The organism is Clostridium sp. AM29-11AC (assembly GCF_003480545.1).
Lineage (GTDB): Bacteria > Bacillota > Clostridia > Lachnospirales > Lachnospiraceae > Otoolea > Otoolea saccharolyticum_A.
Genome location: NZ_QUJI01000007.1, coordinates 1 through 57,671, shown reverse-complemented (window position 1 = coordinate 57,671; position 57,671 = coordinate 1). Strand labels below are relative to the sequence as shown.

The following is a 57,671-nucleotide window of genomic DNA, read 5'->3' as shown; positions in this document are numbered from 1 at the left end:
AACTCTGTACATTGAGGCGGGGGATAAAGTGTCCTCCAACACCCAGATTGCAGACATCTATAATGACAGTGTAATGAAAGTGAGGATACCATTTTTAAACACAGAGGCGGCTCAGATCCCAGAGGGAGCACAGGCGGTTCTGACGCTGAGCAGTACCGCAGAACAGATTTCCGGTACTGTCACAGGGGTCAGCAGTATGGATGAGGCACTCACAGGAGGACGGCTGATCCGATATGTCACCATAGAGGTGGAAAATCCGGGAGGCCTGAGCAGTTCGGTAGCGGCCACTGCCCAGGTGAGGGAATTTTATTCCAGCGGAGACGGAACATTTGAGCCGTCCGTGGACACGGTGCTGGTGGCAGATCTGCCTCAGAGTGTGGAGGTGGCGGGACTGCTGGTGCAGGAGGGCGACCTTGTGAGCGTGGGAACCCCTCTTTTCTCCATGACCTCTGATTCGGCAAAGAAGCTCCTGCAGTCCTACAAGGATTCCATGGATACGGCCCAGTCACAGCTTGAATCCGCTCAGTCCAGCCTGGATTCCACTCAGGAAAGCTATGATGATTACACCATCACAGCGCCAATATCCGGGACGGTCATCACAAAGAGCGTCAAGGTGGGAGACAAGATTCAAAACGGCTCCAGCGCCTCCACTCTGGCGGTGATCTATGATCTCTCCGCACTGACCTTCCAGATGAATATTGACGAGCTGGATATCAGTCAGGTGGAGGAAGGGCAGGAGGTGGAGATTCAGGCAGATGCCTTTGAGGGGGAAACCTTCAGCGGGACAGTGACGAATGTGAGTATGGAGGGGATCAGCTCCAACGGTGTGACCTACTATCCTGTCACCGTCACGCTAAATGAGTCAGGAAGTCTTCTTCCCGGCATGAATGTGGATGGGACAATTATCACAGCTTCGGCAGAACAGGTCCTTTCAGTACCCTCCGGCGCCCTGCAGAGGGGGAATGCAGTCTATGTGAAGGACGACAGTGCAGAGGAATCCCAGGGTCCTGTTCCGGCAGGCTTTAAGCAGGTTCAGGTGGAAACGGGGCTTATCAGCTCTGACTATGTGGAGATTGTCTCCGGTGATCTGGAAGAAGGAGATGAGGTCTATGTATCCTCTGATACCCAGGAGAGCGCTCAGCAGCCGGCAGATGTACCGGGAGGAATGAACGGTATGGGCGGAGGCGGCTTTGAGGGAGGCGGCTTCGGAGGAGGCGGCATGGAAGGCGGCCCTGGCGGCGGCAGGCAGAGATAGAGGAGGCAGGCCGGACATGGCATGGCAGAAGAAAGGTGCGCAAAGATGGACAGAGTACCGTTAATTGAACTGAGAAATATCTATAAAATCTATCAGATGGGCAGCACAGAGGTGAGAGCCAACGATGGGATCAGTCTGAACATTTACAGAGGAGAGTTTGTGGCGATCGTGGGGAAATCAGGAAGCGGGAAATCCACTCTGATGAACATTATAGGAGCTCTCGATGTGCCTACAGAGGGGGAATATTTTCTGGGAGGGGAGGACGTGTCACATATGAGTGACGATCAGCTGGCTGAGATAAGGAATAAAACCATAGGATTTATCTTCCAGCAGTACAACCTGCTGCCAAAAGACAGCCTTCTGGAAAATGTGGAGCTGCCCCTCCTCTATGCCGGTGTCCCAAAGGAAGAGCGAAGACAGCGGGCCATGCAGGCTCTTAGGCGGGTGGGACTGGAGGATAAGTGGAAGAACAGGCCGAAACAGCTTTCAGGAGGACAGCAGCAGAGAGTATCCATCGCCAGAGCCCTGGCCGGGAACCCTTCTCTGATTCTGGCCGATGAGCCTACCGGTGCGCTGGACTCAAGGACCAGCCGGGAAGTGCTGGATTTTCTGAAGGAGCTGAACCAGGAGGGAAATACTATTGTGATTATCACTCATGACAGCTCTATCGCCCTGGAGGCTAAGCGGGTGGTGCGGATTAAAGACGGAAAAATAAATTTTGACGGGGATGTGAAAGAATATGCGGCAGTCCTTTCATCTGGCGATAAAAAGTATATGGAGCAATAAGATGCGCTCTGCTCTGACCATGCTTGGAATCATCATCGGAGTGGCGGCCGTGATTATTCTGGTCGGTCTGGTCAACGGGCAGATGTCCTATATGACGGAGAGCTTTTCTGATATGGGAACGGATCAGGTTACGGTGAATCTGGTGAATTTGAGCACCCGCTCTGTATCGGATGAGGAGATGTATGAGTTTTACGAGGAAAACAGGGAGTATTTCGGGGAAATGTCCCCTTCCGTATCTGTTCAGGGAACTGTCAAGGCGGGGAATGACTCGTTTACCTCCACCTCCGTCACAGGAGTCAGTGAGGAGTTCCTGGATCTGAAGCATCAGGAACTTGCAGCAGGGCGGTTTATCCAGTATTCGGATCTGATTTCCAGGCAGAAGATCTGCGTTATCGGAAGCTATCTGGCCCAGGAACTGTACGGGGGCAGCGACAGGGCTTTAGGTGAAACAATCAAGGTCAACGGGGAGGCCTATGAGATTGTGGGCTGTGTTGAACGGCAGGCAGGAGAGGGGGAAGAGATGGAGGAAGGACGGAGCGATGATACCCTTTACCTGCCCTACACCACAGCAGTGAAGCTGGCCAGAAACGGTCAGATCAACACCTACCTGTTTACGGTCCGGGACACAGGCAGTACAGATACGGTTCGGGAGCTGTTCGACCGCTTTCTCTACCCGGTTTTTAAGGATGAGGATCTCTACTCCATAACTTTTATGAGTGAGATGCTGGATTCACTGAATTCCATGATTGCCATGATGTCTCTGCTGGTAGGCGGGATCGCCGGAATCTCTCTGCTGGTAGCCGGAGTGGGCGTCATGAATATTATGCTGGTGTCCGTGACAGAGCGGACCAGGGAGATCGGGATCCGAAAGTCCCTGGGGGCGAAGCGAAGAACCATTATGCAGCAGTTTGTGATGGAGGCTGCTGTCACGAGCTCCATTGGCGGGCTTCTGGGAATCGGTCTGGGATGTACTTTAACGGGCTGGATTGGAAAGCTGATGGGGATGGAGGCAGTCCCCACGCCTGCTTCCATCCTGGTATCCTTCGGCGTCTCTGTGGGAATCGGGCTTCTGTTCGGCTATATGCCGGCCAGCCGGGCCGCCAGGCTGAACCCCATCGATGCCCTCAGAAGCGATTAGGAGGAGGGCGTGCGCCCTATAAAATCAAAAGGAGAGATACGTCTTCGTGAGCAAGCTCCCGCGCCGCATCTCTGTCTGTGATTTTGCAGGAGACTTTTAGGGAGCAGTTAAGCCATGCCATTCATCATTTGACTGAGGAACTGAAAAGAGGAAGTGTCAGGCCACGCCCGTCAAATGATTCATGAGGGCGTGCGCCCTATAAAATCAAAAGGAGAGATACGTCTTCGTGAGCAAGCTCCCGCGCCGCATCTCTCCTTTTGATTTTGCATGGCTTAACTGTACAAAATTTGGAAAGATTTGAAGAAAACCCCTTTACTACTTACAAGTTTATGTTATAATATTCACGAAAGACAGGCTGATGACAAGCGCATATCTAAGAAACTGTCAGGCCGGACAGAATTTGCCACAAAAACGGCCCGCTGCAGGCGGGATTTGTTGTTCTTCTGCTTATTTGGGGAGGTGCAGGAAGGCTGGCTCTGTTCGGAGTTCCGGGCTGAGGGCTTTTTAGGCATGCGCTTGTGAGGGCGCATCGGGGCATTTTCCGCCGGGAGATGTCCCCGGCGGTAACAGTCCGTCTTACAATTTAAGCGGGGAAACCTGCAAAACAATAGGAGGAATACAACTTATGGCAAAGAAATGGGTTTATTTGTTCAGCGAAGGCAATGCCACGATGAGAAACCTGTTAGGTGGCAAGGGCGCTAACCTGGCTGAGATGACAAACTTAGGCCTTCCTGTACCGCAGGGCTTTACGATCACAACAGAAGCCTGCACACAGTACTATGAGGATGGCAGAAAGATCAACGATGAGATCATGGCTCAGATCATGGAGTACATCTCCAAGATGGAAGAGATCACAGGAAAGAAATTCGGTGACAAGGAGAACCCACTTCTGGTTTCCGTTCGTTCCGGTGCCAGAGCTTCCATGCCTGGTATGATGGATACAATCTTAAACCTCGGTTTAAATGAGGAAGTAGTAGAGGTTCTGGCTAAGAAATCCGGCAATCCGCGCTGGGCTTGGGACTGCTACAGAAGATTTATCCAGATGTTCTCCGACGTTGTTATGGAAGTCGGCAAGAAGTACTTCGAGGAATTAATCGACAAGATGAAAGCAGAGAAGGGCGTTACACAGGACGTAGAGCTCACTGCTGATGACTTAAAGGAGCTGGCTAACCAGTTCAAGGCTGAGTATAAGCAGAAGATCGGCGAGGACTTCCCAACTGATCCGAAGACTCAGTTAATGGAGGCTATCAAGGCTGTATTCCGTTCCTGGGACAACCCACGTGCAAACGTATACCGTCGTGACAACGATATCCCATACTCCTGGGGTACTGCTGTAAACGTACAGATGATGGCATTCGGAAACATGGGCGAGACATCCGGTACAGGTGTTGCCTTCACACGTGATCCGGCTACAGGCGAGAAGCACCTGATGGGCGAGTTCTTAATGAACGCTCAGGGCGAGGACGTAGTTGCCGGTGTTCGTACACCACAGAAGATTGATCAGTTAAAGGAGGTTATGCCGGAGGTTTACGAGCAGTTCGTAGGCATCTGCCATACTCTTGAGGATCACTACAGAGATATGCAGGATATGGAGTTTACTATCGAGGACAGAAAGCTCTATATGCTTCAGACACGTAACGGTAAGAGAACAGCTAAGGCTGCATTAAAGATTGCCTGCGATTTAGTAGATGAGGGAATGATCTCTGAGGAGAAGGCAGTTACCATGATCGACCCGAGAAACCTGGATACACTGCTTCACCCACAGTTCGACGCAAAGGCATTAAAGGAGGCTGCTCCGGTTGCTCAGGCATTAGCTGCATCTCCAGGAGCTGCCTGCGGTAAGATCGTCTTCACAGCAGAGGATGCTAAGGAGTGGGCTGCCAAGGGCGAGAAGGTTGTTCTGGTTCGTCTTGAGACATCCCCGGAGGATATCGAGGGTATGAAGGCTGCTCAGGGTATTCTGACAGTCCGCGGCGGTATGACATCCCACGCAGCAGTAGTTGCACGTGGTATGGGAACCTGCTGTGTATCCGGCTGCTCCGAGATCGCTATGGATGAGGAGAACAAGAAGTTCGTTCTGGCTGGAAAAGAGTACCATGAGGGAGACTGGTTATCCATCGACGGTTCCACAGGTAAGATCTACGACGGAATCATCCCGACAGTAGACGCTTCCATCGTTGGAGAGTTCGGAAGAATCATGGCTTGGGCTGACAAGTACAGAAGATTAAAAGTTCGTACAAACGCTGATACTCCGGCTGACGCTAAGAAGGCACGCGAGTTAGGTGCAGAGGGTATCGGACTTTGCCGTACAGAGCATATGTTCTTCGAGGGCGACAGAATCGACGCATTCCGCGAGATGATCTGCGCTGATACAGTAGAGGAGAGAGAGGCAGCTCTCGAGAAGATCCTTCCGGTACAGCAGGGCGACTTCGAGAAGTTATACGAGGCTCTGGAGGGCAACCCAGTTACCATCCGTTTCCTGGATCCGCCATTACACGAGTTCGTTCCTACAGAGGAAGAGGACATCAAGAAGCTGGCTGACGCTCAGGGCAAGACCGTTGAGCAGATCAAGACAATCATTGACAGCTTACACGAGTTCAACCCGATGATGGGTCACCGTGGCTGCCGTCTGGCTGTGACATATCCTGAGATTGCAAAGATGCAGACAAAGGCTGTTATCCGCGCAGCAATCAACGTACAGAAGGCACATGCTGACTGGAAGGTTGAGCCGGAGATCATGATCCCGCTCGTTGGCGATGTAAAAGAGTTAAAGTATGTTAAGAAGGTAGTTGTTGAGACAGCAGACGCTGAGATCGCAGCAGCAGGCGTAGAGCTCAAGTACGAGGTTGGTACAATGATCGAGATCCCGAGAGCATGCGTGACAGCAGATGAGATTGCAAAAGAGGCTGAGTTCTTCTGCTTCGGTACAAACGACCTGACACAGATGACATACGGCTTCTCCCGTGACGATGCAGGTAAGTTCTTAAATGCTTACTACGATGCTAAGATCTTCGAGAACGATCCATTCGCTAAGCTTGACCAGGATGGCGTTGGCAAGCTGATGGAGATGGCTATCAAGTTAGGAAAGGCTGAGCGCCCAACCTTACATGTCGGCATTTGCGGCGAGCACGGCGGAGATCCTTCTTCCGTAGAGTTCTGCCACAAGATTGGTCTGGACTATGTTTCCTGCTCACCATTCCGTGTGCCGATCGCACGTCTGGCAGCAGCTCAGGCCGCTCTGAACAATAAATAATGAAGCGGACAGTGACAGTCTACTGTTAATAGAACGATCCGTTTAAAAGCTAGCCCCCCACATCTGTGAGGGGCTAACTTTATCTGCCGGCCCTGCAGAAACAGCCTGCCGGGCAGATGCAGGTACGGGATGTTTTGGAATGATTACTTGAATGAGGGAAGATGGAACAGACAGAATACAGGAGGATTCCAGCAGTTACCAGGATTCCTCTCAGCGAAAAAGCATACCGCTCCTTGATGGAGTCTATCGTCAGCGGTGTTTTGCCTCCCGGGACAGAGCTGAGGGAGCAGCATGTGGCAAAACAGATGGGAATCAGCGCTACCCCGGTACGGGAGGCATTCAAGCGGCTGGCAAGCGACGGGCTGATTGAGATTATTCCTTACCGCGGCGCAGTCGTAAAAGAGCTGGATCAGAGAGAAATTGAAGAGGCCTATGCCTGCCGTGAGGCGCTGGAGCACCTGGCGGTAGAGCAGGTAATCGAGAGAGTCAGCCAGGAGGAGATCGATAAGCTCTACCGGATGATCGAGGAGTTTGAACAGACAGAGGGGGTAGCGGAGATCGCCAGGGCAAGCCAGCAGTTTGACGATCAGATTTATCAGCTGACAGGAAACAGAATTCTCAAAAACCTGCTGGAAATGCTCAAGGGAGTGATCAGCAGGGACAGAAAATATTCCGCCGGAAGCCCGGAACGAAAGCATGAGATCTGCGAGGAGCACCGGGCCGTTGTGGACGCTCTCGCGAAGCGTGATGTGGAGGCTGCCAGGAGGGCAGTGTCCACCCATATCCATAATGGAAGGAAATACATTGAGGGAAAAAAGTAAGCTCTCCTCAGAAGCAGGAAAGAAGAGCCAAAGGGCAGGCGGCCGCAAAAAAAAGGGAGACTGCTGCAGAATGGAATGGAAGTGCAGAATATAGCGCCAGGCTTCACGCCGCGGGCAGTATTTCTGTATGAAAGTCTGGTTTTGCAGCAGTCTCTCTGTGTCTGGAGAACTTCTTCAGGGAGAATTAGAAAAGCAGGGGAATAGAAAGTTAGAAAAAAAGGGGCAAACAATCATATTGAGGATTGACAAATTATAATATATTCTATAGAATATATTATATAGAAAATAAAACAGTAAAGAGACTAAGAAGAGAAGAAGGACAAAGAGACTGTGGAGAAGTAAAAGTAAAAGTAAAAGTAAAAGTAAAAGTAAAAGTAAAAGGAGAAGGAGGATTGGCAATGGAAAACATTTATATGTCCAGAGGAGCAGACAAGGTGGTCAACACGTGTATGAAGGTCCGGCCAGGAGAGCAGATCCTGATTGTGACGGAGCTGTCCAGACTGAGCATCGCCCAGGCACTGGCCTCGGAGGTTTACCGGGCAGGGGCAGAGCCGGCCGTCTGCATCATGGAGCCGCGAAAGAGGGACGGAGAGGAGCCGCCGAAGGAAATTGCAGCAGCCATGCTGGCGAGCGACGGATTTATTTCGGTGGTTGGAAAATCCATCACCCATACAGAGGCAGTAAAATCGGCGATAGGGGCAGGCTCCCGGGGACTCGTTCTGACCCATTTTACGGAAGAGATGATGATTCACGGGGGAATCGAGGGAGATTTCGAGAAGCTGAAGCCGCTGTGCATCAATATGGCGCAGGCTATGGCAGGAGCCAAAAAGATTGTGCTGACCTCTCCGGGAGGAACGCATCTGGAGTATTCTGCCGAGGGGCGCAGAGGAAACCATCTGTACTGCATGGTGGAAAAAGGGCAGTTTTCTACGCTTCCCACTGTTGAGGCAAACGTATCCCCGGTTGAGGGAAGCGCCAATGGAATTATTGTGGCAGACGGAAGCATCCCCTACATCGGGATCGGCGTGCTGGAGGAGCCGGTTACGCTCCGGGTAGAAAATGGAAGGATTGTGGAGATCACGGGAGGATGTCAGGCCAAAATGCTGGCAGACGATCTGGCATCCAAGAATGATCCGAACGTATATAATATAGCGGAGCATGGCGTGGGGCTGAATCCCAAGTGCCGTTTCTGCGGGTTTATGCTGGAGGACGAGGGAGTTTTCGGAACCTGCCATATCGGAATCGGAACGAGCATTACACTGGGAGGAAAGGTAAAGGCCAGCTGTCACTACGATGTGATTATGAAAAATGGAACTATCGTGGCAGACGGAAGAGTTCTGATGGAAAATGGAGTGCCGAAAATCTGATCAGAGCGATAAGGTAAAAGGCAGGGAAGGTAACGCAGGGCAGAGAAGGTTAAGGGGGAAATCAAGATGACGGAGATTAGTTTCAATGTTTACTATACCATAGCGCTGGCAGTTCTGGCGCTGATGCTGGGCGATTTTATCAAAAAACGTATTTATGTGCTTCGAAAATTCTGCATTCCGACTCCGGTGGTGGGCGGTGTGCTGGTTGCGCTTCTCATTACAGCTTTAAACCTGTCCGGCACGGCTTCTGTAAGTCTGGACAGCTCGTTCAATGAATTTTTCAGCCTGCTTTTTTATGCGGGAATTGGCTATACGGCAAGCTGGAAACTGCTGAAAAAAGGAGGACCTCAGGTGATTCTGTTCCTGGTGCTCTCCAGTATTCTGGTTGTCTTCCAGAACGGCCTGGGAATTGTGATCTGCCATATAATGGGAATTAACCCTCTGATCGGTATGGCCTGCGGCTCGATCCCCATGGTAGGAGGAAACGGTACAGCCGCTGCCTGGGGGCCCATCCTGGAGAGTGCCGGGCTGGACGCCGGAACCACGATTGCCACAGCTGCCTCCACCTTCGGTCTGGTAGCAGGAGCGCTTCTGGGAGGACCCATTGGAAGGTTCCTCATCGAGAAAAAACATCTGAAACCCGGCTTGGAGACGAAAGAAATGAAGTTTGGAGATAAGGAGGAGGAAGCAGAGATTGATGAGAAGAGGATGACTGCCGCTGCCTACCAGATCCTGCTGACTGTGGGACTGGGGACGCTGATTTCCTACCTTCTGGAACTGACAGGGCTTGAATTTCCTGCCTCCGTGGGAGCCATGACTGCCGCTGCCATACTGAGAAATATCGCGGATCACTCAGATAAGCTGGATCTGAAGCTCCCGGAGCTGTCCATCATTTCCAATATATCTCTGCTGGTGTTCCTGGCCCTCTCCATGATGACCATGGAGCTGTGGAAACTGATTGACCTGGCAGTGCCCATGTTCATTATCCTGCTGGCCCAGATGATTTTAATTACCCTGTATGGAATCTTTGTCAATTTCCGGTTTATGGGAAGAAACTTTGACGCCGCTGTGATGACGGTAGGAATGACAGGTTTCGGCCTTGGAGCTGTACCGACGGCTATGGCTAATATGTAGGTGATTGAGAGCAAGTACGGCTCCTCCCCCAGCGCATTCTTCATTGTGCCTCTCGTGGGAAGCCTGTTCATCAATCTGGTAAATTCTGCCATTATTACAGGATTTTTGAATTTTCTATAAGTAAAATATACCAGACACAGGCGTATGCCTGCATATTACATATTTCAGTGGAAACCCTCCGGTCAGTATGATATGATATATCGTACAGCCGGAGGTTTTTTGCGCTGTCCGGCAGTGTGAAAACCGGGAAACGGGAAAAGAGGGGGAGAAGAATGATAAAGGTATTTCTGGTGGAGGACGAGCCGATTATCAGAAAAGGAATTCGTGATAATATTGACTGGGCGGCTAATGGATTTCAGTTTGTGGGAGAAGGGGGAGACGGGGAGTATGCCTATCCCCTGATTCTGGAGACGGAGCCGGACATCCTGGTTACAGATGTCAAGATGCCCTTTATGGACGGGCTGGAGCTGAGCAGGCTGGTAAAAAAAGCCCTTCCTGATATAAAGATTGTGATTTTAAGCGGATACAACGAGTTTGACTACGCCAAGGAAGCGATAAAGATGGGAATCAGCGACTATATCCTGAAGCCGGTGACCTCAGCGGCTCTCGTGGAGGCGTTAAAGCGGGTGGCCGATACGATCCGGGAGGAGAGAGAGAGGGAGAAGCTGCTGGAGCGGTATTTTGCCAGCTATAAAAAGTATACGGAATTTCTGGATCAGACGGACTACCGGGGAGTGGATCGGAGGCTGATTGAGGAATTTTTAAAACTGGGCTCTGTGGACGAGTGTGAGACATTTGTGGAGGAATATTTTGCGGCTGTGGGGGAGAACAACTATAAATCTCTGCTGCTGCGCCAGTATATGGTGGTGGATATTTTCTACTGTGTCCAGGAGTTTGTCAGAAATCTCGGAATCGAGGAGGAGCTGCCGGAGAGTTTTCGGGATATAAAGAGGATCCCCCAGGCGATTACAGAGGTGGAGAAAACAAAACACTATCTGGTGGGGTTGTTCGGATGTGCGCTGGAAGTCAGAGACAGAGTCTCCTCGGATCGGTATGGGCAGGTGATCCGCGAAGCCAAGAGCTTCATAAAGGAAAACTTTTCCAGGGGAGATTTTTCTTTAAACCTGGTAGCTGCCCATATCGGGGTAAGCCCCAGCTATTTCAGCTCCATTTTCCGGCAGGAAACGGGGCAGACCTTTGTGGAGTATCTGACGCGGGTGAGGATTGACAGCGCCTGTGAGATGCTCAAATGCACAAATCTCAGAACTGCAGAGATCGGTGAGCGTGCAGGATACAATGATCCCCACTACTTCAGCTCTGCCTTTAAAAAGGTTATGGGAATGTCGCCGAAGGAGTATAAGACGTCGGTCAGACAGGGGTAGCATCAGGCAGGATTGGCTGGTACTCCGGAAGGGGCCGCACCGTGGAAAAACGGCTTGAACTGCCGGAACAGGGGAGGAAAACGGGATGAGAGGGCAGATAAAAACAGGTGGAGATGAGAAAAGAGAGATTCCCCGCATGAGACTGACGGAAAACTCAGAAGAAAGAAAAGAGGAACAGGAGGGCAGACAGCCTGTGAGTAATTCCGGGAAAGAGCAGGAAAGAACAGGGGCCAGAAGGATTTTATATTTTTTTACGCTGAACCGGAGGATGAGTCTGCTGATTCTGGTGACAGCAATTCCTCTGACCTGCATGGTTTTGGGGATTGTCTCCCTGATCAGAGAATACTCGGCATCCTACGCCACGATTATGTCGAATCTGAGAATTGCCAATGAATACAATATGAAATTTAAGGAGGACATGGAGTATTCCATGTACCGGGTTATGATCGGGCTTTTGAAGCCGGAGCAGTTTCAGGACGGGGACATCATAGAGGGGAGAACCCAGTATGCTACGATAGTCAAGAATCCCTACAATATGATCGAGTCGGCCAGGAGGGATTTTGAGTCTATTGAGAGGGAGAGAGGCTCTGACAGAGATATTAAAATCAGAGGACTTTTATCCTGCCTGGATTCTCTGGAGACGGCGGTGAACAAGCTGATGAACGCCTCCAAGGAGACAACCCCCTACGATGTGCAGCAGTCTATCTGGGAGAATGATATTCAGGGACTCTGTTCCATGATTCAGGACTACATAAACCAGTATATCTATTATGAGACTCTGAGAATGGAGCGTCTGCAGAAGGATCTGGAAACCCAGACAACCCGGCTGCTCATGATATACCTGGTACTGCTGGCTGCGGTGCTGACTGTGGGATTTGCGACTGCGGCAGCGATTGCCCGTTCCGTGACAGGGCCGGTGAAAGATCTCACGGAGACGGCCCGCAGGCTGGGGCAGGGGGATCTGAAGGCCCGGGCGGCCATGAGCGGCATGGCAGAGATCAATGTTCTGGCGAGAACCTTTAATATTATGAGCGATGAAATTGCTGGGCTGATGGATAAGACCAGGAGAGAACAGGAGAATCTGCGTGTGATGGAGCTGAAGCTGAGGCAGGAGCAGATTAACCCTCATTTCCTCTACAATACTCTGGACTCCATTGTCTGGATGGCAGAAGGGGGAAACAACAGGCAGGTAGTGGAGATGACCTCGGATTTGAGCGACTTCTTCCGGACAGTGCTCTCTGAAGGACACGATTTCATCACCATCGCAGAGGAGGAACAGCATATCAGAAGCTATCTGAAAATCCAGAAGATCCGCTATGAGGATGTGCTGGACTACCGGATAGAGATGGAGGAGAGGATCCGCAGCAGGGTGGTGCTCAAGATGATCCTCCAGCCTATCGTGGAGAATGCCCTCTACCATGGAATTAAGAATAAACGAGGAGGAGGCACAATCTCCATTCGCGGATATGAGGATAAAAACGGGATTGTCTTCGAGGTAGAGGATGACGGAACCGGAATGGATCAGGAAACTCTCTCAAAACTGAGAGAAAAGATAAAGAGCGGCAGAGAGGGCAGGGAGGAGCCGGTCAGAAAGAGCGGAGGCTTCGGACTGAGCAACGTGGCCCAGAGGCTTTCCATGTACTATGGAGAATCGTCGGCCCTTGTGATTGAATCAGAGAAGGGTGTGGGCACCTGCGTAAAGCTGTATCTGGGGCAGATTCCCCTTTCCCGCCGGGAGGATGAGAAAAGCAGAACAGAGCAGGTGCGGCCATGAGAGCTACCTTAAAAAAACATACCTTTATAGTAAAAAAATATACGTTTTATTATTGACAGAAAAAATTTCTTAAAAAAATTATACTTTTTTCAAAAGAAGCTCTGTTTAAAAAAGACAGGGCTTTTTTTATAATAAAGTTATCAGAAACGGAACTGAAAAAAGGAGGAAACAAATATGAAAAAGAGATTCTTATCAATCGCTCTGATGATGGCTATGTCAGCATCCCTGATCGCGTGCAGCTCTCAGGCAGAAGCACCGGCTGAGACAACAGCAGCAGGAACAGAGGCAGCTGACACAGAGGCAGCTTCTGAGGCAGGAGAGGAAGCAGCTGCCGATACAGCTGACGGCGATCTGATTACAGTGGGCTATGCACAGGTTGGCGCTGAGTCTGACTGGAGAACAGCTAACACAGAGTCCTTTAAGTCCACTTTCACAGAGGAGAACGGCTACAAGCTGATCTTTGATGATGCACAGCAGAAACAGGAAAATCAGATTAAGGCAATCCGTTCCTTCATCCAGCAGGATGTAGATTACATAGTTGTTGCCCCTGTTGTAGAGACAGGATGGGAGACAGTTCTCGAGGAGGCCAAGGAAGCAGGAATTCCGGTTATCCTTTCTGACCGTCAGATGCAGGTTTCCGATGACAGCCTGTATGAGTGCTGGGTAGGAGGAAACTTCATCAAAGAGGGCGAGACCTGCGGAAACTGGCTGGCTGATTACCTGGAGTCTCAGGGAAGAGCAGACGAGGACATCAACATCGTTACTATTCAGGGTACCATCGGCGCTTCTGCACAGATTGGACGTACAGAGGGATTCGGAAACATTCTGGAGCAGCATCCAAACTGGCATATGCTTGACATGCAGTCCGGAGACTTCACACAGGCTAAGGGCCAGGAAGTTATGGAGTCCTTCTTAAAGAGCTACGATGATATTGACGTAGTTGTATGCGAGAACGACAACTCCGCATTTGGTGCAATCGATGCCATCAAGGCAGCAGGAAAGACCTGCGGACCGGACGGAGACATCATCGTTGTAGGTTTCGACTCTGTAAAAGCTGCATTTGAGTCTATGATCGCAGGCGACATGAATGCTACCTTCGAGTGCAACCCGCTTCACGGACCTCGTGTAGATGAGATTATTCAGAAGTTGGAGGCAGGAGAGGAAGTAGAGAAGATTCAGTACGTTGACGAGGGATACTTCGACACAACAATGGATCTGGAGTCCATCCTGGAGACAAGAGCATACTAATTAAAAGCATATAAAGAAGAATCAGAGCAGCCCGATGATTCATCAGCTAAGATGCGGGGGCCGAAGGCGGAGGCCTTTGGCCCCCGCTTTCGCATTTCAGGGGAAATTCAACAGGATTTTCTGTGAGGTGAGAGAGCCCTGCCGGGCAGGAGCAAGCTCAGGTGAGGCAAAATCAGCCCTGGAAAAGACCCCCTGGGAGGGATTCTATACAGAAGGCTGACGGGCAGAATGGAAGGTAAGGAGGCAGGACGTTTATGGAACAGGGCAGCGTGCTAGAAATGAGACACATTTATAAAACGTTTCCGGGCGTGAAGGCTCTCCAGAACGTAGATTTTACCCTGAAAAAGGGAGAGATCCATGCACTGATGGGAGAGAACGGAGCAGGAAAATCCACGCTCATCAAGGTGCTTACGGGAGTGGAGGAGTTTGAGACGGGAGAGATCCGCGTTGACGGCATAGAAGGAAACGTCGTAAACAGAAGTCCCCAGGAGGCGCAGAAGAGAGGAATCAGCACCGTTTACCAGGAGATTAACCTCTGTCCGAATCTGACGGTTGCGGAAAATCTCTTCATTGGAAGAGAGCCGAGAAAGGGAGGCTTTATTGACTGGAAGGAAATGAACCGCCGTTCGGCAAAGCTCTTAGAGGAGCTGGATATTCATGCGGATGTAACGAAGACAATCGACAATTATTCCATTGCCATCCAGCAGATGATCGCTATTGCGAGGGCAGTGGATATGTCGGCGAAGGTTCTGATCCTGGATGAGCCCACGTCCTCCCTGGATGACGGCGAGGTAGAAAAGCTGTTCTCCCTGATGCGCAGGCTCAAGGGAGAAGGGGTAGGCATCATTTTTGTCACCCACTTCTTAGAGCAGGTGTATGCAGTCTGCGACAAGATCACAGTTCTTCGAAACGGCCAGCTGGTGGGGCAGTACACAACGGCGGAGCTTCCCAGAGTACAGCTTGTGGCCAGAATGATGGGGAAGGATTTTGACGATCTGGCATCCATCAAGACAGAGAAAACAGAGATCCGGGAGAGCGAGGAGGATCTGGTTATCAAGGCGGTAGGCCTTGGAAAGAAGGGGTACATAAAGCCCTTTGATCTGGTTATCAGAAAGGGAGAGGTCGTAGGCTTTACGGGACTTCTCGGCTCCGGGCGATCCGAGACTGTAAGACTCCTGTACGGGGCGGAGAAGGCTGACTCCGGAGAACTTTTTGTGAAAGGACAGAAGCATCTGGCAAAGAACCCCCTCTCCTCCATGAACTGCGGTATGGCCTATCTTCCCGAGGATCGGAAAAACGAGGGAATCATTGCAGATCTCTCTGTGAGGGAGAATCTGATCCTGGCCCTCCAGGCTAAGAGAGGTGTGTTCAGGCTCCTTTCCAGAAAGCAGCAGGAGGAGTTCACGGACAAATACATCGAGATGCTGCAGATTAAGACTGCCAGCCGGGAGACGCCGATTAAATCCCTGTCGGGAGGAAATCAGCAGAAGGTTATCATCGGAAGATGGCTTCTTACAAATCCGGATTTCCTGATTCTCGACGAGCCTACAAGGGGAATCGATGTTGGAACCAAGACAGAAATCCAGAAGCTGGTGGTGGAGCTGGCCAAGAAGGGCATGGCTGTGGTATTTATCTCCTCCGAGATTGAGGAGATGCTCAGAACCTGCGATCGCATGGTCGTAATGAGGGACAGCACTAAGGTAGGCGAGCTTTACGGCGATGAGATGAATCAGGCCAGCATTATGGCAACCATTGCGGGAGGTCAGTGATATGAGTGGGACATTAAAAAATATTACGTCAAAGCGGCTGTTTCTGCCGATTTTCTGCCTGGCTCTGGTGCTTTTGATCAATGTGATTACCACGCCGGACTTTTTTCAGATCTCCGTGAGAGACGGAGTACTCTACGGATACATTATCGATATTATCAACCGTGCGTCAGAGCTTGTGATACTGGCAATCGGAATGACCCTGGTTGTCTCCGCCTCCGCCGGAACGGATATCTCCGTGGGCGCGATCATGGCTGTGAGTGCAGCAGTCTGCTGCAACCTGCTGACAGGCGGAGAGAGAGCCGCTACTGAGCTGGCAGCGCCTCTGTTCATGGGCTTTGGAGCAGCGCTCCTGGTGGGTATCCTCATCGGCTGCTTTAACGGTTTTCTCGTTGCAAAACTGAATATTCAGCCCATGGTGGCAACCCTTATTATGTTTACGGCAGGCCGCGGTATTGCCCAGCTGATTACAGACGGCCAGATTACCTATGTGAGGGTGGACAGCTATAAGCTGCTGGGCGCTTCGTTTCCGGGATTCCCGGTGCCCACGCCTTTTATTGTGGCAGTCATTATGGTGGCTGTGACGGCGCTGATTTTAAAGAAAACGGCTCTTGGAATGTACATACAGTCAGTAGGTATCAATAAACGGGCATCCAGGCTTATCGGAATCAAGGCCGTGTTTATTATTTTCCTTACTTATGCCTACTGCGGACTCTGTGCCGGACTGTCGGGACTGATTGCCTCCAGCCGTATCTACTCGGCGGATGCCAACAATATCGGACTGAACATGGAGCTGGACGCTATTCTGGCGGTGGCCATCGGCGGCAACTCCCTGGGCGGAGGAAAGTTTTCTCTGGCAGGCTCTGTGATCGGAGCCTATACGATCCAGGCCCTCACCACAACCCTGTACGCTATGCATGTATCTTCGGATCAGGTTCCTGTCTATAAGGCGGTTGTGGTTGTCATCATTGTGGCACTCCAGTCACCGGGATTTGCCAGATGGAAAAAATCTCTGTCCAGAAAGCAAGAGAAAATGCAGCTTGAGGGAAAGGAGGCTTAACTATGAAACAGAGAAAAAAAATGAATCAGAACAGCTTCCTTCTGCTTATCACGATTCTTCTGTTCTTTATTATGTACGGAATCGGCTGCGTGGTGTTTAAGGATGTTGGCTTTGCAAAAACACAGAACTTTTTGAACCTGTTTATCTCCAATGCGGGACTGATTGTCATCGGCATCGGAATGACAGTGGTTATGATCACGGGAGGCATTGACATCAGCGTGGGCTCCTTTGTGGCTATGGCCTGTATGATGCTTGCGTGGATGATGGAGCGGGGCGGAATCGGAGCAGTCCCCGCAGTGATCATTGTCCTTGTGACAGGCGTGGTATTCGGCCTGGTGCAGGGCTTCCTGGTAGCCTATATGGATATCCAGCCCTTTATTGTGACGCTGGCGGGAATGTTCTTTGCCAGAGGTATGACGGCGATTATTTCCAAGGATATGATAAGCATTACCAATGAAACTTTCATGGCATGGGCGAAGGCCAAGATCTATCTTCCCTTCGGAGGCTACTTAAATAAAAAGGGAATTCTGATCCAGCCGTATATTTACCCGACGGTTGTCATTGCCCTGCTTCTGGTGGTGCTGGCATTTATCATGCTCAAGTATACGAAGTTCGGCCGCAGCCTTTACGCCGTGGGAGGCAACGAGCAGTCTGCCATGATGATGGGACTGAATGTGCGGAAGGTGAAGCTGAAAGCTTACGTGCTGGACGGATTTCTCTGCGGCGTGGGCGGCGTGCTGTTCTGCCTGAATACGCTGGGCGGCTTTGTGGAGCAGGCAAAGGGCTTTGAGATGGACGCCATCGCCTCCTCTGTTATCGGCGGAACTCTCCTGACAGGAGGTGTGGGAAATGTCTTCGGAACGCTGTTCGGTGTTCTGATTAAGGCTACCATCGAGGCTTTTATCACCTTCCAGGGAACTCTGTCCTCCTGGTGGACCAGAATCACCATTGCAGCTCTTCTCTGCTTCTTCATCGTGCTCCAATCTGTGCTGGCCATGATCAAGAAGGGCGGAAAGCAGGATTAGAAGGCAGCTGATGCCGGAAGAGACAGACGGAAATGAAAATATCAGGGCCGGAAGAAAAGATATCCGGCCCGGGAAACTGAGAAAGAAAATCACAGCAGCGACAGGAGGAAAGAGGAATGATTTTAACGGGAAAGAAATATAAATTCTGGTTCTGTACAGGCTCTCAGGATCTCTACGGAGACGAATGTCTGGCCCATGTGGCAGAGCATTCCAGGATTATTGTGGAGAAGCTCAATGAAAGCGGAAGACTGCCCTTTGAGGTGGTGTGGAAGCCGACTCTGATCACCAATGAGGTGATCCGCAAAACCTTCAATGAGGCCAATCAGGATCCGGACTGCGCAGGAGTCATCACATGGATGCACACCTTCTCACCGGCCAAAAGCTGGATTCTGGGACTTCAGGAGTACAGAAAGCCTCTGTGCCATCTGCACACCCAGTTCAACAGGGAGATTCCCTATGACGCCATAGACATGGATTTTATGAATGAGAACCAGTCGGCTCACGGAGGAAGAGAGTATGGCCACATTGTTTCCCGCATGGGGATCGAGAGAAAGGTGATCGTAGGCTTCTGGGATGACAGCGAGGTTCAGGATGCCCTTGCCTCCTGGATGAGAACAGCAGTGGGCGTGATGGAGTCCTCCCACATCCGCGTGATGCGTGTGGCCGACAACATGAGAAATGTAGCCGTGACAGAGGGAGACAAGGTGGAAGCCCAGATCAAGTTTGGCTGGGAGGTTGACGCCTACCCGGTGAACGAGATTGTGGACTGTGTAAACTCTGTCTCTAAGGCAGACACAGATGCCCTTACAGAGGAATATTACAGCAGATACCAGATTCTCACAGAGGGAAGAGACGAGAAGGAATTCAGAGATAAGGTGGCTGTGCAGGCCCAGATTGAGCTGGGCTTCGAGCGGTTCCTGGATGAGAAGAACTACCAGGCCATTGTCACCCACTTCGGAGATCTGGGAGGTCTGAAGCAGCTGCCGGGACTTGCTATCCAGAGGCTCATGGAGAAGGGCTACGGCTTCGGAGCAGAGGGAGACTGGAAGACAGCGGCCATGGTGCGCCTGATGAAGATCATGGCTGAGGGCGTTCCGGGGGCAAAGGGAACCTCCTTCTTTGAGGACTATACCTACAACCTGGTAAAGGGCCGGGAGGGAATCCTGCAGGCCCATATGCTGGAGGTATGCCCCACTGTGGCAGACGGCCCCATCTGCATCAAGGAGCAGCCGCTGAGCATGGGAGACAGAGAGGATCCGGCGAGACTTGTATTTACGGCCAAGGAGGGGAAGGGAGTTGCGGTGTCCCTCATTGACCTGGGCGAGAGGTTCCGTCTGATTATCAATGAGGTGGATGTGAAGAAGGCGGAAAAGCCGATGCCGAAGCTTCCGGTAGCCACGGCCTTCTGGACGCCTCAGCCTGATTTAAAGACAGGAGCCGCAGCATGGATCTATGCAGGAGGCGCTCACCATACAGCCTTCTCCTATGATCTGACGGCAGAGCAGATGGGAGACTGGGCAAACGCCATGGGCATTGAGGCTGTGTATATTGACAGAGATACGAATTTAAGACAGTTCAGAAATGAGCTGAGATGGAACGAGGCTTTCTACAAGTTCAGATAGTCAGAAGGCAAACAGGGAAAGGCCAGGCAGAGGCCGGCTGGAAAGAGGTGGAGACAATGAGCCGAAGTATAGAGGAAATCAGAGAGGATATAAGGGCAGGGAGAACAGCTCTGGGAATTGAGTTTGGCTCGACGAGAATCAAGGCAGTTCTCACAGACAGCTCCCTGGCCCCGGCGGCCCAGGGAAGCCACAGCTGGGAAAATCGGCTGGAAAACGGAATCTGGACTTATCCGGAGGAGGAAATTATCGCGGGGCTTCAGTCCTGTTACAGGGATCTGGCCCGGAATGTGAGGGAAACCTACGGAACAGAGCTGGAAACCGTGGGTTCCCTGGGAATCAGCGCCATGATGCACGGCTATATGGCCTTCGGGGAGGACGGAAACCTTCTCGTGCCCTTCAGGACCTGGAGAAATACCATGACCGGGGAGGCGGCAGAGAAGCTGACGAAGCTCTTTTCCTACAACATTCCCCAGAGATGGAGCATCGCCCATCTGTATCAGGCCATGCTGAATGGGGAAGAGCACCTGGGCAGGCTGTCCTTTCTGACAACCCTGGCAGGGTATATTCACTGGCGCCTCACCGGGGAGAAGGTGCTGGGCGTAGGTGATGCCTCCGGCATGTTCCCTATAGACAGCAAAACGGGAACCTACAGCCGGGAGATGATGGAAAAATTTGAAGCTCTCAGGGAGGAGATGGGATACCGGTGGTCCCTTCCAGGGATTCTTCCGAAGGTGCTCCCGGCAGGAGAGGAGGCGGGAACTCTCACCAGGGAGGGCGCCGCTCTTCTGGACCCTGCCGGTGTGCTGAAAGCGGGAGTCAGGCTTTGCCCTCCTGAGGGAGATGCCGGAACCGGCATGACGGCTACCAACAGTGTGGCTGAGAGAACGGGAAATGTATCGGCGGGGACATCTGTATTTTCCATGATTGTCCTGGAGCAGGAGCTGAAAAAGGTGCACCCGGAGATCGATATGGTGACGACACCTACGGGCAGGCCGGTGGCGATGGTGCACTGCAATAACTGCACCTCGGATTTGAACGCCTGGGTCGGCCTGTTTGGGGAGTTTGCCGAGCTTATGGGATTCCCCACGGAGCCGGATAAGCTCTATGGAAGCCTTTACAGGGAGGCCCTGAAGGGGGATGCAGACTGCGGCGGTCTGTTTGCCTGCGGCTATCTTTCCGGAGAGCCGATTACAGACTTTACTGAAGGCCGTCCCATGTTTTTCCGTCTGCCGGACAGCCGCTTCCACCTGGCCAACTTCATGAGGAGCCATCTGTACAGCTCCCTGGCCACCTTAAAGATCGGCATGGATCTTCTCACAGAGGAGGAGGACGTGAAGCTGGACCGCCTGATGGGCCATGGAGGTCTGTTTAAGACGGCCGGGGTAGGCCAGAGGATAATGGCCGCAGCTGCCATGACACCTGTCTCCGTCATGGAGACGGCAGGAGAGGGAGGCCCCTGGGGGATGGCTCTTCTGGCTTCCTACATGACTGAGGGGAAGGGAGAGTCTCTGGAAGAATATCTGGAAAGACGGGTGTTCGCAGATACCAGGGCGACCACCATAGAGCCGGACGAGGCAGATGTGAAGGGATTTCAGGCGTATATGAAGCGGTACCGGGCAGGTCTCGCAGCAGAGAGAGCGGCTGTGGAGGCTGTGCGCGGGTAACAGCAGCAGGAAAAGGAGCAGGATTATGCTGGAGGAACTGAAAAAACAGGTATATGAGGCCAATATGGAGCTTCCGAGGCTGGGCCTTGTGACATTTACCTGGGGAAATGTATCGGGAATCGACAGGGAGAAGGGACTGTTTGTCATAAAGCCGTCGGGAGTGGAGTATGAGAAGCTGACGCCGGGGGACATGGTGGTCATGAGCCTGGATGGAGAGAAGGTGGAGGGAGAGCTGAATCCCTCGTCGGACACGAAGACGCACATGGTTCTGTACCGCCGTTTTCCGGACATCGGAGGGATCGTTCACACACACAGTCCGTGGGCGACCTCCTGGGCCCAGGCAGGCAGGAGCATCCCCTGCTATGGAACTACCCATGCAGATTATATTTACAGGGATGTCCCCTGTGCCAGATGCCTTACAAAAGAGGAGCTGGATGAGGACTACGAGAAGAATACGGGAATTGTGATCGGAGATCTGTTTGAGAAGGAAGGAATTGACTACCGGGCAGTTCCCTGCGTCCTGTGCAGATGTCACGGCCCCTTTGCCTGGGGAGAGAATCCTCACATGGCAGTCCACAATGCGGCAGTGCTTGAGGAGGTGGCCAGGATGGCCGCCCGCACGGAATGGCTGAATCCTGAGGTGAAGGAGGCGCCGGCCTACCTTCAGGATAAACATTACTTCAGAAAGCACGGGCCCGGCGCCTACTATGGACAGGGGAAGAAGTAGGCAGATTCCGGGACTGAAACAGAGAAAAGTAGCTTAAATTCACAGAGAAAAGGGCAGAGTCCTTCTGCAGCCGTCTTGGAAGCAGAAGGACTCTGTCTTTTTTTGAGTACAAGGTGAAAGGGGAAAGAAGCATTGACAACCAGGAGCCCTTCCAGTAAAATTTGGTAATAGCAAAAGGATGGGAGACGGAGCCTGCAGGAGGCAGGAGAAATGTGTCAGCCGTTAAAGAAACATGGAGTTTTACGCAGAACAGGTGTGAAAAGACCGCTGCAGGGGGATTATACAGGAGATAAAAGATGAAAAAACTATGGCACATATATGACCGGATGAGAGATATAGTTTGTATCTTAAATGCAGACACTCAGGAGATTGTATACATGAATCCCCATGGCCTGAGGATGCTGGGATTTCGTTCCCTGGAGGAGCTTAGGAAAGACTTCCGTTCAGAGACACTGCAGAACCTTGACGGACTTATTACAGCCTGCGGGCAGGAGGAGACGCCGGATGGAGGGCCTGATGAAAAACTCTGGAAAAATATGGTGGACGGGCTTGTTTATGCTGTAAGAAGCGGCTTTTTTGAGGTGGGAGGAGAGAGGTTCAGAATCCAGACTGCCAGTGAATGCAGGGAGGAGGAACTGCATGAGTATCAGTCTTCTTTCGGACGCTTTCTCAGAAAATATTATTTTGATACAGAAATGTTTTTTCATTCAGTGTCAGCTCGTGAAATGCCGGTATATGTTTTCTTCGGCGATGTGCAGGAGGATGTCTACTATGTCTCAGATAAGTTAAGAGAGGAGTTAGGGCTTTCTTCCAACCTGGTTCATCAGCTGTTCAGGCAGGCAGAGCCGTTTGTCTACGAGAAAGATCGGGAGAACTATAAGCGGGGACTTTTAAGTGTGATGGAGGAAAGACGGGAATTTTACAGCCAGCGTCTGAGATTTCAGGGAATGGACAAAAGAATCCGATGGATGTGCTGCTGGGGAATTATCAAGTGGGACGGGGACAGACCTCTGTTTTTCTCGGGCTGCATGACAGATTTGGAAGACGAGTTCTCAGCGGATTCTGTGACAGGTCTCCTGCGTTACCCGGCAGCTGTCAGAAGACTTACCGCTCTGAGCGAGGAAAAAGAGCAGGCGACGGTGTTCGGCATTGGACTCAGCCGCTTTTCCGTGATCAATGACTCTCTGGGACGTATGGAGGCAGACAGGCTTCTCAGACAAATCTGCGCACAGCTTCGGGAAAGACTTTACGGATTTGAGCTGTACCGGATGGACGGAGTCCGTTTCCTTGCAGTTTGTCCCGGCCAGGTGCCAGATGTGAGAATATCCGGCATTATCCGCCAGTGTATTCAGGAGTGCTACCGGAAAAAAGGAATCGAGATGAAAAATCCCTGTGCTCTGGGTATGCTGCGCTGTCCGGAAGACGGGAGAAGCGGAATGGAACTGATCGAGAGGGTGATGACCTGCATCTACTATGCAAAACGGAATCCCGAACAGGGAGTCCTGCGGTTTTCGTGGGATATGCTGGAAAAGCGTCAGAAAGAGGCAGAGATGTCTCTGGAGCTGTGCCGGAATGTCAGAGATCAGTTCAAGGGGTTCCGGGTAGTGATTCAGCCTATTGTAGAGGGAGAGACAGGGAGAATCAAGGGAGGAGAGATCCTGAGCCGCTGGGAGTACAGGGGGACAGCTGTTTCACCGGAATGCTTTATTATGCTGATGGAGGAGAATAAGCAGATTCTGGCCTTTGGAAAGTGGGTTTTTGAACAGGCTGTACTGGCCTGTCGCAGCTTTATGAAAGAGCGTCCTGATTTTACTGTGTCGTTTAATGTGAGCTATCTTCAGATTACTGACAGCAGTTTTCTTCCTTTTATGAAGGAAACGCTGTCAAGATATGGAGTTTCCGGCAAAAATTTAATCCTGGAACTGACAGAGACACATTTTGATGAGGCTCCTGAGCATCTGGAGAGGCTGGTCAAAGAATGCAGAGCTATGGGGATGAAGCTGGCTCTGGATGATTTTGGGAAAGGATATTCTAACCTTCAGATGCTGCTGCGCTATCCGGTGGATCTGGTAAAGCTGGATCGGGAGATAATGAGAGAGATAGCTCAGTCGAGAACCAGCAGAGAGCTGGTAAAAAGTATTGTCCTCGCATGTCACAGAGCAGATAAGAAGGTATGCGTGGAAGGGGTGGAGACGGAGACAGAGCTTGGAATTGTTAAGAGAATGAAGGCTGATTATGTACAGGGCTACTACTTTTATCGTCCGCTGAACACACAAGAGCTTCTGACAAAGATTTCAGGCGCCTGAGGGTAACAGAAACCATAGATGGATATCTGCAGCCCAGCTAAGCGGTGCTGGAATAGAAATCCCTGATTCTGGAAAAGATAGAAACAGCGGAAGGCAGAACGCGCCTGCCGTCAGAACACACGGATACCCGGCGAGGAGGCCGGAAATATCTGATATCAAGATTCAGGAGGGATTTGCATGGAACCGATTTTAAAGACCAGCGAGACGGCAAAAAATCTGATGAGGGCCTTTGCAGGTGAGAGCCAGGCAAGAAACCGCTATACCTTTGCGGCATCAGCGGCAAAAAAGGAAGGCTTTCCCGTCATCCAGGCGGTATTCCAGTTTACAGCCAATCAGGAGAAGGAACACGCAGAACTGTTTTACAAATTTTTACAGGAGATGACAGGAGATACCATACACATTGACGGCGGCTATCCGGTGGATACCTACGACCGCACGCTGGATCTGCTGAAAGCCGCCAGACACAATGAATTTGAGGAATATGAGAATGTCTACAAGCAGTTCGGGGATATTGCCCTGGATGAAGGCTTTGACCGGGTGGGACAGGTATTCCACATGGTGGCAGATATAGAGAAAACCCACGGTGACCGGTTTGATCTGTTTGCAGGCCTTCTGGAGAGGGGCCAGCTCTTTGCCTCTGAGGTGGAGACGGGCTGGGTGTGCTTAAACTGCGGCTATGTGTATCACGGAACCTTTGCGCCGAAATACTGTCCGGTCTGCGAGCATGAACAGGGCTGGTTTATCCGCATGGAGCTTACCCCCTATGCCGGGGCCTATAAGCCCTGGAAGAACCTTTAGAAGGCAGCAGGATAAAAGACAAAGAAAGTGCAGAAAGCCAGGCCAGGCATTCAGAGATTGGAGGAATTATGGATTTATTCAGGACAGCGGCAGCAGCTCTGTCTGCAGCGGCGGCGGCCTCTTTTGCCCGATCAGAATACGAAAAGCGTCATTTTGTCACGGAAACGTTTGAGATTTCGTCTGATAAGCTAAAAACGCCGGAGAGGAACCTTGTGTTTCTCTCCGACCTACATAGTAATGAGTTCGGGGAGGAAAACGAAAGGCTTCTCAGGGCAATTGACAGGATTCGTCCGGATGCCGTGCTGATCGGCGGAGATATGATGGTGTGCAAAAAGGGAAAGCTGGATCTTACGGTCTGCCTGAACCTGGTGGAGAGGCTGGCGTCAAAGTATCCCGTATACTATGCAAACGGCAACCATGAGGAGAGGATGAACCGTGAGAGAGAACATTACGGGAACAGCTACGACCGGTTTCGGGAGGCCCTTGAGCAGGCGGGAGTCACCTATCTGTCAGACTGCTCGGCCTGCCTGGGGGAGGATATGAGAATCACAGGCTGCAACATGAAAGAGCGCTATTACCGCCACCGCTTTACAGTGCCGCAGATGGAGGAAGGGGAGCTGGAACGCCATGTGGGGAAGGCTGACAGGGAAAGATTTCAGATTCTGATGCTTCATTCTCCGCTGTTTTTTGACTGCTGCCGCAGGTGGGGAGCCGATCTGACGCTCTGCGGCCATTTCCACGGCGGCACCATCCGTCTTCCCTTTCTGGGGGGCGTTATGACGCCTCAGTATCAGTTTTTTCTGCCGTGGTGTGCGGGACAGTTTGACAGAGAGAAAAAGACGATGATCGTAAGCAGGGGACTGGGGACCCATTCGATTAATATCAGGCTGAACAACAGGCCTCAGCTGGTTCATATCAGGCTGAAGAAGGGCAGATAGAGAGAAAGGGAGAAGATTTTCTGTGATTTCGCTGTGACAGAAAATCTTCTCCCTTTTTAATATAACAGGAAACTTCGTTCCCTGTTATATTAAAACGCTCCGCGGGGATCGCACTGCGGCGAAAAGGAAAATGTCGCTTTCGCGACCCGCCGCAGGCGGAGAATCCTGCGAAGCAGGATTCTTTCTTGTTCAATAGGAAATTTCATTTCCTATTGAACAAAAATGACGTTGATGCGCACTCGCGCGCAAGGTAAAAATTGCCTGAAGGCAACCGCGCTCGGCGCGAGTGTGCGCCAAGGCGCACACTTTTTTGTGGATAAATTCAATTACGGCGAACATTTGCCGCAGAGGCCGCAGGCGGAGGGGGCGGTGGCGCAGCCTCCCATGGCTGTCTCCCGCAGCTCCGGGGGAAGGCGTCTTCCCACGCTGTACATCACTTCCAGCATCTCGTCAAAGGGGATAAGCTGGCGCACATGGCTGAGGGCCAGTTCCGCGGCTACCAGGGCGTTTGCGACTCCGGCTGCATTCCGCCCCTGGCAGGGACATTCCACCAGGCCGCTGATAGGATCGCAGACAAGGCCCAGCATATTCATGAGAACTGTGGAGGCAGCATCCAGACACTGAGATGGGGAGCCTCCCATCAGTTCCACTGCGGCGGAGGCAGCCATGGCCGACGCAACGCCGACCTCGGCCTGACATCCGCCTACAGCCCCTGCTACGGTAGCGTTGCGCATGGCCAGGTAGCCCACGGCACCGGCATTGAACAGCACGTCAACGATTCTGTCATCGCAGATGTGATATTCCTCCTTTAAGGCCAGTAAGAGGCCTGGGACAATGCCTGAGGAGCCCGCCGTGGGAGCTGCCACGATGAGGCCCATGGAAGCGTTGACCTCCAGAACAGCCATGGCGTAGGCGATGCCCCGGTCCAGCACGCCGCCTCCGATATTCTCTCCCTTTGCCCGGTGTTCACTCAAAAGTCTGGCTTCCCCGCCGATAAGGCCCCCCATGGACTTCTTAGGGGAGAGGATGGGAGAGAAAGCAGCCTCTTTCATAATTTCCAGCACCCGCTTCATGCGAGCACAGACAAGTTCGTCGGTGGTTTCCCCCAGTTCGCACTCTCTTAGCTTCATCACCTCAGAGATAGGGAGACGGTGTGTCTGGCACAATTTCAGCAGTTCTTTTCCATTCTTAAAATCCATGATTTTCCTTCCTCCCTTACAGTTGTATCAGCATGACATCTTTCACATCGGGATTTTCCTTGATCCGGTCCGGGATGCCTTCAGGGAGGATGCCGTCAAATTCCACAATGCTGTAGGCGGTGCTCCCTTTGGATTCACGAAAGAGCTTCAGGAAGGCGATATTGATATTGGCCCGGTTGAGGCAGTCGGTGATATGGGCGATGACTCCCTGCCTGTCCCGCTGAATTACGATCAGCGTGTTGTATTCGCCTGAGAAATCCACCTCCACCTGATTGATACGCGTGATGCGGACCTTTCCGCCGCCCAGAGATTCGCCGCGCACCGTCATCACACGGCCTGAGTCACTGGTCATGCGGATGTCGACGGTATTGGGATGGATCTCTGTTTCTGTCTCGTCTGGGGTGAAGGTATATAAAAGTCCCCGGTCGGCGGCGATGGAGAAGGAGTCGGGAATCCTCTTGTCATCTGTGTGAAAGCCCATGATTCCGCCGAGAAGCGCCCGGTCGGTGCCGTGACCCCGGTAAGTTTTGGCAAAGGAGCCATACAGGGTGAAGTCCACCTGTTTTAAGGAGCCGCCCGGCATCATCTTCCGGGCCAGGAGGGCGATGGAGGCAGCTCCGGCTGTGTGTGAGCTGGAAGGGCCGATCATGTTGGGCCCCAGAACGTCAAATACACTGATAAAAGCCATAGAAATTCAGCTCCCTTCTTTAAGCGTTTTTTTCGATAAATTTATGATAGATGGTGTCTACAATCACGCCGATGGCGTTGTCGCCGGATACATTGCAGGCTGTTCCGAAGGAGTCCTGTGTAATGTAGAGGGCAACCATGATGGCGCAGATAGGGCCGTCCGGATCGCCGGCTGCGGTGCCGAAGATCATGTAGAGAAACGGCAGGGCAGTCATAATAGAACCGCCCGGAGCGCCCGGTGATGCCACCATAGCAATGCCCAGAGTCATGATAAAGGGAATGACGGTGGACAGGCTGATGGGGAGCTGGTTCATCAGACAGACGGCAGTGGCGCAGGCTGTGATGGTGATCATGGAGCCTGCCATGTGGATATTGGCGCAGAGGGGAACGACGAAATTGCGGATCTGCTCGCAGATGCCGTCAGCCCTGGCGCATTCCAGATTGACCGGGATGGTGGCCGCGGAGGACTGGGTTCCCAGGGCTGTGGTGTAGCCTGGAATCTGGTTCCTGATCAGGGTGACAGGATTCTTGTGACTGATAACTCCTGCCAGGGTGAACTGCACGGCAATGCAGATCAGGTGCATGACAATGACAACCAGGAATACCTTCCAGAGTATGCCGAGAATGGCAAAAGTCTTTCCGGAACGTGTCATATCCACAAAGGTTCCGCAGATATAGAGGGGAAGGAAGGGAATGATGGCCGTGTGCAGCACCCTGTCGATAATGCCTGAGAAGTCCTTCATGCCGTTGTAGAGGGTGTCGCTGATCTCCCTTCCGCGCATGGCTGACAGGCAAAGTCCCAGCATAAAGGCGAAGACTACGGCAGACAGCGTGTCCATTAAGGGGATAATGGAGATGCTGAAGTAGGGTTCAAGGGAAACGCCGGATGTGGCGGCAATCTGCGCCATGGCGCCCTCGCTCATAAAGTGCGGAAACAGACTCCTTGCAACCAGATAGGAGCAGGAACCTGCCGCAAGGGTGGAAGCGTAGGCAATGGCAACAGTTATGAGAAGCAGCTTTCCGGCACCCTGGGACAGATCTGCGATTCCCATGGTAACGTAGGCCAGGATCATAAGGGGGATGACAAATTTCAAAAAGGTACTGAAAATACCGGAGGCGGTAACCACGGCACGGCAGACCGGCTCCGGCAGGAACTGACCAATCAGAATACCGAGAATAATGGCAATAATCAGCCTAGGAACTAGGCCCAGCTTTTTCTTTTTCTTTTCCATAAGTACAAAATTCTCCTTTGTATTGGTATGAGAAGGAAGAGAGGGCTTCAGCAAATGCTCTCCCAAAGCCGCCTTTGTACAGCTGTCTGGCAGGAGTACGATTGACGTCTTTGTGGGACTATTGTATCATAATTAGTATACATTATTCAAATTCATAAAATATATAGATTTGTTGAAAAAAATTAATACTGAAAAATTAATGCTGAAATTTAATACTGAAGGGAAATCGTCCGGGAGGAGCCGGAACGGTTAGCTGAACCTGCCGGGATGAATCCGGGCAGAGGCTTATGGACGCCCTATCAGGGCAGAAATTTCTGCAGCTTCTGCAGCTGAGGTATGGCAGGATCTGTGACGCAGGTTTACTTTGAATGGAAAATCTGCTATACTGAGATTTTCTGAGATTTTATGAAACGGAACGGATGACGGTGTGAAAGCGCACAGGGGACAGAGAATATGGGAATTTCTTACAAGCTGGAGCATTTCGAGGGACCTCTCGATCTGCTTTTGCATCTGATCGAAAAAAATAAGGTAAGCATTTACGATATTCCGATTGTGACGATCACAGAACAGTATTTAGACTATGTGAACCACATGGATACCAGAGATCTGGACTTAGTCAGCGAGTTTCTGGTGATGGCGGCTACGCTGCTTGACATTAAGGCAAGGATGCTGCTTCCTAAGGAGGAAAAGCCGGAGCGGGAAGGGGAGGATCCGAGGGCTGAGCTGGTGAGACGCCTGCTGGAATACAAGATGTATAAGTTTATGGCCAGAGAGCTGGAGGAGATGGAAGAGGGGGCGGAGCGCCTTCTGTTTAAAGGGCCTACGATTCCGGAGGAAGTGGCAAAATATGAGGAGCCGGTGGATCTGGACAGCCTTCTGGACGGCCTGACTCTGGCAAAGCTCCAGGAGATATTCGAATCTGTGCTCCGCAGGGGCGACAACAGGAGAGACCCGGTGAGAAGCAGCTTTGGAACCATAAAAAAAGAGCCGGTAAGTCTGGAAGAAAAGCTCACCTTCGTACTGTCCTATGCCAGAAAAAACAGGAGGTTCAGTTTCAGGCAGATGCTGGAATACTCCAGGGACAGGATGGAGATCGTCGTTTCCTTTCTGGCAGTGCTGGAACTGATGAAGGTCGGGAGAATCCGCCTGTCACAGGCATCCATAGACGATGATATGTACATAGAGGCGCTGGAGCCTGAGGAAGAAGAGGCGCCGGAGAACTTCCGGGAGGAGGGCTCAGGCTCTGAAAGCTGAATACGGAGAAAATTCGGGGCACCGGGTGCAGGAAGGGCGGCAGCAGCCAGGGAGTCTGCCGGCCAGGGACAGGCGCCATAAAAGCAGGAGGCATAGAAACGGGAGATAAGCGATGGATAAAAGAGAGGGAGCAGAATTAAAAAGGGAAGAGGCCATAGTGGAGGCGGTTCTCTTTACCATGGGAAAATCGGTGGAGCTTAGGCAGCTTGCCGCTGCCATCGGAAAAAGCGAGGAGGAGGCAAAAGAGGCGGTGTCGGAGCTTTCCAGGCGGTATGACAGGGAGAAGAGGGGGCTTCGCATCATCGAGCTTTCAGGCAGCTATCAGATGTGTACCAGGGCTGAGTATTATGAGAATCTGATCCGCGTGGCAAAGGCGCCCAAAAAGCAGGTGCTGTCAGACGTGGTTCTGGAGACACTGTCCATTATCGCCTATAAACAGCCGATCACAAAGATTGAGATTGAGCAGATCCGGGGAGTGAAGTCGGATCACGCGGTGAACCGCCTTATCGAGTACAACCTTGTCTATGAGGTGGGACGTCTGGACGCCCCGGGGCGGCCGGCACTGTTTGCCACTACGGAGGAGTTTCTGCGCAGGTTCGGTGTGGGAAGCATGGAGGAGCTGCCGGTGATTGATCCCCAGCAGCTTGACGAGTTCAAGCTGGAGGTGGAGGAGGAGCTGTCCATGAACCCGGAGGAGCTGCAGGCTGTGCTGGAGACGGCAGCGGCATCAGAGCAGGAGGATGGGAAAGCGGAAGAGGGAGAAACCGAAGGAGAAGGCGAAGGGAAAAAACAGGAGCAGGAATAGAGAGCTGGCGAAAATTCGGAAACAGTCTGGACGCCCCTGACAGGCAGGGCGTTCGTCTCGTTTCTGTTTTTTTGCGCTGAAAGCTATACCTGTGCCGATGAAAGCGGGCAGGGATGTGCCGGGTTTTGCAGACTGTTTCCATCTGGCTTCTGGGCAGGAAAGATTAGCCCTGCATGTATACAGAAAAAAGTTTTTCTGGTTTCTTCCGCACAGGATAAGGCTTTACGGCCTGTCAAGCATTTTTTGAGGGAAAATGGCTCTTGACTTCCTATAGGGCAGATGATACGATAGGGTTCAGGTATGACACAGGATATTGTGTTTGAAGTGATAAATACGACTAAATATAGTTTATTGTATACAATATATTGTGCTGACAGCCGGGCCGTGTCCGGCTTTTGTATTCTATGAAAAGGCAGCACAGGAGCAGGATATCAAGGAGGTAAAGGGAAATGAAGTGCAGCGAGATAAAAGTGATAAAGAAGGACGGAACCAGGGAGGATTTTAATGTCCAGAAGGTGGTAGTGGCAGTGAACAAGTCCGCCGAGAGGGCCATGATCCAGTTCTCACAGGCGGAGCTCAACTTTATCTGTCAGTTTGTGGAGGAGAAGGCAGAGGCTCTTGGGACTGCTGAGATTCCCATCGCCCAGATGCACAATCTGGTAGAGGGAGCTCTTGAGAGAGTCAACCCTCTCGTGGCCAAGAGCTACCGGGATTACCGCAACTATAAGCAGGACTTTGTGCAGATGCTGGATGAGGTTTACAAGAAGAGCCAGTCTATCATGTATATCGGCGACAAGGAAAATTCCAACACAGACAGCGCCCTGGTATCCACAAAGAGAAGCCTGATTTTCAACGAGCTGAATAAGGAGCTCTATAAGAAGTTTTTCATGACGGTGGAGGAGCTTCAGGCCTGCCGCGACGGTTATCTCTACATCCATGATATGTCTGCCCGCAGAGATACGATGAACTGCTGCCTTTTCGACGTAAAGAGCGTGCTGACAGGGGGATTCGAGATGGGAAACCTCTGGTACAATGAGCCAAAGACTCTGGATGTGGCCTTTGACGTCATCGGAGATATCGTCCTGAGCGCCGCCAGCCAGCAGTACGGAGGCTTTACGGTTCCCAGCGTGGAGGAGATTCTGGCGCCCTATGCGGAGAAATCCTATGCAAAATACATTGAAAAATATACGGGGCTCGGGCTTAATGAGAAGAAGGCCGAGGAGGTGGCCTGGGCCGATGTCCAGAGGGATATGGAGCAGGGATTCCAGGGCTGGGAGTATAAGTTCAACTCTGTTTCCTCCAGCCGCGGAGACTATCCGTTTATTACCATGACAGCGGGAACCGGAAGGAGCCGCTTCGCGAAGATGGCCACCATCACCATGCTGGACGTGAGAAGAAAGGGACAGGGAAAGGAAGGCCACAAAAAGCCGGTGCTGTTCCCGAAGCTGGTGTTCCTCTACGATGAAAACCTGCACGGACCGGGAAAGGAGCTGGAGGACGTATTTGAGGCGGGAATCCGCTGTTCCTCCAAGACCATGTATCCCGACTGGCTGTCCCTGACCGGCGAGGGCTATATTGCCGGCATGTACAAAAAATATGGAAAGATTATCTCCCCCATGGGCTGCCGCGCCTTCCTCTCTCCCTGGTATGAGAGAGGCGGCATGGAGCCGGCGGACGAGAACGACGTGCCGCGCTTTGTGGGACGCTTTAACATTGGCGTCGTGAGCCTCCACCTTCCGATGATTCTCGCCAAGGCAAGGCAGGAGAGCCGCGATTTCTATGAGGTGTTAGACTACTATCTGGAGCTGATCCGAAAGATCCACATCCGCACCTATGCTTACCTGGGCGAGATGCGCGCCTCCACGAACCCGCTGGCCTACTGCGAGGGCGGCTTCTACGGCGGACACCTGGGCCTTCACGACAAAATCAAGCCTCTGTTAAAGACAGCAACGGCGTCCTTCGGCATTACTGCCTTCAACGAGCTTCAGGAGCTTTACAACGGAAAGTCACTGGTGGAGGACGGACAGTTTGCCCTGGAGGTGCTCCGGCACATTAATGACAAGGTGAACCAGTTCAAGAAGGAGGACGGAAACCTCTATGCCATCTACGCAACTCCTGCTGAGAATCTGTGCGGCTTACAGGTAAAGCAGTTCAGAAAGAAATACGGAATTATCGAGAATGTGTCCGACAGGGAGTATGTGAGCAACGGTTTCCACTGCCATGTGACGGAGGACATTACCCCGATTCAGAAGCAGGATCTGGAGTACCGTTTCTGGGAGCTGTCAAACGGCGGAAAGATCCAGTATGTGAAATATCCGATTGCCTACAACACAGATGCCATCCGCACCCTGGTGCGCAGGGCTATGAAGATGGGCTTTTACGAGGGCGTGAACCTGTCCCTGTCCTACTGCGATGACTGCGGCCATGAGGAGTTAAACATGGACGTATGCCCCAAGTGCGGCAGCAGGAACCTCACAAAGATTGACAGGATGAACGGCTACCTGAGCTATTCCCGCGTAAAAGGCGATACAAGGCTCAACGATGCGAAGATGGCGGAGATTGCCGAGCGAAAATCCATGTAAAGGCAGATCGGTTCTGAAGGCCCCGAAGTTTTCGGGGTCTTCGGGAAAGCGGACGAGAACGGATAGATAAAGGAAAAAAGATAGAGGACAGATGATATGCGCTATCACAATATAACGAAGGATGACATGTTAAACGGAGACGGGCTTCGCGTGGTGCTCTGGGTGGCGGGCTGCTGCCATGGCTGCAAGGGCTGCCACAATCCGGTGACCTGGGATATCGAGGGCGGACTGCCTTTTGACAGGGAGGCTAAGGCAGAGCTGTTTGCAGAGCTTGAGAAACCCTATATTTCCGGTGTGACCTTAAGCGGGGGAGATCCCCTCCACCCGGGCAACCGGGAGGAAATCGGCAGGCTGATGGAAGAGATCAGGGAGAGATTTCCGGATAAGACTATCTGGCTCTACACAGGCTACGACTGGGAGCAGGTGAGAGAGCTGCCTTATCTTGCATTCGCCGATGTCCTGGTGGACGGAAGGTTCGTGGAGGAGCTGAAGAACGAGGATCTGTACTGGCGGGGAAGCTCAAACCAGAGGGTGATCGACGTGAAGAAATCTCTGGAGAGCGGAGAGGTTGTGCTTCACTGCCAGTAGGGGTATATAAATTTCGGGGCGGCCGGCAGAGACAGATTTGACAGGCAGCCGATTAAGAGGGAAAAGAGAAGAGAGAAGGCAGGAAACGCCTTTCAGGACGGGCTGAAGCTCAGGCAGCATCAGCAGGCGGAAGGTAAGTTCTGAGAGGGAACACAGACGGAGGACAGGCAGAAAATATAGAGAAAAATGCAGAAAAAAGCCAGTGCATATCAGAAACCGCGTGATATGACCTGGCTTTTCCTGGATTGTGAGAGAGGAACGAAGCCGTATCACACGGCAAAGCGGATGGCAAGAGGCTGATTTTTTGTCTCCAAAAACCCGTGACATTCTCCCGGCGGAATGGTAAAATAGCAGGGAAATCAGAACCAATGGAGATGAAAGAGAGGAACCAGGAAAACAGATGAAAATCAGAATTAAATATTTTACGGACAAAATTGATAAACTGTGTTATATAGACGGAAAATCCGACTGGATTGATCTGCGGGCTGCAGAAGATGTGGAGCTGAAAGCCGGTGAGTTTGCCCTGATCCCCCTCGGAGTGGCCATGGAGCTTCCAAAGGGCTACGAGGCCCATGTGGTGCCCAGGAGCAGCACCTTCAAAAATTTCGGTGTGATTCAGACGAATCATATGGGTGTCATCGATGAAACCTACTGCGGAGATCAGGACCAGTGGTTTTTCCCGGCCTATGCGCTGAGGGATACGGTGATCCATGTCAATGACCGGATCTGCCAGTTCCGTATTATGGAGCATCAGCCTGCCTTTGCCTTCGAGGAAACAGAAACCCTGGGCAATGAGAACAGAGGCGGACACGGAAGCACAGGGAAGAATTAAGAAGCCTGAAGGCTTCGGAAGGTGAGGGGCAGATGAGAGTTCAAAGACGGATCGGCTGGATATTTGCCGTGTCGGCAACAGTTCTTATGATGTCCGGCTGCCAGGACTCAAAGGCCGCCAGGGATGCCAGGCTTGCGGGGATCGAGCAGATGAATCAGGGAAATTATGAGGAGGCTATCGCCTCCTTTGACCTGGCTTTAGACGAGTCGGACGGGATCGTAAATGAATTTGAGCTGGATGTGTTAAAATACAGGGCAGAGGCTGAGTATATGACAGAGGATTTCACGGCAGCGGCCCATACCTATGGGATTTTGGCGGATGTGGATGACGGAAAGCCGGAGTACTTCTACTATCAGGCTGCTTCCGAAGCCATGGCGGGAAACCTGGACGGGGCAGTTAAAGCCTACGAAAGCGCTCTGGGAGATACCTCAGGCGCCGGGGAAAGTGACCCGGACAGGGGAAAAGAGGGCAGCGAGGAGGAGTCAGCTCAGGAGACAGACCGGGAAACAGACAGCCTTCAGACGGAAGAGGACCAGACGGAAGCGGCCCAGGCAGGAAGCAGCCAGGAAGAGACGGAGACTTCCGGCGATTTTTCTGCGCCGAAGCAGAAGTCAATCAGGGAAGCCTCTCTCTCACCTGAGGCCCAGGCAGGCCGCTCTCTGGCCTTGTCAGCCATCGGAAAGGCATACGAGGATCAGGGCCGGTATGAGGAAGCCATGGATTTTTATGAGAGCGCGGCTGACTCAGGCCTCACGGCCGATCTCTATAACCGGATGGGCCTGTGCATGATGGCAGCGGGCCGGTATGACGAAGCCATCTCTTACTTTGAAACGGGAATGACACTGAATGACGAGGTGAAAATGCCGGATTTAAAGTATAACGAAGCCGCTGCTTACGAGTACAAGGGAAATTTTGAAAAGGCCCTGGAGCTTTTAAGAGACTGGGTTTCCGTTTATGGCTCCACTCCTGAGATAGAAAAAGAGATCACCTTCCTGGAGAGCCGGTAACCCCTGGGACAGGAAAGCCAGGCACAAGAAAGCCTGAGAAGGATTGGTCTAAGAAAGGCTGGGCATAAAAAAGACCTGAGCCAGGAAAATAAAAGCTCAGGACAGGAAGACGAGGGACAGGCTGTCCTCCGGGCAGCAGAATGGAGTATTTGATTTATGGCAGAGCTTTATGATATGAGGGAAGAGGCAGAGCGTGTCATTCTGGTAGCAGTCAGCACAGACGACGGGGATGACACGGAGGAGTCGGTGGATGAGCTGGCAGAGCTTGTAAAGACAGCCGGAGCCACGGCCATTGACCGGATCATCCAGAACAGGGAGCGGGTACACCCGGGAACCTATCTGGGCAAGGGAAAGATCGAGGAGGTGAGGGAGCGGGCAGCAGAGCTTCACGCCACGGGCATTGTCTGCGACGATGAGCTGAGCCCGGCCCAGCTTCGCAACCTGGAGGATGCTCTTCAGATAAAGGTGATGGACAGAACTATGGTTATCCTGGATATTTTTGCGTCCCACGCGGTGACGCGGGAGGGGAAAATCCAGGTGGAGCTTGCCCAGCTTCGATACCGGGCGGCCAGACTGGTGGGACTGAGAAATTCTCTTTCCAGGCTTGGCGGAGGAATCGGAACCAGGGGACCGGGAGAGAAAAAGCTGGAGGTGGACCGCCGTCTGATCCACGAGAGAATCGGGCAGCTCAAATCAGAGCTTGAGAATGTGAAGCGCCACAGGGAGGTGGCAAGGCAGCAGAGGGATCGAAACTGTACCGTATCGGCCGCCATCGTGGGCTACACCAACGCGGGAAAATCCACCCTGTTAAACTATCTGACAGACGCGGGGATTCTGGCCCAGGACATGCTGTTTGCCACCCTCGATCCCACCACGAGGACACTGGAGCTTCCCAGCGGGCAGAAAATCCTTCTGACAGATACGGTGGGCTTTATCAGAAAGCTGCCCCATCACCTGATAGAGGCCTTTAAGAGCACCCTTGAGGAGGCGCGCTACAGCGACATTATCCTGCATGTGGTGGATGTATCCAATCCCCAGATGGAGACTCAGATCCACATTGTGTATGAGACACTGAGGCAGCTGGAAATCACGGATAAGACGGTGATCACGGTGTTTAATAAGATGGACCGCCTGACAGGGGATGTGATCCTCAGGGATTTCCGCTCGGACTTCCAGGTGAAGATCTCGGCAAAGACAGGAGAAGGCATTCCGGCCCTTCTGGAGACACTGGAGGGCATTCTCCGCAGCCGCAAGGTGTATCTGGAAAAGGTGTTCCCCTACGCCCAGGCTGGAAAAATCCAGTCCATCCGCAGGTACGGAGAGCTTCTGTCGGAAGAGTATACAGAAGAGGGAATCGCAGTGAAGGCGTATGTGCCGGCTGAGATTTACGGAAGCATTCTGCAGGGCTGAGAAAAACGCCGCCCCGGACCCCTTTGACATACGGGCCCACAGGCGCAAAGAGAAGAAAAATCAGGAGGCGGGGACAGAGACTGCCGGAAAGGCAGAGTGCACGGATATACAAAAAAATAGAGAGAAAAACAGACGAAAAAGCACAATATCTTGTTTTTATTAAAAACATTTTCATAGATATTGTGCTTTCTTCTGTCTTTTGCTATAATGGAGTCTGTACCCTCTTGACGGGTTTTTGGAAAGGAGAAGGCAGTATGATAAATGTGATTAAACGTGACGGAGAGATAGCTGACTTCAATCTGGCGAAGATAACGAATGCCATCAAAAAGGCGTTCAAGGCCACCAGCAATGAGTACAGCCAGGAGATTCTGGAGCTTTTGTCTCTTCGCGTGACCGCTGATTTTCAGCCCAAGCTGAAAAACGGAAAGATCAGCGTGGAGGAGATACAGGACAGCGTGGAACATGTGCTGGAGCAGACCGGATACACAGAGGTTGCGAAGGCTTACATTTTATATAGAAAGCAGAGAGAAAAAATCAGGAACATGAAGGCGACCATCCTGGACTATAAGGATGTGGTGAACAGCTATGTGAAGGTGGAGGACTGGCGGGTGAAGGAAAATTCCACCGTCACCTATTCCGTGGGAGGGCTGATCCTGAGCAATTCAGGCGCTGTCACAGCCAACTACTGGCTGTCAGAGATCTACGATCACGAGGTGGCAGAGGCTCACAGAAACGCCGATATCCATCTGCACGATCTGTCTATGCTGACAGGCTACTGCGCAGGCTGGTCCTTAAAGCAGCTCCTCCTGGAAGGACTTGGGGGCATCACGGGAAAGATCACCTCATCGCCGGCCAGGCACCTTTCCGTTCTCTGCAACCAGATGGTAAACTTCCTGGGAATTATGCAGAACGAGTGGGCAGGAGCACAGGCATTCTCCTCCTTTGACACGTATCTGGCTCCGTTTGTAAAGGTGGACAATCTCTCCTATGACGCAGTCAAAAAGTGCATTGAATCTTTTATCTACGGCGTCAACACGCCAAGCCGCTGGGGAACCCAGGCGCCGTTCTCCAACATTACCCTGGACTGGACCGTTCCGGACGATATGGCTGAGATGAATGCCATCGTGGGCGGAAAGGAGATGGATTTCAAATATAAGGACTGCAAGCACGAGATGGATATGATCAACAAGGCCTTTATTGAGACCATGATCGAGGGAGATGCCAACGGACGCGGCTTCCAGTATCCGATCCCGACCTACTCCATCACCAAGGAGTTTGACTGGTCCGATACAGAAAACAACCGCCTTCTCTTTGAGATGACATCCAAATACGGAACCCCGTATTTTTCAAACTATATTAACAGCGACATGCAGCCCAGCGATGTCAGAAGTATGTGCTGCCGCCTGAGACTGGATTTAAGGGAGCTGAGAAAGAAGACCGGCGGCTTCTTCGGCTCAGGAGAGAGTACCGGTTCAGTAGGCGTAGTGACGATCAATATGCCGAGAATCGCTTATCTGGCAGTGGACGAGGACGATTTTTACCACCGCCTGGATCACATGATGGATGTGGCGGCCCGTTCCCTGAAGACAAAGAGAGAGGTGATCACAAGGCTTCTGGACAACGGGCTGTACCCCTATACAAAACGGTACCTGGGAACCTTTGAAAACCATTTCTCCACCATCGGTCTGGTGGGAATGAATGAGGCGGGCCTCAATGCCAGATGGATTCGCAAGGATCTGACCCACAGGGAGACTCAGGAATTTACAAAGAACGTGCTGAACCACATGAGGGAGAGACTCTCCGATTATCAGGAATTATACGGGGATCTCTACAACCTGGAGGCAACTCCGGCTGAGTCCACCTCCTACAGGCTGGCAAAGCATGACAGAGAGCGGTATCCTGACATCATCACAGCCGGAGCGCCGGGAGAAACGCCGTACTATACAAACAGCTCTCACCTTCCTGTGGGATACACGGACGATGTCTTTGATGCCCTGGATATTCAGGACGAGCTGCAGACTCTTTACACCTCGGGAACCGTATTCCATGCCTTCCTGGGAGAGAAGCTGCCGGACTGGCGGTCTGCGGCCAAACTGGTACGCACCATTGCAGAGAATTACCGGCTGCCCTACTACACGCTGTCGCCGACCTACTCGATCTGCAGAGAGCATGGTTATCTGATCGGAGAGCACTTTACCTGCCCTGTCTGCGGTGAGAAGGCGGAGGTATACAGCCGCATTACCGGCTACTACCGCCCGGTACAGAACTGGAATGAAGGAAAATCCCAGGAGTATAAGGACAGAAAGACCTACAGTATGGGCCATTCCAGGATGAAAAACGGAAAGGAGTTTTCCATCGGCCTGGAGGAGAAGCATGAATCTGCCAGGGAGGAGCCCGCAGATACAGCCAGAAAGGGTGTGGCTGCCAGGGCAGGCGCTTACCTGTTTACCACTAAAACATGTCCCAACTGCCGGATGGCAAAGGAATTTTTAAAGGGAACCGAGTATACGGTAGTCGATGCGGAGGAGAATCCTGACATGTCCGATCAGTTCGGGATTATGCAGGCTCCCACACTGGTTCTCGTGGGAAAGGACGGGGAGATAAAGAAATTCGTCAATGCGTCCAATATCAGGAAGTTTGCCGAGGAACACAGGTAGAGTCTGACAGGAGAATCAGACTGACAGCAGGCGAAAACGGCGCCGCAGCTTCGAAAGAAGGAGGCTGCGGCGCCGTTTTTTCCGTGAGCGCCCCTCTCCCGAAGCTGCGGCGGCCACGTTCTGAAAGAGCCGGGACAGGAGGGCAGGGAGGGAAAGTCTGGGGTTCAGGAATCATTTCGAGTTATTATTTTCACAAAATCCAGATAAAACTGTAAATATTCCCCGTATTATGCTAAAATCATAGACAAGACTAGGAAATGCAGGAAAATTTTTCATTAAATTAAAAACTGCCCAGTATTAGGAGGAGATTATGAAGAACCTGGAAGAGAAGTATCTGGAACGGCTTTCGGAGCTGTACCCGACGATTGCGGCAGCATCCACAGAGGTGATCAACCTGGAAGCCATATTAAACCTTCCCAAGGGGACAGAGCACTTTCTGACGGACGTGCACGGGGAGTATGAGGCCTTTTCCCATGTGCTGAAAAACGGTTCCGGCTCAGTGAAGAGAAAGATTGACGATGTGTTCGGAAATACCCTGAGCCGTCAGGACAAGCAGGCGCTGGCAACGCTGATCTACTATCCGTGGGAAAAGATGGAGCGGATTCTGAAAAAGGAGGAAAATCCGGAAGACTGGTATAAGATTACCCTTTACCGGCTGATTGAGGTATGCCGCAGGGCGTCCAGCAAGTATACGCGCTCCAAGGTGCGAAAGGCTCTCCCCAGGGAGTTTGCCTATGTGATGGAGGAGCTGATCACAGAGAGAGGGGATCTGGCAGACAAGGAATCCTACTATGGGGCCATTGTGCAGACGATTATCCGCGTGGGGAGGGCAGGTCAGTTTATTGCGGCGCTCTGTGAGCTGATTCAGCGTCTGACCGTGGATCACCTGCACATTGTCGGGGATATCTTTGACAGGGGACCGGGACCGCATATCATTATGGACAAGCTGATGGCCTATCACTCTGTGGACGTACAGTGGGGAAACCACGATGTGCTGTGGATGGGGGCGGCAGCAGGGCAGCTCTGCTGCATTGCAAATGTGATCCGCATCTGTGCAAGGTATGGGAATCTCGACATTCTGGAGGATGGGTACGGCATTAACCTGCTTCCTCTGGCGAACTTTGCCCTGAACACCTACGGAGACGATCCCTGTTCCTGTTTTGCACTGAAGGGAACGAATACATATGAGCAGCCGGAGCTGGAGCTGAACCTGAAAATGCACAAGGCGATCTCCGTCATTCAGTTTAAAGCGGAGGGACAGGCGATCAGGCGCCATCCTGAGTTCGGCCTGGGGCACAGAAATCTGCTTCAGCAGATTGACTATGAAAAAGGAACGATCTTTCTGGACGGGAAAGACTATCCCCTTCTCGACACGAACTTTCCCACCATCGATCCCGCAGATCCCTGTCGGTTTACAGAGCAGGAGGCGGACATTATGGATCGCCTTGCCAAGGCTTTTATGGGATGCGAGAAACTGCAGAAGCATATGAAATTCCTGCTTGCCAACGGAAGCCTGTATAAAGTATACAATAACAATCTGCTATACCACGGCTGCGTACCTCTCAATGAGGACGGTACGCTGAAGGAGGTGGAAATTTACGGAAAGCGCTATAAAGGCCGGGCGCTCTACGACGTTCTGGACAATTATGTCCGCAAGGGCTTTGTGGCCGTAGATGAGGAGGAGCGCGAAAAGGGCCGGGATCTGATGTGGTATATCTGGCTCAGCGAGAATTCTCCTCTGTTCGGGAAGGATAAGATGGCCACCTTTGAGCGGTATTTTCTGGCAGAAAAGGAAACGCACCGGGAGGTGAAAAACCCCTATTACAAGTTTCTGGAAAACGAGGAGGTCGTTGACCGGATCCTCCGGGAGTTCGGGCTTGAGCCGGAGGGGGCGCATATTATCAACGGACATGTGCCGGTCAAGTCAAAGGATGGGGAAAGCCCTATTAAATGCGGCGGAAAACTGCTGATCATCGACGGGGGATTTTCCAGAGCCTACCAGAAGGAGACGGGAATTGCCGGGTATACGCTGATTTATAATTCCTACGGACTGATTCTGGCGGCGCACAGACCCTTCGAATCCACAGAAGCGGCCATCGAAAATGAGAGCGATATACATTCAGACAGCACGGTGGTTAAATGGGTTGCCAGAAGAAAGCGGGTGGGAGATACGGACACAGGTCAGGAGCTGAGGGAAAAGATAAAGGATTTGGAGAGGCTTCTGGAGGCTTATTACAGCGGAGCCATAGCAGAAAAGTTTACCGGATAGCATCCTGTTCGTAATTTTGGGATGCCGGCTCTTAACATACCATTTTTTTCTGCCATTTTTATCATTTTAACGCATTAATGTATCATTTTACCTTGTGTTTTATGCAAATATGTAGTAAACTGTCAAGAAATAGGTATATTTATGAAGGAGAAAGTGGAATGGAAAGAGAAAAATTTTCGTCTCGCCTGGGATTTATCCTGATCTCCGCAGGCTGCGCCATTGGCCTGGGAAATGTCTGGAGATTTCCCTATATCGTGGGACAGTACGGCGGAGCAGCTTTTGTGCTGATTTATGTGGCTTTCCTGCTTCTTCTGGGCCTTCCCATCATTGTCATGGAGTTTGCTGTGGGACGTGCCAGCCAGAAGAGCGTGGCTCTGTCTTTTGACGTTTTAGAGCCGAAAGGGAGCAAATGGCATATTGAGAAGTGGTTTGCCATGGCTGGAAACTACATCTTAATGATGTTTTATACAACCGTTGCCGGCTGGCTGGTATACTACTTTGTGAAGATGGCAAAGGGAGACTTTGCCGGTCTTGATCCGGCCGGAGTGTCTGAACAGTTTAATGCCGTGATGGCGAGTCCCTCTATCAACGTGGGATTTATGGTACTGGTGGTTGTGGTCTGCTTTGCCATCTGCGCAATGGGCCTTCAGGCGGGAGTTGAAAAAATTACTAAGATTATGATGGTAGTGCTTCTGGCCCTGATGGTTGTACTGGCCATAAATTCTGTCATGATGGAAAACAGCGGACCAGGACTTGAGTTTTACCTGAAGCCGGATTTCCAGAAGATTAAGGATGCGGGACTCGGAGAGGTGGTGTTCGCCGCTCTGGGACAGTCCTTCTTTACGCTGAGCATCGGAATCGGAGCTCTGGCGATCTTCGGAAGCTACATAGGGAAAGAGAGACGTCTGACAGGAGAGGCTATCAGTGTCCTTATTCTGGACACCTGCGTGGCATTTATGGCTGGACTGATTATATTCCCGGCCTGCTTTGCCTACAATATCGAGGCTGGGCAGGGACCGTCCCTGATCTTTGTGACCCTTCCCAATGTGTTCAACAATATGTCCGGCGGAAGGTTCTGGGGAAGCCTGTTTTTCGTATTCATGGCATTTGCGGCAGGCTCCACGGTAATCGCCGTATTCCAGAATATCGTATCCTTCGCCACGGACCTGACAGGCTGCTCCGTAAAGAAGGCAGTCGCAGTGAATCTGGTGGTTGTGATTATCCTCTCCCTCCCCTGTGCTCTGGGCTTTAATGTGCTGAGTGCAGTTGCACCGTTTGGACCGGGATCCACCATCATGGATCTGGAGGATTTCATTGTCAGCAATAACCTGCTTCCTCTGGGAAGCCTTGTATATCTTTTATTCTGCACAAGCCGTTACGGCTGGGGCTTTAAAAACTTTCTGGCTGAGGCGGATGAGGGAAAGGGAATCAAATTCCCGGCGTGGGCGAGAGTTTACGTTTCCTACGGAATCCCGATTATCGTGCTGGTTATCTTTGTTCAGGGCTACTGGTCAAAGTTTGCACCGATGTTTATGAATTAAAATAAAAAATAACCGGACTGCTGAGGCAGAGGAAAAGCGCCCCTGCCGGGAACTGTATCTGAGTTCCCGGCAGGGGCGCTTTTCATTTATTGGTACGCCTCGGCACAGAGAGATGATGAAGGAATTTGCCGGATGTAAAGTCTGCTACCGGGCGGATGCTTTTGAAAGGCAGGCTTCAATGGCCTGCACTAGGGCAGCCGAGGTATACTGTGTCCCCTCCGGGTATGTAAGGTTTTCCAGGGACTGGGAAGAGCAGATCTGTTCTGAGAGCTGTTCCAGTGCCGGAGCCATGAGAGGGTACATGGTTTCCACGGAATCGCTCAGGGGCGAGAGGGCAATGGAATTGATGTGATCGGAGTCCACTGCCACCTCCAGATCCACAGTCTGACTTCCAAGTACGAGAGAAGTCCGGTAGATGCCGGGGGTGTAGGAAACTGTGCCGGCCTCTGCCTGGCTGGAGGAGACGGCACTGGATTCCTCTTTTGGACGGAACATAATAAAGAACAGAGTGATGAGGATGATGCCAAGGCCGATAAATATGGCCGTATAGATAATTTCCTTCATGCGGAGCACCACGATTTTTGTTTTAGAGCTCATAGAAAGCCCCCCGATTTTGTTTATTACAGTGTATTTGGGAGCATAGGGATTTATGACAGGGAATAGCTGTGAGGAGGGAGGGAGTGGGAATGACTGGCGAAAAAAGAGGCCTCCGTGAAAAAGAAGTGTTAAGGCTTCTGAAAGGGCTTGACTTTAATCCGAAATCGGACTAAAATGGTATCTGCAAGTCCGATTTCGGATTAAGAGAAACTTTCTGAAAGCCCCGGTCAGGGGAGCCGTCTCGAATTGCTCCGGAAGGCTGCAGAGCGGAGCCGGCTTGGCCGGTCTGGAAGAAAGTAAAGATTAAAAACAGTTCAGGGAGGCATAAGATGGAGGAGAATCAGGGGCAGGAGCTCAGAGAATTTAACCGCCTGTACAAAAAGCTGGAGGAGCTGTATCACAGCCTTTCGCTGAGGCTTGGGATGTCAGACAGTATTTTTTCCATTCTCTACACCATCTGCGAGCTGGGAGACGGCTGTTCTCAGAAGGAGATCTGTGAGCAGCTCTCTGCCAGCAAGCAGACGATCAACTCGGCGATACGGAAGCTGGAAAATCAGGGAATCCTCTTTATGAGGAAGGGGGAAAAGGGGAGAGAGCTTCACATTCACCTGACGGAGAGGGGAAGGTGTGAGGTGAGAGAAAAGATTCTTCCTGTCATGGAAGCTGAGGATCAGGCATTTATACGGATGCCTGAGCAGGACCGGGCGGAGTTTCTGCGGCTGAGCCGGATATATGTGGACGCCATGATCCGGGAAACAAGTTCTATCAGGGCTTTGGAGGAAAGAACATGAAGATTTTGATGAGATTTATCAGGCCGTACAGAGGGCTGGCTGCGGCTGCGCTTCTGTTCGTGTTTTTGGATGTGGCGGGAGCCCTTGTCATACCCACCATCACCGCCGATCTGATCAATGTGGGTGTCGGCACCGGAAATATGGACTATATTATAGAGAAGGGAATCCTGATGATGGCAGTCACTGTCCTGGCAGGGGGCTGTGCCCTGCTTGGCAGCCTTCTGTCAGCCAGACTGTCCGCGCTGCTTGGGAGGGATATGAGAAATGCCCTGTATGAAAAGACTCTTTCTTTTTCGATCCACGATTTTGAGCAGTTCGGCACCGGATCCATGATTACCAGGACATTGAATGACGTGTCGGTGATTCAGCAGTCAGCCGTGTGGTGCATCATGATGGTGCTCCCGGTTCCTGCGCTCTCTGCCATGGGGATTGTCATGGCAGTTCTGATCGACCCTGCTATGGGGGCAATCCTGGCGGCTGCGGTGGTGCTTGTCATCCTTTTAGCCTTGGTTATCAGCCGGAGGGCGGCTTCGATCTTTGAGATGCTCCAGCGCTATCTGGATCGGATGAATGTAGTGCTGAGGGAAAATATTACAGGCGTGAGGGTCATCCGGGCGTTTAACAAGGAAAACCATGAGAAAAAGAGGATGAAGAAGTCCTTTGAGGATTACGCAGAGGCTGCTGTAAAGACGAACCAGCTGTTTGCCGCCCTTGACAGCTTTTCCTTCTTTGCAATCAACATCCTGATCGTGGCGATTCTCTGGATCGGAGGAAACAGGATTGGCGCGGGAAGCATGGAAATCGGCGACATCACGGCTCTGACAGAGTACACGATCCTGATTCTCTATTATCTGATGATGGCTCAGATGGTGATTATTCTCCTGCCCAGGGCGCGTGTCTGTCTGGGAAGGCTTGAGGAGGTTCTGACCTGCGAGCCGGAGGTAAAGGACGGAGAGGACGCTGAAAAGGAGAAAAACAGAGACGAAAACAGAGATGAAAAAAGAGACAGACCGGAAGGAGACGGGGCCTTCTGCTTTAAAAATGTTTCGTTCCGGTTTGCAGACGCCGATGAGGACACTCTGAGGAACCTGGACTTTGTCTGCCGCAGAGGGGAGACAACGGCTGTCATAGGAGGAACGGGGAGCGGAAAATCGACCATCGCCAGGCTGCTTCTGCGCTTTTACGATGTGACGGAGGGAGCCATCCTGGCAGACGGGAGAGATATAAGGCAGATGAGCCAGAGGGAGCTCCGCTCAAAAATTTCCTATATCCCCCAGAAGGCATGGCTGTTTTCCGGGACCATCGCTGATAATCTCCGGTACGGGAAACCGGATGTCTCTGAGGAGGAGATGTACCATGCCCTGGATGTGGCCCAGGCAGGCTTTGTGAGGGAGCTGGAGCAGGGGCTTGAATCTCATGTGGCTCAGGGAGGGACGAATTTCTCCGGCGGCCAGAAGCAGAGGCTTGCCATTGCAAGAGCCCTTATGAAGAAGGCGGATCTGTACATTTTCGATGACAGCTTTTCTGCTCTGGACTTTAAGACGGACAGCGCCCTCAGAAGGGCGCTGAAGGCAGAGACGGGGGATGCGGCCGTGCTGATCATTGCCCAGAGGATCAACACAATTCTGAACGCAGAGCAGATCATTGTGCTGAATGAGGGACAGATTGCCGGGATCGGAACACATGAAAGTCTTCTGAGAGAGTGCAGTGTGTACCAGGAAATCGCCCGATCACAGATGAAGGGAGGGGAGGCATAGTGGATACAGAGAAGAGTTACCTGGAGGATGAACTGGAGCTGGAGGTGCCAAAGAACGGGCTTAAGACCATGAAGCGGATGTGGGATTCTGCGCCGGAGCAGCACCTGCGGCTGCTTTTAGTCATGATTTCTGTTGTGTGCTATACGCTGTTTTCCATTGTATCGCCCCTCTACAGCGCACACCTGGTGGATCTGATATGGAACGGGGTGAAGGAGTCTGCCGCCCAGGGGACGGTTTTCAGCTTCAGCTGGGCCCGGGGAGGGCGGGAGCTGCTCATCCTGTTTCTCCTCTATTCTGTCACCTGGCTGTTCTATACGGCCCAGAATTTCCTGATGGCCGGCTTTGCAGAAAAGCTGAACCTGAATCTGAGGGAACAGATCAGCAGGAAATTAAACAGGCTGCCCCTGTCCTACTTCGACGGGCACCAGCCGGGAGAGATTTTAAGCCGCGCCACAAACGATCTGGACAAAATGTCAGAGGCCCTTCAGACCGGGCTTTTGAAACTGTTTACCTCAGTGGGGCTGGCGGCAGGCTCGCTGATTATGATGCTTCGCTATAACCTTATTCTTACGGCAGTGTTCCTGGTATTTACAGGGCTGTCCATGGTGCTCACAAATATATTTTCAGGAAAGACGCTCCGCTTCTCTGCCAGAAGGCAGAGGGCCATGAGCAGGCTGACCAGCTGTGTGGAGGAGTCCTACAGCGGGCGCGTGATTATCCGGGCATTTAACCGGGAGGAGGAAAGTCTTGCGTCCATGAAGGAGGCTTCGGAGGAGCTTGCCAGAACCTCCATCCAGGCAGAATTTCTGGCCCAGGCCATCAATCCGGCCATCCGCTTTGTAAACCGGACGGGGCAGGTGCTGATTGCCGTTCTGGCCGGAAAATTTTTGATTGATGGGGCATTGACGGTAGGCGCTATCCAGGCCTTTTTCCAGTACGTCTACCAGGCCGCGGAGCCGCTGACAGAGGCATCCTATATGATCAATTCCATGCAGTCGGCTCTGGCCTCCATGGAGCATATTTACAGAATGCTTGACGAGGAGGAGATTACAGAGGAGCCTGAGCACCCCGTAAGCGTGTCAGGCGCCAGGGGAAGCGTGGAATTTCAGGATGTGCGCTTTGGCTATTCACCGGATCACATTTTGATGAAGCAGATCAGCTTTTCCGTAAAACCGGGGCAGAAAATTGCCATTGTAGGAAATACGGGCGCGGGAAAGACAACGCTGATTAACCTTCTCATGCGTTTTTATGAGGTAAACAGCGGAAGGATTCTGCTGGACGGAGAGGATACGGCTCAAATGACCAGGGCGGAGCTTCGGAAAAATTTCGGCATGGTGCTTCAGGATACCTGGCTGTTTGGGGGAACCATAGCGGAAAATATCGCCTACGGAAGGCCGGATGCCTCCAGAGAAGAGGTGATCGCGGCTGCTAAGGCCGCCCATGTGGATTTCTTTATCCGCACTCTCCCCAAGGGATATGATACCATTCTGGACAATGAGGCGGAGAATATCTCGGTTGGCCAGAGACAGCTTCTCACCATCGCCCGGGTGATGCTCTGCAATCCTCCGGTGCTGATCCTGGATGAGGCCACATCCAGCGTAGACACGCGGACGGAGATGGCCATAGGAGAGGCCATGCAGTCGTTAATGAAGGGAAGAACCAGCTTCGTCATCGCCCACCGCCTGTCGACGATTGTGGATGCAGATCTGATTCTGGTGATGAAGGACGGTGATATTATCGAGCAGGGAAGCCACCGGGAGCTTCTGAAGGCCGGAGGAGCGTACGCAGAGCTCTATAACAGCCAGTTTGCCTAGGCGCGGAGGGCACAGACGTTTCCAGCAGTTTTTTCTGACAGCAGAGGGAATTTGCGGTATAATGACCGCAGAGCGGTCATTATACCTGCGCCGAGCCGCTGGCGCCCGAAGGGAGCCAAAACACCACTGCGGCGAGTGCGCATCCCTCAGGGGAGAATGGCATATCCGAAGGATATGATATAATGACCGCAGAGCGGATACTAGATCCGAAGGATATGGCATGATAAAAGAAACGGTTCACAGGCAGTGTTGTGCCACACAGGGTGAGCCGGAAAAGGGGCTGCGGAGCCGTCAGCCCTGCAGGCAGGCTGTTTTTGGCGGGAATGCCTGGGGATGGGAGCGGCTCAGACGGCAGAAAGGATGGAGAAGGATGAAGATTGCAATTATTTATTACAGCCAGACAGGTCACACCAGAGAGATGGGCTCTGTGATTGCAGAGGGAGTGGAGCGCGCCGGCGGTGAGGCAAGGCTCTTTTCCGTGGAGGAGCCGGTGGACGAGGAGTATGTAAACTCCTGCGACGGAGTCATTATCGGAACGCCTACCTGGCTTGCCAATACCTGCTGGCAGATTAAAAAGTGGTTTGACGTGGACAGCGGGAAGCTGAAGCTGGCAGGAAAGCTGGGAGGCGTATATGCTACAGCCCACTATGCCCAGGGGGGAGGCGATGTGGCTCTCATGAATATGATCGGCCACATGCTGGTGAAGGGAATGCTTCTCTACTCCGGCGGTGCTTCCCTGGGAAAACCTTTCATCCATCTGGGGCCGGTTGCCCTGGATTCCGTGGGAACTCATTTTGAGGACTGCAAGGAGGACTTCCGGATCTACGGAGAGCGGTTTGCCAGAAAAGCAGGCGAGCTGTTTGAAAAATAGAGGCAGGACAAGACTGACAGAAGAAGGCTGAGAGAAAACAGAGCGGAGAAAGTCCGGCGAAGAAACAAGAACCGGGAAATCGGACAGACTGAGGAGTCACATTCCAAAAGTCTGTTCGATTTTTTTCGTGACACTGGGGGAGAAATATATTATAATGAACCCATTGCAGTGCAGGCCGAAGAGACGGCGCGGCAGAATACTGCCAGATGGAGCACGATATAGGAGAATAGAAATATGGGAAATAAATTTGATTTGCTGAATCCGAAGCAGAAGGAGGCGGTTTTCCACACAGAGGGGCCTCTTCTTGTTCTGGCTGGAGCCGGTTCGGGAAAAACGAGAGTTCTGACCCACAGGATAGCCTATCTCATAGAGGAAAAGGGGGTGAACCCCTGGAATATTATGGCCATCACCTTTACCAACAAGGCGGCAGCCGAGATGAGGGAGAGGGTGGACCAGATTGTGGGCTTTGGCTCTGAGAGCATCTGGGTGAGCACCTTTCACTCCTCCTGTGTGCGGATCCTCAGAAGACATATAGACAGGCTGGGATATGACACCAGCTTCACCATCTATGACACGGATGATCAGAGAACTCTGATGAAGCAGATTTTCAAGCGCCTTCAGGTGGATACCAAGCAGTTTAAGGAGAGAAGTGTGCTGGGAAGGATTTCCTCCCTTAAAAACGAGATGATCCGGCCAGACGAGGCCCTTACAAACGCAGGGGGGGACTTCAGGGAGAAAAAGATCGCAGAGCTCTACGGAGAGTACCAGAAGGCTCTGAAAAATAATAATGCCCTGGATTTCGACGATCTGCTGGTTAAGACTGTGGAGCTGTTTGAGGCGGATCAGGAGGTTCTCGCCTATTATCAGAACCGGTTCCGCTACATTATGGTGGACGAGTACCAGGACACTAATATGGTGCAGTTTAAGCTGGTTGATCTGCTGGCGGGAAAGTACAGGAATATCTGCGTGGTGGGCGACGACGACCAGTCCATCTACAAGTTCAGGGGGGCTGACATTGAAAATATCCTGAGCTTTGAGAAGGCGTTCCCGGGAGCACAGGTCATCAAACTGGAACAGAATTACCGCTCCACCCAGAATATTCTGAATGCCGCCAACGAGGTGATCCGAAATAACAGAGGCAGAAAGGATAAAACCCTCTGGACGGCCAACGGGGAGGGCGAGCGTGTGCGTCTTGCCCAGTTTGACACAGCTTATGAAGAGGCGGACTATATAGCGTGTGACATTAAGGCCGAGTCCGCCAAGGAAAACCGTCCCTTTTCCGACTTCGCTGTGCTGTACCGGACCAACGCCCAGTCCCGCCTTCTGGAGGAGAAAATGATTCTCCACAGCATCCCGTACCGACTGGTGGGCGGCGTCAACTTCTATCAGAGAAAAGAGATCAAGGATATTCTCTCTTATTTGAAAACCATCGCAAACGGCCAGGACGATCTGGCTGTCCAGAGAATTGTCAATGTGCCAAAGCGGGGAATCGGAGCAACATCCATGGGAAGGGTGATTGCCTTTGCCTCTGCAGGCGGTATGAGCTTTTATGACGCCCTCCTCCGCGTGAAGGCTGTTCCGTCCATCGGGAAGGCAGCTGACAAGATTGGAGTGTTTACAGAACAGATCGAGGACTTTAAGGCAAGGCTGGGGGAGCTGAGCTTAAAGGAGCTTATCGAAGAAATACTTGAAAACACCGGATACCGCAAGGAGATTGAGGCTGAGGGAGAGGTCGAGGCGGAAACCAGGCTTCAGAATATCCAGGAGCTGATCAACAAGGCAGTGGCCTACTGGGACAATGAGGAGAACCCCACCCTGGACGGCTTCCTGGAGGAGGTGGCTCTGGTGGCGGATGTGGACAGCATGGACGAGTCGGAAAACCGTGTGGTGCTCATGACGCTCCACAGCGCCAAGGGACTGGAATTCCCCCATGTGTACCTGAGCGGAATGGAGGATGGGCTGTTTCCCAGCAGCATGTCAATCATGTCCGACGACGGGGACGCGGTGGAGGAGGAGCGCCGCCTCTGCTATGTGGGAATCACAAGGGCCAGAGAGAGGCTTACCCTGACGGCAGCCAGACAGAGGATGACTAACGGGGAGACAAGGTTTTCCAGGCTCAGCCGCTTTGTGGAAGAAATCCCGCCCCTTCTTCTGGACAGGCAGAACAAGCCCTCTGCCTTTGAGAGAGGGGGAACGGGAGCCGGCGGATCCGGGCTTCACTTCGCGGAGGATGAGTTTGATGACAGGGGTCTGCCCTGGGGAGATGATTTTGAGCTGGGCTTTGGTTCCCGCCCGTCCGGCCGCCAGAGCGGAAGATTTGGAGAGGGACAGGGCAGTCTGTCCTCCTCAGGTTCCTCCTGGTCGGGCAATTCCTCCTGGGGAGGAGGATGGGGAGGCTCCTCAGTCTCTTCCGGCGACTGGGACCGCTCCACAGAAGGGTTTACTGTGCCGAAACGTCCGGCCGGCTTCAGCGCCTTCGGTCAGAAGCCAAACGCCTATGCCTCTAAGACCTCCAGCCCGGCCCCTTCCTTCGGAAAGCAGTTCACGGTCCAGAAGGCAGGAAGCCTTGACTATAAGGCCGGAGACCGTGTCCGCCACATAAAATTCGGGGAGGGAACCGTAAAGAATATTGTGGACGGCGGAAAGGATTACGAGGTGACCGTGGACTTTGACAGAGCCGGAATCAAAAAAATGTTTGCATCCTTTGCAAAATTGAAAAAATTGTAATAAATTTATTGTTTTCACATAAAATATGTATAGTAAAAAGACAGAGATAATGGTATAATAATAAAGACATATCCATTAGAAGGTTATGGAGAAAGGACGTGACAAGATGAATAAATTCGATCTGATGGGCAAGGATGCTTTTAACAGAGTGGAAGAGATTATGAATGCCACAAAACTCAACGAATTCCTTCACAGAAAAGAGGAGGAGGAGAAGAAAAAAACCTGCATTCTCTGGATTCTGGCGATTATCGGCGTGGTAGCTGCTGTAGCGGCAATCGCTTATGGAGTGTATCGTTTCTTTACTCCTGACTATCTTGAGGATTTTGAGGACGATTTCGAGGATGACTTCGACGATGACTTCTTCGACGAGGAAGAGGCAGAGGCTGTCGAGAAGGAGAAGGACAAAGAATAAAAGAAAGAATCAGAACAGGATGGAACTGTTTTGAAAATTGGGGGGCTGTGAAAAAATGATTTCTCATTTTTTCGCAGCCCCCCGTTCTTACGTTTCAGGGGAAAAGAGGTTCCGGTAGCACTACAAAATATACCGGCAGAGGTAGCCAAAGACAGATTTTTTGTGTATACTGTTGGAAGTCGGAAGCCAGGAACCGTAGCATTATCAGAGAAATTTGGAAAGCTGCCGGTACTGCCCGTGGTCGGGTGCGTCTTCCATGCAGGAGCATTATCGGAAAAAAAGACAAACTATCAGACTGGCATACAGTCGGATATGTCCTCAATGCAGGAATGCTGCCTGTGAAATCTGATATTGGATATGCCACCAATAGCGGAAGCAGGAGACCGGCGGCATGATTCGGAAAATCCGGGCTGTCTGCCTGGAAAGGGCAGGAGATTACAGGATTAGACAAGATGGGGAAAGCTGAGAAAGATGGAAAAAGCTGAAAAAGACAGGTGAAGCTGAGAAGGGTACGAGAGGTTGAGGACGATGCAGCAAGCTTTAAAATGGTGGAAGGCTTAAAAGCTGAGTAATAACCGTAAGGAACAGGAAGATACAGTAGATCATGGAAGAGACTAAAAGGAGACAAGATGAAAAAAGGTGAGATTTACGAGGGGATTGTAGAGAAGATGGATTTTCCCAACAAGGGAATCATTTATATTGAGGGAGAGCGGGCTACGGTGAAGAATGCCCTTCCCGGACAGAAGGTAAAATTTCTGGTGAATAAAAAGAGAAAGGGAAAATGCGAGGGCCGTCTTCTGGAAGTGACAGAACTGGCAGCTGTGGAGCTGGCCGATGCCTGTCCGCACTTTGGAATCTGCGGAGGCTGCCTGTTTCAGACCTTTCCCTATGAGGAGCAGCTGAAAATCAAGGAGGGACAGGTAAGAGAGCTTCTGGAGGGTGTGCTGGGGACACCGGGAGTCTCGGGAACATGGAATTTTGAGGGGATTATCGGAAGTCCTGCCGCAGAGCGGTACAGAAATAAGATGGAGTTTTCCTTCGGAGATGAGGTGAAGGATGGCCCCTTAGCCCTGGGTATGCATAAGAGAGGCAGCTTTTACGATGTGGTGACAGTTGGCGGATGCCGGATTGTCCATGAAGATTTTACGAAGATTCTTCTCTGTACCAAGGAATTTTTTGAAGAGAGACAGATTCCGTTTTATAAAAAGATGCAGCAGACAGGGTATCTGCGCCACCTGCTTGTGAGAAGGGCGGTAAAGACAGGGGAAATTCTTATTGACTTAATCACGACGACCCAGACCCACACCCTGCAGACAGCACAGTTTGGCGGGACAGAGGAGGAGCTTCTGAACCAGTGGAGGGAGAAAATTCTGTCTCTTTCGCTGGAAGGGACTCTGGCCGGCATTCTCCATACGAAAAATGATACGCTGGCAGACGCGGTAAAGGATGAGGGCACAGAGATACTGTTTGGACAGGATTACTTTTACGAGGAGCTTCTGGGGCTTAAATTCCGTATTTCTCCGTTCTCCTTCTTCCAGACCAACTCTCTGGGAGCAGAGGTCCTCTATGAGAAAACCAGAGAGTATGTAGGAGGCGTGGACGGGAAGGTAGTCTTCGACCTGTACAGCGGCACGGGAACCATTGCCCAGATTCTGGCACCTGTGGCACAGAAGGTTGTAGGCGTGGAGATTGTGGAGGAGGCCGTGGAGGCCGCCAGGGTAAACGCTGAGCGAAACGGACTCTCCAACTGCGAATTCATCGCAGGGGACGTGCTCAAGGTAGTGGGAGAGCTGACCGACAAGCCGGATCTGATCGTGCTCGATCCGCCCAGGGATGGGATTCATCCAAAGGCTATAGAAAAGATCATTGACTTCGGCGTAGAACGGATGGTGTATGTGTCCTGCAAGCCTACAAGCCTGGCAAGAGACCTGGAAATACTGACGGCGAGAGGGTATGCGGTGGAGAGAGCGTGCTGCGTGGATATGTTTCCGGGGACGGGGAATGTGGAGACGGTTGTCTTACTCTCCCACAAAACCCAGACAGCATAATAGCGTAAAAGCCAAGTTCGGCAAGAGATAAGGTAAAGCCGGTAGCCATGTTTTATGAAGCTATCTGAATATATCTGAATATGTCCCCGTAAGCAGACGAATCTTCAGACGCCAAAGCCCTGAGCTGCGCTCACCTCCCAAATTTTGCTGTCCGATGTTAAACTCATTTCCCTTGGCGGATATTATCAGTCGGCGCAGGGAAAACCTGCACGGAAGGCCTTTCTACAGTGCGGGAGGAATGTTTTGCCCTGAGATAAGGTAGAGCAGAACTGCACTTTTAAAGCACTTTCCCAAACGGGGTAGGAGAAATCGGCCGGAACCATATCCGATTTTCGTTTGCTTCTATGATTTGCCGGGGATAGCAGAATATTAGGTCAGAAGACAGAATACTAAAAGATTTATAAGAGAAAAAGAAAGATCAGGAGGAAATGTATCAAATGAAACCGATCCGTCTATTGGCTGCTGCCATCACACTGTCTGCAATGCTGTCTGGCTGTGATTCTGAGTCTGAGCAGGACAAATCTCCGTCATTTCAGAATGAGACAGCTTCGGCCGTCCGGGAGAAAAAGTCAGCCGCAGAGTCAGAAGAAATAAAGCTGCCGTCTGCAGAGACTGTGCCTGAAACGGAAGCACTGGCCTCAGTATCACCAGCCACAGTGCTCTGTCCTGACTGGGCATCTTATTTTGGGGAGCTGAACGGCGCCGCCGTCATATTTGATCCGGACGAATATACAGTTCAGATTTATAATGAAGACCTGGCAGATACCCGACATTCCCCCTGCTCCACCTTCAAAATAATTTCTTCCCTGGCGGGCCTGGAAAACGGTGTCATTGATCCGGAGAATTCCACCCGCTCCTGGAGCGGTGAGATTTTCTGGAATGACGACTGGAACAGGGATATCGACTTTCTCTCTGCCTTCCAGACCTCATGTGTCTGGTATTACCGGCAAGTGATTGATGAAATCGGCTCGGATGGGATGAAACGCGCTCTCGATGACCTTCAATACGGCAACTGCGATATATCAGACTGGGAGGGGCATCTGAACAATAACAACAGCAATCCGGCCCTCACTGGCTTTTGGATCGAATCATCCCTGAAAATTTCACCGAGAGAACAGACCGAAGTGATGGAGAGGATTTTTGGAAGTTCCTCAAAATATTCCTCAGACACCAGGGCTCTTCTTGAAAAAGCTATGTTTTATTCAGAGGGGAGTGATGAAAGCTGTGCGGTCTACGGAAAAACGGGGATGGGAAAATCGGAAGGAACTGTAGTAGACTGTTGGTATACAGGCTTTGCAGACGTCGGACACCGCATCTATTTTTGTATTTATCTGGGAGAAACACCCGGTCAAAATGTGTCTAGTTCCCGGGCAAGAGAAATCGCTGTTTCACTGATAAAGGATAATTTTTAATGCTTCCTGTTTCGGGCGCGCCGGGAGTTCTGTTCAGCCCCTCCTTTTTATTGACACGAAAATCTCTTTTGCTTATAATTGATTAGAGAAAAAACGCGCTTTTCAGTGGGCCTTCCGCGGAAAGCAGGCGGAAGGAGAAGATATGATGAGCAATGAAGAAAAAAATACGGCAGTTCTGGAAAAAAAGGAGCTGCTCTTAAAGATGAGAAATGTGCCGGAGCTTTACGTTCTGATGTCTGTATGCACGAAACAGCCCTATGTGGTCTGTGACCCGGAAACCTTTGATGATGAGATTCTGATGTTTTTCACAGAGGAGGAGGCAAGAGAAAAGGGAAAGGCGCTTCTGGAAGAGAAGATCCCTGTTTCGATTGTGAGGGTGGAGGAAAAGCAGAAGCTCCTGTTTTTCACAAGCCTTTTTACGCTGGGGGTGAACGCGATCCTCATGGCCAATGGCGGCGAGGAGACGCTTCTGCAGCTTGAGGAGCTGGTGAGAAGGAAGAGCCAGGAGGAGCAGCCGGAGGGAACGGTGTGGATTGAGAATCCTCAGCTTCAGCTCACCTCTCTCTACTATGCCCAGGAGATGAGGAAGCAGCCAAACCCGCAGCATGATGCAAATACGGCAGGGCTTCTTGACGAGCTTCTGGCAGATTTCAAAAAGGGCAAATTTATTATGGCAGTGCAGAAGGAGGAGAAGGGCGTTCCGCTGGCAAAGATGAAGGACGGAAACCTGTATCAGCCGGTTTTTACGGATGCACTGGAATTCCAGAAATTCAACAGGGAAAACAAATTCCGCCCGATTGCCGTTCCGGCCGAGAAGCTGGCTTCACTTCTGGTTCCGGATGCCAAGGGCGTTGTGCTGAATATTATGAGTATTAACCTGCCGTTTACCATTAACAGAACGCCGGCAGGAGCAGGACCAAAGGCTTCTGAGGGACAGGTGGAGGCAGGTCAGGTGGAGACTGCCCCGACAGAGGGAGAAGAGCCCACAATGGCATAGAGGAATTTCTGAGCCCGGATGAAAGGACGCAGGCGGAATATTATTCCGCCTGCTTTTTCTTGGTGTGCCCGGCGGGCACACGTTCTAACGGGTGAAAGTCGTGTGTTCTGCAAGCTGT

The 57,671-nt window shown here is 51.8% G+C and carries 42 protein-coding genes (1 of these 42 running past the window's edge); 38 read left to right on the top strand and 4 right to left on the bottom strand.

Going from position 1 to position 57,671, the window contains the following annotated elements:
- The 19 genes from DW757_RS07365 to DW757_RS07270 all read left to right on the top strand — a co-directional run.
- Nucleotides 1-1,255 carry the 3' portion of an HlyD family efflux transporter periplasmic adaptor subunit gene (locus DW757_RS07365; protein WP_118751390.1) on the top strand. Its footprint begins 470 nt before the window's first position, so only the last 1,255 of its 1,725 coding nucleotides appear in the window; its start codon lies off the left edge, out of view; its stop codon occupies nucleotides 1,253-1,255.
- 21 nt (nucleotides 1,256-1,276) lie between these two features.
- The gene (locus DW757_RS07360; protein ID WP_118751389.1) at nucleotides 1,277-2,041 is read left to right on the top strand and encodes an ABC transporter ATP-binding protein; all 765 of its coding nucleotides are present in this window, start codon (nucleotides 1,277-1,279) and stop codon (nucleotides 2,039-2,041) included.
- Between the two features lies 1 nt (nucleotide 2,042).
- Nucleotides 2,043-3,179 carry an ABC transporter permease gene (locus DW757_RS07355; protein ID WP_118751388.1) on the top strand — a complete coding sequence of 379 codons (1,137 nt, stop codon included), beginning with the start codon at nucleotides 2,043-2,045 and terminating at the stop codon, nucleotides 3,177-3,179.
- 625 nt (nucleotides 3,180-3,804) lie between these two features.
- Entirely contained in the window at nucleotides 3,805-6,432 is a 2,628-nt protein-coding gene (ppdK, locus tag DW757_RS07350) for a pyruvate, phosphate dikinase (RefSeq protein WP_008395816.1), read from the top strand.
- A gap of 161 nt (nucleotides 6,433-6,593) precedes the next feature.
- Nucleotides 6,594-7,253 (top strand): GntR family transcriptional regulator, encoded by a 660-nt coding sequence (locus DW757_RS07345; RefSeq protein WP_118751387.1) that lies wholly within the window; start codon nucleotides 6,594-6,596, stop codon nucleotides 7,251-7,253.
- 398 nt (nucleotides 7,254-7,651) lie between these two features.
- Entirely contained in the window at nucleotides 7,652-8,620 is a 969-nt protein-coding gene (locus DW757_RS07335) for an aminopeptidase (RefSeq protein ID WP_118751385.1), read from the top strand.
- 66 nt (nucleotides 8,621-8,686) lie between these two features.
- Nucleotides 8,687-9,754, top strand: coding sequence for a sodium/glutamate symporter (locus DW757_RS07330; RefSeq protein ID WP_243033490.1), 1,068 nt, complete (start codon nucleotides 8,687-8,689; stop codon nucleotides 9,752-9,754).
- 272 nt (nucleotides 9,755-10,026) lie between these two features.
- Nucleotides 10,027-11,136 (top strand): helix-turn-helix domain-containing protein, encoded by a 1,110-nt coding sequence (locus tag DW757_RS07325; RefSeq protein WP_021966478.1) that lies wholly within the window; start codon nucleotides 10,027-10,029, stop codon nucleotides 11,134-11,136.
- Nucleotides 11,137-11,221: 85 nt separating this feature from the next.
- On the top strand, nucleotides 11,222-12,910 hold the full coding sequence (locus DW757_RS07320) for a sensor histidine kinase (protein WP_118751384.1): 1,689 nt from the start codon (nucleotides 11,222-11,224) through the stop codon (nucleotides 12,908-12,910).
- A gap of 174 nt (nucleotides 12,911-13,084) precedes the next feature.
- Nucleotides 13,085-14,158: an ABC transporter substrate-binding protein gene (locus tag DW757_RS07315; RefSeq protein ID WP_008395807.1), complete on the top strand. Its 1,074-nt coding sequence runs from the start codon at nucleotides 13,085-13,087 to the stop codon at nucleotides 14,156-14,158.
- A 254-nt stretch (nucleotides 14,159-14,412) separates the two neighbouring features.
- Nucleotides 14,413-15,927, top strand: a complete 1,515-nt coding sequence (locus tag DW757_RS07310) for a sugar ABC transporter ATP-binding protein (protein ID WP_008395803.1) — start codon at nucleotides 14,413-14,415, stop codon at nucleotides 15,925-15,927.
- A gap of 1 nt (nucleotide 15,928) precedes the next feature.
- Nucleotides 15,929-16,984 (top strand): ABC transporter permease, encoded by a 1,056-nt coding sequence (locus DW757_RS07305; RefSeq protein WP_008395802.1) that lies wholly within the window; start codon nucleotides 15,929-15,931, stop codon nucleotides 16,982-16,984.
- A gap of 2 nt (nucleotides 16,985-16,986) precedes the next feature.
- Nucleotides 16,987-18,009, top strand: coding sequence for an ABC transporter permease (locus tag DW757_RS07300; RefSeq protein ID WP_008395801.1), 1,023 nt, complete (start codon nucleotides 16,987-16,989; stop codon nucleotides 18,007-18,009).
- Between the two features lie 116 nt (nucleotides 18,010-18,125).
- Nucleotides 18,126-19,631 carry an L-arabinose isomerase gene (araA, locus tag DW757_RS07295; RefSeq protein ID WP_008395799.1) on the top strand — a complete coding sequence of 502 codons (1,506 nt, stop codon included), beginning with the start codon at nucleotides 18,126-18,128 and terminating at the stop codon, nucleotides 19,629-19,631.
- A gap of 56 nt (nucleotides 19,632-19,687) precedes the next feature.
- Complete coding sequence (locus DW757_RS07290; RefSeq protein ID WP_015574418.1) at nucleotides 19,688-21,295, top strand: FGGY-family carbohydrate kinase; 1,608 nt, start codon at nucleotides 19,688-19,690, stop codon at nucleotides 21,293-21,295.
- A 25-nt stretch (nucleotides 21,296-21,320) separates the two neighbouring features.
- The gene (locus tag DW757_RS07285; RefSeq protein ID WP_118751383.1) at nucleotides 21,321-22,022 is read left to right on the top strand and encodes an L-ribulose-5-phosphate 4-epimerase; all 702 of its coding nucleotides are present in this window, start codon (nucleotides 21,321-21,323) and stop codon (nucleotides 22,020-22,022) included.
- A 296-nt stretch (nucleotides 22,023-22,318) separates the two neighbouring features.
- Complete coding sequence (locus DW757_RS07280) at nucleotides 22,319-24,328, top strand: GGDEF domain-containing phosphodiesterase (protein WP_118751382.1); 2,010 nt, start codon at nucleotides 22,319-22,321, stop codon at nucleotides 24,326-24,328.
- 177 nt (nucleotides 24,329-24,505) lie between these two features.
- Nucleotides 24,506-25,126, top strand: a complete 621-nt coding sequence (gene rbr / locus DW757_RS07275) for a rubrerythrin (protein WP_008395793.1) — start codon at nucleotides 24,506-24,508, stop codon at nucleotides 25,124-25,126.
- Nucleotides 25,127-25,194: 68 nt separating this feature from the next.
- The gene (locus DW757_RS07270) at nucleotides 25,195-26,064 is read left to right on the top strand and encodes a metallophosphoesterase (RefSeq protein ID WP_118751381.1); all 870 of its coding nucleotides are present in this window, start codon (nucleotides 25,195-25,197) and stop codon (nucleotides 26,062-26,064) included.
- Nucleotides 26,065-26,390: 326 nt separating this feature from the next.
- On the opposite strand, the gene sdaAA is transcribed toward DW757_RS07270, so the two are convergent.
- The 3 genes from sdaAA to DW757_RS07255 are packed head-to-tail and all read right to left on the bottom strand — an operon-like array spanning nucleotide 26,391 to nucleotide 29,182.
- On the bottom strand, nucleotides 26,391-27,263 hold the full coding sequence (sdaAA, locus tag DW757_RS07265; RefSeq protein ID WP_118751380.1) for an L-serine ammonia-lyase, iron-sulfur-dependent, subunit alpha: 873 nt from the start codon (nucleotides 27,261-27,263) through the stop codon (nucleotides 26,391-26,393).
- 16 nt (nucleotides 27,264-27,279) lie between these two features.
- Entirely contained in the window at nucleotides 27,280-27,951 is a 672-nt protein-coding gene (gene sdaAB / locus DW757_RS07260; RefSeq protein WP_008395790.1) for an L-serine ammonia-lyase, iron-sulfur-dependent subunit beta, read from the bottom strand.
- 19 nt (nucleotides 27,952-27,970) lie between these two features.
- Nucleotides 27,971-29,182: a dicarboxylate/amino acid:cation symporter gene (locus DW757_RS07255; protein WP_118751416.1), complete on the bottom strand. Its 1,212-nt coding sequence runs from the start codon at nucleotides 29,180-29,182 to the stop codon at nucleotides 27,971-27,973.
- Between the two features lie 453 nt (nucleotides 29,183-29,635).
- On the opposite strand from DW757_RS07255, the gene DW757_RS07250 reads away from it, so the two are divergent.
- The 10 genes from DW757_RS07250 (at nucleotide 29,636) to DW757_RS07200 (ending at nucleotide 44,127) form a co-directional block, all read left to right on the top strand.
- Entirely contained in the window at nucleotides 29,636-30,436 is an 801-nt protein-coding gene (locus DW757_RS07250) for a segregation/condensation protein A (protein WP_021966121.1), read from the top strand.
- 112 nt (nucleotides 30,437-30,548) lie between these two features.
- A complete protein-coding gene (scpB, locus tag DW757_RS07245) occupies nucleotides 30,549-31,241 on the top strand; it encodes an SMC-Scp complex subunit ScpB (RefSeq protein ID WP_015574424.1) in 693 nt (230 codons plus the stop codon).
- 449 nt (nucleotides 31,242-31,690) lie between these two features.
- Nucleotides 31,691-33,823, top strand: coding sequence for an anaerobic ribonucleoside-triphosphate reductase (nrdD, locus tag DW757_RS07240; RefSeq protein WP_008395772.1), 2,133 nt, complete (start codon nucleotides 31,691-31,693; stop codon nucleotides 33,821-33,823).
- Nucleotides 33,824-33,919: 96 nt separating this feature from the next.
- Nucleotides 33,920-34,411 carry an anaerobic ribonucleoside-triphosphate reductase activating protein gene (gene nrdG / locus DW757_RS07235; RefSeq protein ID WP_015574425.1) on the top strand — a complete coding sequence of 164 codons (492 nt, stop codon included), beginning with the start codon at nucleotides 33,920-33,922 and terminating at the stop codon, nucleotides 34,409-34,411.
- Nucleotides 34,412-34,811: 400 nt separating this feature from the next.
- Nucleotides 34,812-35,243 carry a dUTP diphosphatase gene (locus DW757_RS07230; protein ID WP_015574426.1) on the top strand — a complete coding sequence of 144 codons (432 nt, stop codon included), beginning with the start codon at nucleotides 34,812-34,814 and terminating at the stop codon, nucleotides 35,241-35,243.
- Between the two features lie 32 nt (nucleotides 35,244-35,275).
- Nucleotides 35,276-36,250, top strand: a complete 975-nt coding sequence (locus tag DW757_RS07225) for a tetratricopeptide repeat protein (RefSeq protein ID WP_118751379.1) — start codon at nucleotides 35,276-35,278, stop codon at nucleotides 36,248-36,250.
- A gap of 156 nt (nucleotides 36,251-36,406) precedes the next feature.
- Complete coding sequence (gene hflX, locus DW757_RS07220) at nucleotides 36,407-37,660, top strand: GTPase HflX (protein ID WP_015544653.1); 1,254 nt, start codon at nucleotides 36,407-36,409, stop codon at nucleotides 37,658-37,660.
- Nucleotides 37,661-37,914: 254 nt separating this feature from the next.
- A complete protein-coding gene (locus DW757_RS07210) occupies nucleotides 37,915-40,317 on the top strand; it encodes a ribonucleoside triphosphate reductase (RefSeq protein ID WP_021966124.1) in 2,403 nt (800 codons plus the stop codon).
- Between the two features lie 310 nt (nucleotides 40,318-40,627).
- Complete coding sequence (locus tag DW757_RS07205) at nucleotides 40,628-42,586, top strand: fructose-1,6-bisphosphatase (protein ID WP_118751377.1); 1,959 nt, start codon at nucleotides 40,628-40,630, stop codon at nucleotides 42,584-42,586.
- A gap of 158 nt (nucleotides 42,587-42,744) precedes the next feature.
- Nucleotides 42,745-44,127: a sodium-dependent transporter gene (locus DW757_RS07200; protein WP_118751376.1), complete on the top strand. Its 1,383-nt coding sequence runs from the start codon at nucleotides 42,745-42,747 to the stop codon at nucleotides 44,125-44,127.
- Nucleotides 44,128-44,271: 144 nt separating this feature from the next.
- Here DW757_RS07200 and DW757_RS07195 read toward each other — a convergent pair whose 3' ends face one another.
- Complete coding sequence (locus DW757_RS07195; protein ID WP_008395758.1) at nucleotides 44,272-44,724, bottom strand: hypothetical protein; 453 nt, start codon at nucleotides 44,722-44,724, stop codon at nucleotides 44,272-44,274.
- Between the two features lie 329 nt (nucleotides 44,725-45,053).
- Here DW757_RS07195 and DW757_RS07190 point away from each other — a divergent pair, with 329 nt between their 5' ends.
- The 9 genes from DW757_RS07190 to DW757_RS07150 all read left to right on the top strand — a co-directional run bounded on the left by DW757_RS07190 (nucleotide 45,054) and on the right by DW757_RS07150 (nucleotide 57,553).
- The gene (locus DW757_RS07190; RefSeq protein WP_087382006.1) at nucleotides 45,054-45,515 is read left to right on the top strand and encodes a MarR family transcriptional regulator; all 462 of its coding nucleotides are present in this window, start codon (nucleotides 45,054-45,056) and stop codon (nucleotides 45,513-45,515) included.
- Nucleotides 45,512-47,272, top strand: a complete 1,761-nt coding sequence (locus DW757_RS07185; protein WP_118751375.1) for an ABC transporter ATP-binding protein — start codon at nucleotides 45,512-45,514, stop codon at nucleotides 47,270-47,272. The genes DW757_RS07190 and DW757_RS07185 overlap by 4 nt, the downstream gene beginning before the upstream one ends.
- The gene (locus DW757_RS07180; RefSeq protein WP_021965950.1) at nucleotides 47,272-49,086 is read left to right on the top strand and encodes an ABC transporter ATP-binding protein; all 1,815 of its coding nucleotides are present in this window, start codon (nucleotides 47,272-47,274) and stop codon (nucleotides 49,084-49,086) included. The genes DW757_RS07185 and DW757_RS07180 overlap by 1 nt, the downstream gene beginning before the upstream one ends.
- A 370-nt stretch (nucleotides 49,087-49,456) precedes the next feature.
- On the top strand, nucleotides 49,457-49,957 hold the full coding sequence (locus tag DW757_RS07175) for a flavodoxin family protein (RefSeq protein WP_044930746.1): 501 nt from the start codon (nucleotides 49,457-49,459) through the stop codon (nucleotides 49,955-49,957).
- 234 nt (nucleotides 49,958-50,191) lie between these two features.
- Nucleotides 50,192-52,684: a UvrD-helicase domain-containing protein gene (locus DW757_RS07170; protein WP_118751374.1), complete on the top strand. Its 2,493-nt coding sequence runs from the start codon at nucleotides 50,192-50,194 to the stop codon at nucleotides 52,682-52,684.
- Between the two features lie 106 nt (nucleotides 52,685-52,790).
- A complete protein-coding gene (locus DW757_RS07165; protein WP_021965953.1) occupies nucleotides 52,791-53,096 on the top strand; it encodes a hypothetical protein in 306 nt (101 codons plus the stop codon).
- Between the two features lie 629 nt (nucleotides 53,097-53,725).
- Nucleotides 53,726-55,144 (top strand): 23S rRNA (uracil(1939)-C(5))-methyltransferase RlmD, encoded by a 1,419-nt coding sequence (gene rlmD / locus DW757_RS07160; RefSeq protein WP_118751373.1) that lies wholly within the window; start codon nucleotides 53,726-53,728, stop codon nucleotides 55,142-55,144.
- 437 nt (nucleotides 55,145-55,581) lie between these two features.
- Nucleotides 55,582-56,556 carry a penicillin-binding transpeptidase domain-containing protein gene (locus tag DW757_RS07155; protein WP_243033488.1) on the top strand — a complete coding sequence of 325 codons (975 nt, stop codon included), beginning with the start codon at nucleotides 55,582-55,584 and terminating at the stop codon, nucleotides 56,554-56,556.
- Between the two features lie 142 nt (nucleotides 56,557-56,698).
- Entirely contained in the window at nucleotides 56,699-57,553 is an 855-nt protein-coding gene (locus tag DW757_RS07150; protein ID WP_008395722.1) for an SseB family protein, read from the top strand.
- The last annotated feature ends 118 nt before the right edge of the window (nucleotides 57,554-57,671 follow it).

Excerpts from the sequence above, each read along its gene's own strand:
- DW757_RS07360 (WP_118751389.1), top strand. The coding sequence starts at position 1,277 with ATGGCAGAAGAAAGGTGCGCAAAGATGGACAGAGTACCGTTAATTGAA.
- DW757_RS07355 (WP_118751388.1), top strand. The coding sequence starts at position 2,043 with ATGCGCTCTGCTCTGACCATGCTTGGAATCATCATCGGAGTGGCGGCC.
- ppdK (WP_008395816.1), top strand. The coding sequence starts at position 3,805 with ATGGCAAAGAAATGGGTTTATTTGTTCAGCGAAGGCAATGCCACGATG.
- DW757_RS07345 (WP_118751387.1), top strand. The coding sequence starts at position 6,594 with ATGGAACAGACAGAATACAGGAGGATTCCAGCAGTTACCAGGATTCCT.
- DW757_RS07335 (WP_118751385.1), top strand. The coding sequence starts at position 7,652 with ATGGAAAACATTTATATGTCCAGAGGAGCAGACAAGGTGGTCAACACG.
- DW757_RS07330 (WP_243033490.1), top strand. The coding sequence starts at position 8,687 with ATGACGGAGATTAGTTTCAATGTTTACTATACCATAGCGCTGGCAGTT.
- DW757_RS07325 (WP_021966478.1), top strand. The coding sequence starts at position 10,027 with ATGATAAAGGTATTTCTGGTGGAGGACGAGCCGATTATCAGAAAAGGA.
- DW757_RS07320 (WP_118751384.1), top strand. The coding sequence starts at position 11,222 with ATGAGAGGGCAGATAAAAACAGGTGGAGATGAGAAAAGAGAGATTCCC.
- DW757_RS07315 (WP_008395807.1), top strand. The coding sequence starts at position 13,085 with ATGAAAAAGAGATTCTTATCAATCGCTCTGATGATGGCTATGTCAGCA.
- DW757_RS07310 (WP_008395803.1), top strand. The coding sequence starts at position 14,413 with ATGGAACAGGGCAGCGTGCTAGAAATGAGACACATTTATAAAACGTTT.
- DW757_RS07305 (WP_008395802.1), top strand. The coding sequence starts at position 15,929 with ATGAGTGGGACATTAAAAAATATTACGTCAAAGCGGCTGTTTCTGCCG.
- DW757_RS07300 (WP_008395801.1), top strand. The coding sequence starts at position 16,987 with ATGAAACAGAGAAAAAAAATGAATCAGAACAGCTTCCTTCTGCTTATC.
- araA (WP_008395799.1), top strand. The coding sequence starts at position 18,126 with ATGATTTTAACGGGAAAGAAATATAAATTCTGGTTCTGTACAGGCTCT.
- DW757_RS07290 (WP_015574418.1), top strand. The coding sequence starts at position 19,688 with ATGAGCCGAAGTATAGAGGAAATCAGAGAGGATATAAGGGCAGGGAGA.
- DW757_RS07285 (WP_118751383.1), top strand. The coding sequence starts at position 21,321 with ATGCTGGAGGAACTGAAAAAACAGGTATATGAGGCCAATATGGAGCTT.
- DW757_RS07280 (WP_118751382.1), top strand. The coding sequence starts at position 22,319 with ATGAAAAAACTATGGCACATATATGACCGGATGAGAGATATAGTTTGT.
- rbr (WP_008395793.1), top strand. The coding sequence starts at position 24,506 with ATGGAACCGATTTTAAAGACCAGCGAGACGGCAAAAAATCTGATGAGG.
- DW757_RS07270 (WP_118751381.1), top strand. The coding sequence starts at position 25,195 with ATGGATTTATTCAGGACAGCGGCAGCAGCTCTGTCTGCAGCGGCGGCG.
- sdaAA (WP_118751380.1), bottom strand. The coding sequence starts at position 27,263 with ATGGATTTTAAGAATGGAAAAGAACTGCTGAAATTGTGCCAGACACAC.
- sdaAB (WP_008395790.1), bottom strand. The coding sequence starts at position 27,951 with ATGGCTTTTATCAGTGTATTTGACGTTCTGGGGCCCAACATGATCGGC.
- DW757_RS07255 (WP_118751416.1), bottom strand. The coding sequence starts at position 29,182 with ATGGAAAAGAAAAAGAAAAAGCTGGGCCTAGTTCCTAGGCTGATTATT.
- DW757_RS07250 (WP_021966121.1), top strand. The coding sequence starts at position 29,636 with ATGGGAATTTCTTACAAGCTGGAGCATTTCGAGGGACCTCTCGATCTG.
- scpB (WP_015574424.1), top strand. The coding sequence starts at position 30,549 with ATGGATAAAAGAGAGGGAGCAGAATTAAAAAGGGAAGAGGCCATAGTG.
- nrdD (WP_008395772.1), top strand. The coding sequence starts at position 31,691 with ATGAAGTGCAGCGAGATAAAAGTGATAAAGAAGGACGGAACCAGGGAG.
- nrdG (WP_015574425.1), top strand. The coding sequence starts at position 33,920 with ATGCGCTATCACAATATAACGAAGGATGACATGTTAAACGGAGACGGG.
- DW757_RS07230 (WP_015574426.1), top strand. The coding sequence starts at position 34,812 with ATGAAAATCAGAATTAAATATTTTACGGACAAAATTGATAAACTGTGT.
- DW757_RS07225 (WP_118751379.1), top strand. The coding sequence starts at position 35,276 with ATGAGAGTTCAAAGACGGATCGGCTGGATATTTGCCGTGTCGGCAACA.
- hflX (WP_015544653.1), top strand. The coding sequence starts at position 36,407 with ATGGCAGAGCTTTATGATATGAGGGAAGAGGCAGAGCGTGTCATTCTG.
- DW757_RS07210 (WP_021966124.1), top strand. The coding sequence starts at position 37,915 with ATGATAAATGTGATTAAACGTGACGGAGAGATAGCTGACTTCAATCTG.
- DW757_RS07205 (WP_118751377.1), top strand. The coding sequence starts at position 40,628 with ATGAAGAACCTGGAAGAGAAGTATCTGGAACGGCTTTCGGAGCTGTAC.
- DW757_RS07200 (WP_118751376.1), top strand. The coding sequence starts at position 42,745 with ATGGAAAGAGAAAAATTTTCGTCTCGCCTGGGATTTATCCTGATCTCC.
- DW757_RS07195 (WP_008395758.1), bottom strand. The coding sequence starts at position 44,724 with ATGAGCTCTAAAACAAAAATCGTGGTGCTCCGCATGAAGGAAATTATC.
- DW757_RS07190 (WP_087382006.1), top strand. The coding sequence starts at position 45,054 with ATGGAGGAGAATCAGGGGCAGGAGCTCAGAGAATTTAACCGCCTGTAC.
- DW757_RS07185 (WP_118751375.1), top strand. The coding sequence starts at position 45,512 with ATGAAGATTTTGATGAGATTTATCAGGCCGTACAGAGGGCTGGCTGCG.
- DW757_RS07175 (WP_044930746.1), top strand. The coding sequence starts at position 49,457 with ATGAAGATTGCAATTATTTATTACAGCCAGACAGGTCACACCAGAGAG.
- DW757_RS07170 (WP_118751374.1), top strand. The coding sequence starts at position 50,192 with ATGGGAAATAAATTTGATTTGCTGAATCCGAAGCAGAAGGAGGCGGTT.
- DW757_RS07165 (WP_021965953.1), top strand. The coding sequence starts at position 52,791 with ATGAATAAATTCGATCTGATGGGCAAGGATGCTTTTAACAGAGTGGAA.
- rlmD (WP_118751373.1), top strand. The coding sequence starts at position 53,726 with ATGAAAAAAGGTGAGATTTACGAGGGGATTGTAGAGAAGATGGATTTT.
- DW757_RS07155 (WP_243033488.1), top strand. The coding sequence starts at position 55,582 with ATGAAACCGATCCGTCTATTGGCTGCTGCCATCACACTGTCTGCAATG.
- DW757_RS07150 (WP_008395722.1), top strand. The coding sequence starts at position 56,699 with ATGATGAGCAATGAAGAAAAAAATACGGCAGTTCTGGAAAAAAAGGAG.